General features: G+C 67.8%; 47 protein-coding genes and 1 pseudogene (1 of these 48 running past the window's edge). 24 read left to right on the forward strand and 24 right to left on the reverse strand.

Annotation, left to right across the window (positions count from 1 at the left end):
• Positions 1 to 205 precede the first annotated feature (205 nt).
• Positions 206 to 796 (forward strand): peptide-methionine (S)-S-oxide reductase MsrA, encoded by a 591-nt coding sequence (msrA, locus tag DI526_RS09105; RefSeq protein WP_304276750.1) that lies wholly within the window; start codon positions 206 to 208, stop codon positions 794 to 796.
• Between the two features lie 62 nt (positions 797 to 858).
• Positions 859 to 1,386 (forward strand): TIGR00645 family protein, encoded by a 528-nt coding sequence (locus tag DI526_RS09110; protein WP_304276753.1) that lies wholly within the window; start codon positions 859 to 861, stop codon positions 1,384 to 1,386.
• Between the two features lie 16 nt (positions 1,387 to 1,402).
• Here DI526_RS09110 and DI526_RS09115 read toward each other — a convergent pair whose 3' ends face one another.
• Positions 1,403 to 2,017 carry a DUF1134 domain-containing protein gene (locus DI526_RS09115; RefSeq protein WP_304276755.1) on the reverse strand — a complete coding sequence of 205 codons (615 nt, stop codon included), beginning with the start codon at positions 2,015 to 2,017 and terminating at the stop codon, positions 1,403 to 1,405.
• 152 nt (positions 2,018 to 2,169) lie between these two features.
• On the opposite strand from DI526_RS09115, the pseudogene lepA reads away from it, so the two are divergent.
• Positions 2,170 to 3,959, forward strand: a pseudogene (gene lepA, locus DI526_RS09120) (translation elongation factor 4).
• A gap of 103 nt (positions 3,960 to 4,062) precedes the next feature.
• On the opposite strand, the gene DI526_RS09125 reads toward lepA, so the two are convergent.
• The gene (locus DI526_RS09125) at positions 4,063 to 5,418 is read right to left on the reverse strand and encodes a dienelactone hydrolase (protein ID WP_304276757.1); all 1,356 of its coding nucleotides are present in this window, start codon (positions 5,416 to 5,418) and stop codon (positions 4,063 to 4,065) included.
• 249 nt (positions 5,419 to 5,667) lie between these two features.
• On the opposite strand from DI526_RS09125, the gene DI526_RS09130 reads away from it, so the two are divergent.
• Positions 5,668 to 8,016 carry a TonB-dependent receptor gene (locus tag DI526_RS09130; RefSeq protein ID WP_304276760.1) on the forward strand — a complete coding sequence of 783 codons (2,349 nt, stop codon included), beginning with the start codon at positions 5,668 to 5,670 and terminating at the stop codon, positions 8,014 to 8,016.
• A gap of 153 nt (positions 8,017 to 8,169) precedes the next feature.
• On the opposite strand, the gene DI526_RS09135 is transcribed toward DI526_RS09130, so the two are convergent.
• Positions 8,170 to 8,967 carry a hypothetical protein gene (locus tag DI526_RS09135; RefSeq protein WP_304276763.1) on the reverse strand — a complete coding sequence of 266 codons (798 nt, stop codon included), beginning with the start codon at positions 8,965 to 8,967 and terminating at the stop codon, positions 8,170 to 8,172.
• A gap of 58 nt (positions 8,968 to 9,025) precedes the next feature.
• The gene (locus DI526_RS09140; protein ID WP_304276766.1) at positions 9,026 to 9,595 is read right to left on the reverse strand and encodes a hypothetical protein; all 570 of its coding nucleotides are present in this window, start codon (positions 9,593 to 9,595) and stop codon (positions 9,026 to 9,028) included.
• A gap of 63 nt (positions 9,596 to 9,658) precedes the next feature.
• Between DI526_RS09140 and DI526_RS09145 the strand changes: the two genes are divergently transcribed.
• A complete protein-coding gene (locus DI526_RS09145; protein WP_099537565.1) occupies positions 9,659 to 9,838 on the forward strand; it encodes a hypothetical protein in 180 nt (59 codons plus the stop codon).
• Positions 9,835 to 10,455, forward strand: a complete 621-nt coding sequence (locus DI526_RS09150) for a glutathione S-transferase family protein (RefSeq protein WP_304276769.1) — start codon at positions 9,835 to 9,837, stop codon at positions 10,453 to 10,455. Before DI526_RS09145 ends, DI526_RS09150 begins: the two co-directional genes overlap by 4 nt.
• Here the strand turns inward: DI526_RS09150 and DI526_RS09155 are convergent.
• Positions 10,385 to 11,443, reverse strand: coding sequence for a D-alanyl-D-alanine carboxypeptidase family protein (locus tag DI526_RS09155; protein ID WP_304276772.1), 1,059 nt, complete (start codon positions 11,441 to 11,443; stop codon positions 10,385 to 10,387). The two genes, DI526_RS09150 and DI526_RS09155, sit on opposite strands and share 71 nt — an antisense overlap.
• Before the next feature lie 77 nt (positions 11,444 to 11,520).
• Between DI526_RS09155 and DI526_RS09160 the strand changes: the two genes are divergently transcribed.
• From DI526_RS09160 to DI526_RS09185, 6 genes are all read left to right on the forward strand, one after another.
• Complete coding sequence (locus tag DI526_RS09160; protein WP_304276774.1) at positions 11,521 to 12,600, forward strand: murein L,D-transpeptidase; 1,080 nt, start codon at positions 11,521 to 11,523, stop codon at positions 12,598 to 12,600.
• A gap of 87 nt (positions 12,601 to 12,687) precedes the next feature.
• On the forward strand, positions 12,688 to 13,287 hold the full coding sequence (locus DI526_RS09165) for a beta/gamma crystallin-related protein (RefSeq protein WP_304276776.1): 600 nt from the start codon (positions 12,688 to 12,690) through the stop codon (positions 13,285 to 13,287).
• A gap of 155 nt (positions 13,288 to 13,442) precedes the next feature.
• Positions 13,443 to 13,580 (forward strand): entericidin A/B family lipoprotein, encoded by a 138-nt coding sequence (locus DI526_RS09170; RefSeq protein WP_304276778.1) that lies wholly within the window; start codon positions 13,443 to 13,445, stop codon positions 13,578 to 13,580.
• 285 nt (positions 13,581 to 13,865) lie between these two features.
• Complete coding sequence (locus DI526_RS09175) at positions 13,866 to 14,258, forward strand: DUF983 domain-containing protein (protein ID WP_304276781.1); 393 nt, start codon at positions 13,866 to 13,868, stop codon at positions 14,256 to 14,258.
• A gap of 94 nt (positions 14,259 to 14,352) precedes the next feature.
• Positions 14,353 to 14,508, forward strand: a complete 156-nt coding sequence (locus tag DI526_RS09180) for a DUF3309 family protein (RefSeq protein WP_013080337.1) — start codon at positions 14,353 to 14,355, stop codon at positions 14,506 to 14,508.
• Between the two features lie 189 nt (positions 14,509 to 14,697).
• Entirely contained in the window at positions 14,698 to 15,453 is a 756-nt protein-coding gene (locus tag DI526_RS09185; RefSeq protein WP_304276860.1) for a DUF599 domain-containing protein, read from the forward strand.
• Positions 15,454 to 16,093: 640 nt separating this feature from the next.
• Here the strand turns inward: DI526_RS09185 and DI526_RS09190 are convergent.
• Positions 16,094 to 17,629, reverse strand: coding sequence for a class I SAM-dependent methyltransferase (locus DI526_RS09190; RefSeq protein ID WP_304276785.1), 1,536 nt, complete (start codon positions 17,627 to 17,629; stop codon positions 16,094 to 16,096).
• 163 nt (positions 17,630 to 17,792) lie between these two features.
• Between DI526_RS09190 and DI526_RS09195 the strand changes: the two genes are divergently transcribed.
• Complete coding sequence (locus DI526_RS09195) at positions 17,793 to 19,079, forward strand: glycosyltransferase (RefSeq protein WP_304276787.1); 1,287 nt, start codon at positions 17,793 to 17,795, stop codon at positions 19,077 to 19,079.
• Position 19,080: 1 nt separating this feature from the next.
• Here the strand turns inward: DI526_RS09195 and DI526_RS09200 are convergent, their stop codons facing one another.
• The 9 genes from DI526_RS09200 to DI526_RS09240 form a co-directional block, all read right to left on the reverse strand.
• Positions 19,081 to 20,688: a TolC family outer membrane protein gene (locus tag DI526_RS09200; protein ID WP_304276863.1), complete on the reverse strand. Its 1,608-nt coding sequence runs from the start codon at positions 20,686 to 20,688 to the stop codon at positions 19,081 to 19,083.
• Between the two features lie 56 nt (positions 20,689 to 20,744).
• Positions 20,745 to 21,782, reverse strand: coding sequence for a glycosyltransferase family 4 protein (locus DI526_RS09205; protein WP_304276790.1), 1,038 nt, complete (start codon positions 21,780 to 21,782; stop codon positions 20,745 to 20,747).
• A 10-nt stretch (positions 21,783 to 21,792) separates the two neighbouring features.
• Positions 21,793 to 22,830, reverse strand: coding sequence for a glycosyltransferase family 4 protein (locus DI526_RS09210; RefSeq protein ID WP_304276792.1), 1,038 nt, complete (start codon positions 22,828 to 22,830; stop codon positions 21,793 to 21,795).
• Positions 22,831 to 22,833: 3 nt separating this feature from the next.
• Positions 22,834 to 23,940 carry a DegT/DnrJ/EryC1/StrS aminotransferase family protein gene (locus tag DI526_RS09215; protein WP_304276866.1) on the reverse strand — a complete coding sequence of 369 codons (1,107 nt, stop codon included), beginning with the start codon at positions 23,938 to 23,940 and terminating at the stop codon, positions 22,834 to 22,836.
• 17 nt (positions 23,941 to 23,957) lie between these two features.
• Positions 23,958 to 24,590 carry a NeuD/PglB/VioB family sugar acetyltransferase gene (locus DI526_RS09220; RefSeq protein ID WP_304276794.1) on the reverse strand — a complete coding sequence of 211 codons (633 nt, stop codon included), beginning with the start codon at positions 24,588 to 24,590 and terminating at the stop codon, positions 23,958 to 23,960.
• A complete protein-coding gene (gene gmd / locus DI526_RS09225) occupies positions 24,590 to 25,567 on the reverse strand; it encodes a GDP-mannose 4,6-dehydratase (protein WP_304276796.1) in 978 nt (325 codons plus the stop codon). The genes DI526_RS09220 and gmd overlap by 1 nt, the downstream gene beginning before the upstream one ends.
• Positions 25,568 to 25,695: 128 nt before the next feature.
• Complete coding sequence (locus DI526_RS09230) at positions 25,696 to 27,003, reverse strand: HlyD family type I secretion periplasmic adaptor subunit (protein ID WP_304276800.1); 1,308 nt, start codon at positions 27,001 to 27,003, stop codon at positions 25,696 to 25,698.
• A 63-nt stretch (positions 27,004 to 27,066) separates the two neighbouring features.
• The gene (locus tag DI526_RS09235) at positions 27,067 to 28,791 is read right to left on the reverse strand and encodes a type I secretion system permease/ATPase (protein WP_304276804.1); all 1,725 of its coding nucleotides are present in this window, start codon (positions 28,789 to 28,791) and stop codon (positions 27,067 to 27,069) included.
• A 247-nt stretch (positions 28,792 to 29,038) separates the two neighbouring features.
• Positions 29,039 to 32,611, reverse strand: a complete 3,573-nt coding sequence (locus tag DI526_RS09240) for an S-layer protein (RefSeq protein WP_304276807.1) — start codon at positions 32,609 to 32,611, stop codon at positions 29,039 to 29,041.
• A gap of 257 nt (positions 32,612 to 32,868) precedes the next feature.
• Between DI526_RS09240 and DI526_RS09245 the strand changes: the two genes are divergently transcribed.
• The 4 genes from DI526_RS09245 to DI526_RS09260 all read left to right on the forward strand — a co-directional run bounded on the left by DI526_RS09245 (position 32,869) and on the right by DI526_RS09260 (position 37,464).
• A complete protein-coding gene (locus DI526_RS09245) occupies positions 32,869 to 33,168 on the forward strand; it encodes a helix-turn-helix transcriptional regulator (protein ID WP_304276809.1) in 300 nt (99 codons plus the stop codon).
• Between the two features lie 69 nt (positions 33,169 to 33,237).
• Entirely contained in the window at positions 33,238 to 34,758 is a 1,521-nt protein-coding gene (locus DI526_RS09250; RefSeq protein WP_304276811.1) for a hypothetical protein, read from the forward strand.
• A gap of 177 nt (positions 34,759 to 34,935) precedes the next feature.
• Complete coding sequence (locus tag DI526_RS09255; RefSeq protein ID WP_304276815.1) at positions 34,936 to 36,150, forward strand: FkbM family methyltransferase; 1,215 nt, start codon at positions 34,936 to 34,938, stop codon at positions 36,148 to 36,150.
• Between the two features lie 9 nt (positions 36,151 to 36,159).
• Positions 36,160 to 37,464: a glycosyltransferase family 4 protein gene (locus DI526_RS09260; RefSeq protein ID WP_304276820.1), complete on the forward strand. Its 1,305-nt coding sequence runs from the start codon at positions 36,160 to 36,162 to the stop codon at positions 37,462 to 37,464.
• Positions 37,465 to 37,467: 3 nt separating this feature from the next.
• Here the strand turns inward: DI526_RS09260 and DI526_RS09265 are convergent, their stop codons facing one another.
• The 7 genes from DI526_RS09265 to DI526_RS09295 form a co-directional block, all read right to left on the reverse strand.
• Entirely contained in the window at positions 37,468 to 38,967 is a 1,500-nt protein-coding gene (locus DI526_RS09265; RefSeq protein WP_304276821.1) for a tryptophan halogenase family protein, read from the reverse strand.
• Positions 38,968 to 38,986: 19 nt separating this feature from the next.
• Positions 38,987 to 40,093 carry a cupin-like domain-containing protein gene (locus tag DI526_RS09270; RefSeq protein ID WP_304276824.1) on the reverse strand — a complete coding sequence of 369 codons (1,107 nt, stop codon included), beginning with the start codon at positions 40,091 to 40,093 and terminating at the stop codon, positions 38,987 to 38,989.
• The gene (locus DI526_RS09275; protein ID WP_304276828.1) at positions 40,018 to 40,740 is read right to left on the reverse strand and encodes a SapC family protein; all 723 of its coding nucleotides are present in this window, start codon (positions 40,738 to 40,740) and stop codon (positions 40,018 to 40,020) included. The genes DI526_RS09270 and DI526_RS09275 overlap by 76 nt, the downstream gene beginning before the upstream one ends.
• Before the next feature lie 102 nt (positions 40,741 to 40,842).
• Positions 40,843 to 43,944 (reverse strand): TonB-dependent receptor, encoded by a 3,102-nt coding sequence (locus tag DI526_RS09280; RefSeq protein ID WP_304276831.1) that lies wholly within the window; start codon positions 43,942 to 43,944, stop codon positions 40,843 to 40,845.
• A 387-nt stretch (positions 43,945 to 44,331) separates the two neighbouring features.
• Positions 44,332 to 46,830 (reverse strand): beta-galactosidase GalA, encoded by a 2,499-nt coding sequence (galA, locus tag DI526_RS09285; RefSeq protein WP_304276834.1) that lies wholly within the window; start codon positions 46,828 to 46,830, stop codon positions 44,332 to 44,334.
• An 88-nt stretch (positions 46,831 to 46,918) separates the two neighbouring features.
• A complete protein-coding gene (locus DI526_RS09290; protein WP_304276837.1) occupies positions 46,919 to 49,570 on the reverse strand; it encodes a TonB-dependent receptor in 2,652 nt (883 codons plus the stop codon).
• 129 nt (positions 49,571 to 49,699) lie between these two features.
• Entirely contained in the window at positions 49,700 to 51,061 is a 1,362-nt protein-coding gene (locus tag DI526_RS09295) for an arabinogalactan endo-1,4-beta-galactosidase (protein ID WP_304276840.1), read from the reverse strand.
• 335 nt (positions 51,062 to 51,396) lie between these two features.
• Here DI526_RS09295 and DI526_RS09300 point away from each other — a divergent pair, with 335 nt between their 5' ends.
• Positions 51,397 to 52,329 (forward strand): iron-containing redox enzyme family protein, encoded by a 933-nt coding sequence (locus DI526_RS09300; protein ID WP_304276843.1) that lies wholly within the window; start codon positions 51,397 to 51,399, stop codon positions 52,327 to 52,329.
• Between the two features lie 8 nt (positions 52,330 to 52,337).
• The gene (locus DI526_RS09305) at positions 52,338 to 52,550 is read left to right on the forward strand and encodes a hypothetical protein (RefSeq protein ID WP_304276845.1); all 213 of its coding nucleotides are present in this window, start codon (positions 52,338 to 52,340) and stop codon (positions 52,548 to 52,550) included.
• 130 nt (positions 52,551 to 52,680) lie between these two features.
• Here DI526_RS09305 and DI526_RS09310 read toward each other — a convergent pair whose 3' ends face one another.
• Positions 52,681 to 53,337, reverse strand: coding sequence for a Crp/Fnr family transcriptional regulator (locus tag DI526_RS09310; protein WP_304276869.1), 657 nt, complete (start codon positions 53,335 to 53,337; stop codon positions 52,681 to 52,683).
• A 277-nt stretch (positions 53,338 to 53,614) separates the two neighbouring features.
• On the opposite strand from DI526_RS09310, the gene DI526_RS09315 reads away from it, so the two are divergent.
• Both DI526_RS09315 and DI526_RS09320 read left to right on the forward strand, forming a co-directional pair.
• Positions 53,615 to 54,355 carry a Crp/Fnr family transcriptional regulator gene (locus tag DI526_RS09315; protein WP_304276847.1) on the forward strand — a complete coding sequence of 247 codons (741 nt, stop codon included), beginning with the start codon at positions 53,615 to 53,617 and terminating at the stop codon, positions 54,353 to 54,355.
• Positions 54,356 to 54,524: 169 nt separating this feature from the next.
• On the forward strand, positions 54,525 to 54,761 hold the full coding sequence (locus DI526_RS09320) for a hypothetical protein (protein ID WP_304276849.1): 237 nt from the start codon (positions 54,525 to 54,527) through the stop codon (positions 54,759 to 54,761).
• Between the two features lie 8 nt (positions 54,762 to 54,769).
• On the opposite strand, the gene DI526_RS09325 is transcribed toward DI526_RS09320, so the two are convergent.
• The gene (locus DI526_RS09325; protein ID WP_304276851.1) at positions 54,770 to 55,171 is read right to left on the reverse strand and encodes a DUF2177 family protein; all 402 of its coding nucleotides are present in this window, start codon (positions 55,169 to 55,171) and stop codon (positions 54,770 to 54,772) included.
• A 163-nt stretch (positions 55,172 to 55,334) separates the two neighbouring features.
• Between DI526_RS09325 and DI526_RS09330 the strand changes: the two genes are divergently transcribed.
• From DI526_RS09330 to DI526_RS09340, 3 genes are all read left to right on the forward strand, one after another.
• A complete protein-coding gene (locus DI526_RS09330; protein ID WP_304276852.1) occupies positions 55,335 to 56,711 on the forward strand; it encodes an NAD(P)/FAD-dependent oxidoreductase in 1,377 nt (458 codons plus the stop codon).
• A gap of 2 nt (positions 56,712 to 56,713) precedes the next feature.
• Entirely contained in the window at positions 56,714 to 57,490 is a 777-nt protein-coding gene (locus DI526_RS09335; protein WP_304276872.1) for a DUF1365 domain-containing protein, read from the forward strand.
• A gap of 81 nt (positions 57,491 to 57,571) precedes the next feature.
• On the forward strand, positions 57,572 to 57,671 hold the start of the coding sequence (locus DI526_RS09340; protein WP_304276853.1) for a sigma-70 family RNA polymerase sigma factor. 464 nt of this gene lie beyond the right edge of the window; only the first 100 of its 564 coding nucleotides appear in the window; its start codon is at positions 57,572 to 57,574; its stop codon lies off the right edge, out of view.

Genomic DNA, 57,671 nt, shown 5'->3' on the forward strand with positions numbered 1-57,671 from the left:
GTTCCTGGCGGTGCTCGACCGCTACACCCTCGCAGACATGACCAGCCAGCGCGGCGACCTCCGCGCGCTTCTGGGTTCGCCCGCCTCGGTGGCCGACACTCCCGAGTAGAGCCCACCGCCCCGGCATCGCGAAAAAGTCCGGACAGGCGTAACCGATACAGCCTCCGCAGCGTATCTAAGAGCAGTCCGCCTCCCGGAGACCAAGATGCGCCGCCTCCTCGCCCTGCTCACCGCCGCCTTCGCCCTGATGATCGCGGGCGCGCCCGCCGTGGCCGCGCCAAAGACCGAAACCGCGGTGTTCGCCGGCGGCTGCTTCTGGTGCATGGAGCACGATATGGGCGGCATTCCCGGCGTGCTGAAAGTCGAGAGCGGCTACACCGGCGGTCACGTGAAGAACCCGACCTATCGCGACGTCACCAGCGAGCGAAGCGGCCATTACGAGTCGGTTCGCGTGACCTATGATCCCGCCAAGCTGGACTACGGCTTCCTGCTTTATCGCTACTGGAAACTGGTCGATCCGACCGACGACGGCGGCCAGTTCTGCGATCGCGGCCCGTCCTATCGGCCGGCGATCTTCGTCACCCCCGACCAGCGCCCGATCGCCGAGAAATCCCGCGCCGACGCCGCCAAACGCCTGAAGACCGGGACCATGAAGGCGCAGATCCTGCCGCTCCAGACCTTCTACCCGGCCGAGGAATACCACCGCGACTACGCCAAGCGGAACGCCGCCAACTATAACGCCTACCGCACGGGCTGTGGCCGCGACGCGCGCCTCGCGCAGGTCTGGGGACAATAGCCCTCCCGCGGTAGCGCTCGCGGCGCCGCCCCGCTAGGTTGCCGCGATACGTGGAGGCCTTGATGAAGAAGCCGGTTCTGGAGATGTGGCTCGAGCGCGGCCTGTTCGCCTCGCGCTGGCTGATGGCGCCGTTCTATGTCGGCCTCGTCGTGGCCCTGGCGGCCCTGCTCGTAGTCTTTTTCCAGGAGCTGGCGCACGACCTTCCCACCGTGCTGACGATGAAGGCCGAGGCCGCCATCCTGATGGCGCTGACGCTGATCGACCTGTCGCTGGCCGCCAATCTGCTGGTGATCGTCATCCTGTCCGGCTACGAGAACTTCGTCTCCAAGATCGACACGGCCAGCCACGAGGACCGCCCAGACTGGATGGGCACGGTCGACTTCTCCGGCCTGAAGATGAAGCTGATCGCCTCGATCGTGGCGATCTCGGCGATCGCCCTGCTCAAGGCCTTCCTGAAGTTGACCGAGCCAGGCCAGGGCGTGGACCAGATCCGCCTGTTCTGGCTGGTGGTCGTGCACCTGTCGTTCGTGGCGTCCGGCGTGCTGCTGGCCGTTATGGACTGGCTCAACAGCAAGGTGGCCAAGCACTAGGCTTCGCCATACCGACCTAGAACGGCAGGGTGCGTCGCTTTCGGCTGTAGCCGAGGTAGCCGATGTTGGCGCCCAGACGCAGACCCACGCCCGCGCGGATCGGCGCCAGGGTGATCTCGTCGGCCTTCTGGTAGTTCACGCCAAGGCCGCCCACGAGATAGGCGCTGCCCTCGACGCCCGGGAAGCGGCGGAACACCGCGTCGGGATATTGCAGGTTATAGCACAGGGTGAAGACGCGGCTGGCGTTGCCGCCCCAGTCCCAGCCCACCGACGGGCCTTGCCAGAACACTTCCAGCGTCGGCCGCCCCTTCATGTAGAGCAGGCCCCGGCCATAGCGCAGGCCGACCGCGAAGGCGCCCGAGCCCTCTTCGCCAGCAATGTAGGCGGTGGGCTGGCCCTTGTCCTTGAAGACGCGTTCGATGGCGGCGCCGGCGCTCTCGGCCGTGACGCCCAGGAAGTCCGAGGTCGCGCGCACCATCTCGTCGCGGGAATAGGTCGAGGCGCCGCCGGTCTGATAGGTCGGGCCGCTGGACCCCGCCGGCGGCGGATTGGCCTGTTGGGCCAAGGCGTCGGTCGCCACGGCGCTCAAGCTCGCGGCGGCGCCGGAGAGGATCAGCTTGCGACGGTCCATGGGTGGGCCTCCAGGTCGGTTACTTTGCAACACTGTTGCAAGCTATTGAGACCGGTTTGCGGCCCCAAACTTAACGCGCGGTTAAGCATGACCTTTCGTCGCGCGGCGTCCGCCCCCTCGCGAAGCGGGCCAAATGTGCTAGAGGCTGCGGCATGAGCTCTACGCCCCTCGACAAGATCCGCAACTTCTCGATCGTCGCCCACATCGACCACGGCAAGTCCACGCTGTCCGACCGCCTGATCCAGGAGACCGGCGCCCTCTCCGCGCGCGAGATGAGCGCCCAGGTCCTGGACAACATGGACATCGAGAAGGAGCGCGGGATCACCATCAAGGCCCAGACGGTGCGCCTGCACTACAAGGCCAAGGACGGCGAGACCTACGTCCTGAACCTGATGGACACCCCCGGCCACGTCGACTTCGCCTACGAGGTCAGCCGCTCCCTGGCCGCCTGCGAAGGCTCGATCCTGGTCGTCGACGCCAGCCAGGGCGTGGAAGCCCAGACCCTGGCCAACGTCTACCAGGCCATCGACAACAACCACGAGATCGTTCCGGTCCTGAACAAGGTCGACCTGCCCGCCGCCGACGTCGATCGCGTCAAGGCGCAGATCGAGGACGTCATCGGCCTGGACGCCTCCGACGCCGTCGAGTGCTCGGCCAAGACGGGCCTGGGCATCCCCGACGTGCTGGAAGCCATCGTCACCCGCCTGCCCCCGCCCAAGGGCGACATCAACGCCCCGCTGAAGGCCCTGCTGGTCGACGCCTGGTACGACGCCTATCTCGGCGTCGTCGTCCTGGTCCGCATCTTCGACGGCACGCTGAAGGCCGGCCAGCAGGTCCGCATGATGCAGACCGGCGCCACCCACCGCATCGACAAGGTCGGCGTCTTCCGCCCCAAGGCCACCGACGTCGACATCCTGACCCCCGGCGAGGTCGGCTTCTTCACCGCCTCGATCAAGGAAGTGGCCGACGCCGCCGTCGGCGACACCATCACCGACGAGAAGAAGCCCACGTCCGAAGCCCTCAAGGGCTTCAAGGAAGTGGTCCCGGTCGTGTTCTGCGGCCTCTTCCCGGTCGACGCCGCCGACTTCGAGGACCTGCGCGCCGCCGTCGGCAAGCTGCGCCTCAACGACGCCAGCTTCACCTACGAGATGGAGAGCAGCGCCGCCCTGGGCTTCGGCTTCCGCTGCGGCTTCCTCGGCCTGCTGCACCTGGAGATCATCCAGGAGCGCCTGTCCCGCGAATTCGACCTCGACCTGATCGCGACCGCCCCCTCGGTCGTCTACAAGATCCGCCTGCGCAACGGCGAGGAAATCGAGCTGCACAACCCGGCCGACCTGCCGGACGTCATGCAGATCGAGGAGATCGCCGAGCCCTGGATCAAGGCCACCATCTTCACCCCCGACGAGTACCTGGGCGGCGTCATCAAGCTGTGCCAGGACCGCCGCGGCATGCAGCGCGAGCTCTCTTACGTCGGCAGCCGCGCCATGGTCGTCTACGACCTGCCGCTGAACGAGGTGGTGTTCGACTTCTACGACCGCCTGAAGTCGATCTCGAAGGGCTACGCCAGCTTCGACTACCAGCTGGAGGACTACCGCGCCGGCGACCTCGTCAAGATGTCGATCCTGGTCAACAGCGAGCCCGTCGACGCCCTGTCGATGCTGGTCCACCGCAGCCGCGCCGAAAGCCGCGGCCGGGGCATGTGCGAGAAGATGAAGGAGCTCATCCCCCAGCACATGTTCGTCATCCCGATCCAGGCCGCCATCGGCGGCCGCATCATCGCCCGCGAAACCGTCCGCGCCCTGCGCAAGGACGTGACCGCCAAGTGCTACGGCGGCGACGCCAGCCGCAAGCGCAAGCTTCTGGACAAGCAGAAGGAAGGTTCGGCAAGGTCGAGATCCCGCAGGAAGCCTTCATCGCCGCCCTGAAGATGGATGAGGATTGATCGGCGGCGTCGGCCGCTGAATCCAAAACGCCCCGCTGGGACACCAGCGGGGCGTTTCTGTTTCCGGGCGATCCAGCCGTCGCCCCGGCGCGGATTGTCAGCGTTACGGCTTCGACGGCGCCTCGGCGGCGTCCTTGCGGAACTGCAGGCCCAGGGCCCAGCGGTTCTGGAAGCCCGGCCAGTAGCCGGCGCTGGCCGGGTTTGACGGCGACGCATAAGCGCCGTCCTGGGCCCCGTCCTGCCCGACGCGCCAGACGCCGTCGGCCGCGTTCGGCGTCGGCACGGTCAGATAGCTCCCGTGGGCCTTGTCGCCCTTCAGGGTGGCGTCAAGGAAGGCCGTCACGAAATGGCGGTTGATCGTCAGGATGCGATCCCGACGCCACACCGGCTCCTCGAACCTCGCCACCGACGAGAACTCGCCGACTAGGCTGGGCGGCGTGCCGTCGCGGGCGATGTTGTGGCGCGCATTCTCGTAGACCAGCAGGTTGCGGTCCGAGCCGCGCATGCCGTCGTAGAGCCAGGCGACGCCGTCCGCATAGCCGCTGACATCATCGTGGTCGCCGACGATGAGCAGGCTAGGCACGGTGATCCTGGCCAGGCTGTCGGACGTCCAGGCGCGCAGCGGCGGCGCGCCGCCCCAGGGCGCGAAGGCCACCATCGCCTTGACGTTCCTGGGCGCGCCGGCGGCGAAGGCGGGATTATCGGCGGTGAAGGGCTTCAGCAGCCCGCCAGGAACGGCCTTGGCCAGCGTGCTGTTCGGATCCAGTCCGGCGCCCATGGTGGCCAAGGCGCCGAAGCCGCCCATCGAATAGCCGATCAGGGCCACATTGCCGGGGTCGTAGACGTCTTTCAGAGGGCCGACCTTGGCGCCCTTCGTCAGCGCCTCGATGACGAACCGCTGGTCGGCGACGCGGGTGATCACCGTCGTGGCGAACGATAGCTGCGGCGCGGCCAGGGTGACCGGCTCCAGATCGTGGTGGTCGATCGCGGCGACGACATAGCCCTTGGAGGCCAGGTTCTCGGCCAGATCGCTGAAGCTGGTGGCCCAGTTGCGATAGCCGTGGGAGATCACCACCAGCGGAAAGGCCTGTCCGCGCACGGGCTTGGCGTCGGCATAGGCGCCGCCGACCTTGTAGGGAACCTGGGCGGGCGCTTTGCCGGCCGCGGGCTTGTCGGGCATGGTGTAGCGAACCGTCGCCGCGCCGGCCGCCGGACGAACGGCCGGATACCAGATGGTCAGCGGCAGCGGGCGATCGGCGCGCGCAAGCTTGCCGGCCGCAAGATCGCTGGCCACCAGGTCCGGCTGATCCTTCTGCGTCAGGGTCTGGGTCATCACCCCTACCGGATAGGCGCCCGCCGCCGCCAGGGCCGGCTGGTCAGCGAGCGTTTCCTGCGCCGCTGCGACGCCGGGCGCGGTGAGCAGGAGGCATAGCAGCAGGCCCGTCGGAACTTTCATCATGGCGCTCTCATACGCTTACGGACGAGCCGGCGCGATTCGGCGGCTCGGTTGGCGGACCGGCATAGCTTAAGGCCGCGACAGGTTTGTCACACAGCGCGTGTGATCAATTCGCGGACCGCACGCCGCCTAAAGTAGCTAAAAGCAACGCTTTCACACGACGGTCACGGAGCCGTCGCGAATTCGAATCCTATTCCCCATAAGCGCCACGCTCGAAGGGCCCTAGCCCGAGTACCCAGAGGGGATGAGTTGATGCGTTACTTCGACACCAAGGGCCTGATGGTCGCCGTCAGCGGTCTGGCCCTGATGGCCGGCGCGGCCCAGGCCGCCGAACCCGTCGACACGACCGCCACGTCGCAGGTCGAGGAACTGCTGGTCACCGCGCAGAAGCGCGAACAGAAGACCGTGGACGTGCCGCTGGCCCTGACCGCCTATTCGGGCGCCTTCCTCGACAAGCTCGGCATCCAGGAGTTCGAGGAACTCGGCCAGTTCGTGCCCGGCTTCGACGTGCAGAACCAGTCGCCGAACAACCCCGGCTTCGTGATGCGCGGCATCACCTCGGACTCGGGCGAAGCCACCAACGAGCCGCGCGTGTCGGTCTATCAGGACGGCGTCTCGGTCTCGAAGTCGCGCGGCTCCTACACCGAACTCTTCGACCTGGAGCGCGTCGAGGTGGCCAAGGGCCCGCAGTCGACCCTCTATGGCCGCGGCGCCCTGATCGGCGCGGTGAACGTGATCCAGGCCAAGGCCAAGCACACCCAGGACTGGAACGCCAAGGTCGAGGGCGGCAACTACGGCTACTGGCTGGCCGAAGGCATGATCAACATGCCGATCAACGACGACCTGGCCATCCGCCTGGCGGGCCGCGCCAAGAAGCGCGACGGCTATGTGAAGAACCTGCTGGGCGGCGACGACTTCAACTCGACCGACACCCGCGCCGTGCGCCTGGCGATCAACTACGCCCCGGGCGACCGCTTCAAGCTGGACGTCCTCTACAACTACGAGACCGACAAGCCCTCGGGCACCTCGTTCAAGTCGCTCAGCTATGCCCCCACCAACCCGACGACCGGCGCGGTGATCGGTGACCTGGGCCGCAATTCGGGCGCGGCCCTGACCACGGTGGACGGCTTCGAGAACGGCCAGAAGCTGGGCCTGAACCGTCGCCTGTGGAGCCTGACCGCCCTGGCCAGCTACAAGCTCAGCGACAGCCTGACCCTGAACTCGACCTCGGCCTACCGCTACTTCAGCGGCGAGGAAGTGTTCGATCCGGACGGCTTCTCGCTGCCGATGTTCACCTTCGCCGAAGACGCGCAAGGCAAGTCGGCCAGCCAGGAGCTTCGCCTGAACTACGACAACGGCGGCAAGATCACCGCCTTCGGCGGCGTCAGCTATTTCTGGGAAGACGGCTCGCAGCGCGTGCCTCTGCTGATCAACGAGAAGGTGGCCTACCTTTTCCTGACGGGCCAACTGCCCCGCCCCAACGGGCTGTCGATGACGACGATCAACGCGCTGCCCGGCCTCGCGGTCTTCCCGGCCAACCACCTGGAAGAATACACCAACTACGGCAAGACGAACTCGTACGACGCCTTCGCCGACGTCACCTTCCACGCCACCGACAAGCTCGAGCTGGCGGCCGGCCTGCGCTACACCTACGACGACAAGCAGAGCGGCTACAAAGGCGTTCTGAACGGTCCGTCGATCATCGGCGGCAGCTCGGCCACCGCCGGCGTCCGCGGCCTGCTGGTGCAGTCGACCCTCAATAACGCCGCCCAGTACCAGAGCTTCAACGACTCGGGCGTGACCTACCGCGCCGTGGCGCGCTACGCCGTGGCCGACAACGCCAATGTCTACGCCTCGGTGTCGACCGGCCGCCGTCCCAAGGTGTTCTCCGGCTCGAACAACAAGCCGGGCGCGGCCGCGCAGTTCAAGGAAGTGCCGGCCGAGAAGGTCACCTCCTACGAAGCCGGCGCCAAGGGCGAGTTCCTGGACCGCCGCCTGTCCCTGGAGGGCTCGGTCTATCACTATGAGTACACGAACTTCCAAACCAGCGTCCGCGACCCGAACGGTTTCGTCACCACGACGAACGCCGGCTCGGCCAAGTCGACGGGCTTCGAAGGCCAGGCGACCTATCAGCCGGCCGAGGGCGTCAGCCTGTTCGCCACCTATGGCTATAGCCACGCCCGCTTCGCCGCCGGCCTGTTCGAAGGCAACCACTTCCGCCTGTCGCCGGACCACTCGGTGTCGATCGGCGCCAACCTGACCACGACCGTGGCGGGCGGCCGCCTGACCGTCCTGCCGACCTACACCTGGCAGTCCGAGCAGTTCTTCGACAACAACAACGACATCTCGTCGCTGCAGAGCACCACAGGCACCATCAAGGACACCGTGCAGGACGAGAAGCAGAAGGCCTTTGGCTTGGCGAACCTGCGCGTGTCCTACCAACCGGACGGCAGCAACGTGACGTTTGGCGCCTTCGTCAACAACGCGTTCAACGAGAAGTACATCAAGGACGCCGGCAACACCGGCGACGCCTTCGGCATCGCCACCTTCATCGCCGGCGAGCCGCGCTTCTTCGGCCTGTCGGTCTCCATCCGCCACTAAGCCATAGGGGGATCGGCCGTTCACGCGGCCGATCCGCTTACGCGCGTCCGCCGCATCCTCGTCGTCGAACCAGCCGTGCTCCACGGCCGCCGACGCCGAGCGGCGGCCGTCTTGCTTTTAACGCCTCTTGAAAGACCCTGCCTACGGGCGCGCTCACTCGAACGGCGGCTTCAGCCGGTAGAACCGCGCCTCGCCCAGCAAGTCGTAGACGCGGCGGACGCGGAAGGCGTCGGGGCGGTCGCGGCCCAGGGCCAGCTCGGCCTCGGTCAGGCTGAACGGGGCCAGCTCCGAGCCCAGGGTGGTCTTGACGGCCAGCAGGCGCGGGGCGGCGTCCAGGCCGAAGCTGACCACGTCGCAGCCGGGCGGGTCGCCACCGGCGCGGGCCAGGCGGACCTGGTGGCCCAGGTCGGGGCGGCCGTGGTCGGCCAGGCGGCGGGCCTCGTGGGCGACGACGCTGGCCGCGCCCAGGCCGGGCAGGAAGCGATCCCCGGCCGCGCGCGTGGCCATGTCGAAACGCTGGATGATCCGGGCCAGCCTGGGGTCGGCGGGGACCGGTTGAGGCGGGGCGGCCTCGATCAGCGGGACGGCCGGCGGGGCCGCGAACAGGGCGTCGGGCCGGACCGCGGCGGCCAGCAGGGCGGGCTTGGCGGCCAGGGCGTCCTCGACCGCGGCCAGCAGCAGCGGGTCGTAGGTCCAGCGTGGCGGCGGATCCTTCAGCGTCGGCAGGCCGATCAGCGACAGGACGGCGGTGATCTCGCCCTGCTTGGCCATGACCGGCATGCCGGACTTGCCGGTGACGAAGCGGACGGTGCGGTCGTGGGTGGCGCGGTCGACCGGCTTGCCGGCCAGGGTCTTCTCCAGCTGGGCCAGGTAGTCGCCGACCACGACGGCCAGCTCCGCCCCGGTCCACTCGCGCCCGATGGCTTCCCGTTCCGCCGAATCCCCCGTCATCGGACGATCCTGCGCCAGCGGCGGCGCGGACGCCAGAGCTTGAGCGCGGTGGGGGAGCTCAGCCGCCGCCGGCGGGCGCGTTGGCGGCCGAGGCGCGGGGCGCCTCCTGCACCGGGGTCTGATCGGCCCGCAGCCCCGCCAGCTCCATGGCGCGTCGCAGGGTGGTGACGGGCGAGTCGTTCTCGACCTTGAAGGTCAGGGAGGCGGTCTCCGCCGGGTTCTCGCCGAGATTGGCGAAGCCGCCGGGACGCTGGGCGTTGAAGGTCACGCCATAGGTGCGTCCGGCCAGGACCCGGCAGATCACCACGAAGGTCTTCTGGTCGGTGAGCAGCCGGGGGGTCTTGACGCACTCCAGCGGCTCGGCCCCGGGTGCGGGCGCGTAGTTCCAGGCGCTGGGCGACATCTGCTGGTCGAAGACGGCCTTGAGGATCAGCAGGCCCGGCGCGACGGTCTGGTCCTGGGCCGGATAGGTCGAGACCAGCTTCGGCGGCAAGGTCGGCGGCAGGATCAGCACCGGCGACACCGCGTTCGGCGCCTCGGCGGGCGGCTTCTGGGCCTGGGCGCGGGCGACCGTGGCGCCCAGCGCGGCGCAGAGCATCAGGGCGGGAACCAGGCGGCGGCGCGACATCTTTCCAGACTGACCGCTAAGCGCGGCCTTCTCAAGGCGCCCCTCGAGGCCTACATCGCATCCATGACCGACAAGACCGACGCTCCCGCGCCCGAGGGCGAAACGCCGATGCAGCGCGCCCTGCGCCTGAAGAAGGCCGCCCAGGGCCGCCACGGCCACGGCCCCAAGGCCTCCAGCGGCAAGGTCGAGCGCGCCAGCGCCGCCGCGCCGACCGGCAAGTCCAAGCCCTGGATGACCCGGTGACCATCCCCAGGGTCCTTGGCCGGACCTCGTCCATCAACGTCCGCAAGGTCCTCTGGACCCTGGACGAGCTGGGCCAGGCCTATGAGCGCGAGGACTGGGGCGCGGGCTTCGCCTCGACGAAGGACCCGAAGTTCCTGGCGATGAACCCCAACGCGCTCGTACCCGTGCTAATCGACGAGCACGGAGCGCTTTGGGAAAGCAACACGATCTGCCGCTACCTGGCGACCGGGACGCCGCTGCTGCCGTCGGGCAGGCGCGAGCGCGCGATCGTCGAGCAGTGGATGGACTGGCAGGCGACCGAGTTGAACCTCGCCTGGCGCTACGCCTTCGCGGGTCTGGTGCGGAAGTTCCCCGGCTCCGAGGACCCGGCGCAGATCGCCGCCAGCGTCGAGGCCTGGAACACCGCCATGGGCCTGCTGGACGCCCGCCTGGTCGAGAGGGGCGCCTACGTGGCGGGCGAGCACTTCACCCTGGCCGATATCGTCCTGGGCCTCGCCGTCCATCGCTGGCGGCGCAGCCCGATCCAGCGCGTGGAATGGCCCGCCCTCACCGCCTACTACGCGCGGCTGAAGCAGAGGCCGGCGTTTTCGGCGTGGAGCCTTCCAGAGCTTCCGTGACCGGCTCGGCGCCGTCCTGCGGCAGGCTGGCGATCGGCGTTCCCGGCAGCAGCGGCTCGCCGGTCCACTCCCAGTGCCAGGGCTCGTAGACGTAGTTGACGAAGCCGAAGCGCCCCGCGTTCCAGACCATCCAGCGATAAAGCGGCGAGCGGGCCATCGCCAACCGGTTGGCGTCGGCCGAGGAGTCCGGACCAAAGCCCGGCGCGGCGTCGATGAACAGGTCCATAGCCAGGCCCGTGCGGTGCGCCGAGCAGATCGTGCGGATCAGGCCCTGGCAGTTGCGGTCGCGCGCGCAGCGCTGGGCGTCGGCGTCGGGCGCACGGAAGCCGGAATAGATCCTGAGCGCCTCGGGCCTTGCCAGCACGCCAGCCGCTCGGGCCTCGGCGGCCATCCGGCGATAGGCCTCCAGCGCCGCGGGTCGAAGCTGGATCGTCTTGCCGCCGTAGCTTTCGTTGGCGCTCGCGGTCGCCAGGGCCTGCGGAGCAGGCGCGCCGGGGCAGACGCCGTCGCGGTTCACCCGCACGAACGGCCGCGCCAGATGCCAGCGCGGCAGCATGACCGCGAAGACGCCGGCGTCCATCACGCCCGTTCGGGGCAGGTCGTTGGCGCCCTGCCAACGGGCCAGGGCGGCGGCGAAACCGGCGGTGTCGGGCGCGCAGCCGGTCCCGATCTCGGCGGCGATGCGGGGAGCGTAGATCTCCCAGCCGGTCTCGGGCTTGCCAAACGGCGACCAGGCCAGGCTCGCCAGCGACGCGGCGTTGGCGGCGGCGGCGCCAGCGGGAACGACATCGCTCGTCGCGCAGGCGGCCGGCGCCATCACCAGGGGCGCCGCATCTTGCGTCGAGGCCACGGCCGGCGGCGCGCCCGCAGCCCTCGGCGCGGACGGCGCCCTCGCACTCCCCGGCGGCCAGATCACCCACAGCCAGAACGCCCCGACGACCAGCGCCAGCACGCCCAGCCCCCACAGCAGACGACGCAGCGCCCTCACATCCGGCCTCACACGCGGTGGAACTTCGCCATGCCTCAAGCCTTCAAGCGGTGAAGTCGTTCCCGCCTGGAGTTTGCATGACCGGTCTGGTTTCCCGTTTCGCCCTCGTCGCCCTGCTCGCCGTGAGCGCCTGCGACGACAAGCCGCCGGCCAAGCCCGCCCCCGCCAACACGGTCCAGAAGGCCCCCGTTCCGACCGTCGCCGCCCCGCCGGTCTCGGCCGCCGCGTCGCCGCTAGGCCAGGCTATCAACGCCGCCGCCTTCGATCCCGCCGCCGTGGACCCGCAGGCGCGGCGCAACACCCTGATCCGCGTCCAGACCCTGCTGGACCGCGCCCACTTTTCGCCCGGCGTGATCGATGGCCGCGACGGCGGCAATCTGAAGCTGGCGATCCAGGCCTTCCAGAAGGCGCACGACCTGCCGACAGACGGAGAGATCAGCCAGGCCCTGCTCGCCGCGCTGGCCGCGGCCGACAACGGCCCCGTGCTGGTCGACTACACCATCACCCAGAGCGACGTAGCTGGCCCGTTCACGCCCCAGCTCCCCAAGGAGGACTACGAGGCGATGGCCCGCGAGCCGGCGATGAACTACCACGACATCGTCGAGATGCTGGCCGAACGCTTCCACATGGACGAGGCCCTGCTGCGCGAACTGAACCCCGGCGCCAACTTCAACCAGGCCGGCGCGACGATCATGGTCACCGCCGCCGGGGCCGACACCCTTCCGGCCAAGGTCGACCGCATCGAGATCGACAAGACCCTGGGCCAGGTGCGAGCGTTCGATGAGACGGGCGCCCAGGTCGCCGTCTATCCGGCCACCGTCGGCAGCACCGAACGCCCCGCCCCGTCCGGCGAATGGGCCGTGCGGACCCTGGCGCCACGTCCCACCTACACCTACGATCCCTCGCGCCTGACCTTCGGCAAGCCCAAGGAAAAGCTGACCATCAAGGCCGGGCCGAACAACCCGGTGGGCTCGACCTGGATCGACCTGACCAAGGACACCTACGGCATCCACGGCACGCCCGATCCAAAGCTGGTCAACAAGCGCGCCTCGCATGGCTGCGTGCGCCTGACCAACTGGGATGCCACGGAACTGGGCTCGGCGGTGAAGAAGGGCGCCAAGGTGATCTTCATGGGGACCGAGGCGCGTCCGGCCTAAACGCCGGCAAGCTTTAGCGTTCAGGCTGCGTTCAGCCGTCGAGCGGCGTATTGGCCTCCACAAGACGCTTTGCTTGGGGGAACCAAGATGTCCAAGACGCTCAGCCTGACCGCCCTCTCCGCCGCCGCCCTGATCGCCGGCTGGGCCAACGCCGCCAGCGCCCAGGCCCCCGGCTGGGAAGGCCGCTATGACGAGCCGCCGCGCGGCTCCTATACCCGCTCGTGCCGCGAGATCACCGCCTTTGACGGCCGGGTCTGGGCGCGCTGCCAGACCGATCGCGGCGGCTGGGTGTGGAGCAGCGCCCGCGCCCGCGATTGCGGCGGCCAGGGCCTGGAGAACCGCGACGGGCGCCTTCAGTGCGCCGGTTTCGTCGGCCCCGGCCCCTTCCCGGGTCCAGGCCCCTTCCCCGGCCCCGGTCGCCCGCCGGGCGGCGGCTGGCGCGCCGACGCGGTGCTGTTCGAGCACGCCGGCTATGACGGCCGCGTCTACGAAGTGCGCGGCGACATGCCCGATCTCGACCAGGCCGACTTCAACGACAAGACCTCGTCGATCAAGATCCTGCGCGGCGCCTGGGAGGTCTGCGAGGACGCCTATTATCGGGGACGCTGCACCGTGATCGATCGCGACCAGGGCGTCCTGCCGCGCGACTGGAACGACCGGATCAGCTCGATCCGGCGCGTCCGCTAGACCTTTTCGCCCCCACCTGGAGCGCGTTCGAGCGGCCTCGCCGCCAACCTAAGCGGCGCGCTCCTGTATGGACCTCAACCGTTGGCCGCACCCTCTTGATGGTCGGCGCGCGCCACGGTTAAGGTCCCGCGCCCTCGAACCTGCGGAGCAAGATTTTGCGTAAGATCGTCATCCTGGCCGCCGCCGCGACCGCCCTGCTGGTCTCGGCCTGCAACACTATCGAAGGCGCCGGACGCGACATTTCGGCCGCAGGCCGCGCGGTCAGCACGACCGCGAAGGAAGCCAAGCACTGACAAGAAGCGGCGGGTGGTTCGCTCCAGGCGTGATTAATGCTTCCAGGCGAAAACAAGAGCGCCAGGAAGCATTGAACAGGTGAGAACGAGCCAACGTTAAAATTAAGCAGACCGATCGTCCGTTTCGTTAACCCTCTTCACGATCACCGCTGATCCAGGACGTAAAAGCCGAAAAAGGTCTCAATTTCGGCGGCCGGAATTTCGCGGAATACTTTTTAACCACCGGGACAAATCGTCACCGTGCGACGCCGGGTCGCCCTTTTCTCGCCGGATCAGGAAGCGCATATGGACGCCATGTCCGAAACCAGCACCGCTCCCTCGTTGCTCACCGGCCTCAAGCGCGGCCTGTTGCATCGCTGCCCGAACTGCGGCGATGGGCGCCTCTACATGCGCTATCTGAAGGTCGATCCCGAATGCGAGGCCTGCGGCCATGAGCTGGGCGGCTACCCCGCCGACGACGGTCCGGCCTATTTCACGATCCTGCTGATCGGGCACCTGTTCGTGGCGCCGCTGCTGTTCTTCCCGTGGATCTGGGAGGCCTCGCCGATGATCGTCGCCCCCGTGACGCTGATCCCCCTGGCGGCCCTGACCCTGCTGCTGCTGCCCCGCGTCAAGGGCGGCGTCATCGGCGCGCTGTGGGCCATGCGCCTGCGCAAGGCCGAAGACACCCCTAGCTGACGCTCGGAACCGACCTGCGCCGTTGCGTATTCCCCAAACGTGATCCCAGCGTCGCCACGGTGGCCGACGCGGGACCGGAGGGAAACCAAGGACCATGCTCGGCACGATCCTCATCATCATCCTGATCCTCGCCCTGATCGGCGCGCTGCCCACCTGGGGCCACAGCCGGTCGTGGGGCTACTTCCCGTCTGGCGGCCTGGGCCTGATCCTCGTGATCATCATCATCCTGGTCCTGATGGGCAGGATCTAACGCCCGGCGTTCGCCGCCCTTCTGCTCTCGCAAGAGCGACGGGCGGTGAACGCCTCCCTCGTCCACCACGCCGACGAGCGCTTCGCCGGGGCGTTGGCGGACGGCAAAATCGCTCCGGCGCCGGGCTGCGACGCCCTGAAGCTTCGAACCCCGTTTTCCGACTCTCCGCGCGCGGCTAGATTGCCGGGCATGCCGTTGCTCGACATCTTCGTCCTCGCCGTCTTCTCGCTCTGCTGGCTGCTCTATGAGCCCATGCTGCGCCGGCTCGGCGAGGCGGGCGGCGTGCTGAACACCGACATGACCGTGATCCGCCGCCGGTGGATGCAGGAGATGGCGGTGCGGGAAATCGCGCTGCTGGATGGCCAGTTGCTGGGACACGCCATCAACTCGGCCAGCTTCTTCGCCTCCTCGAACCTGATCCTGATCGCGGCGGCCGCCGGGGTGCTGTTCGGCGGCGACAACGCCTGGAAGAGCGTCGAGGGCCTGGCGGTGCTGGCCAAGACCACGCCGATGATGTTCCAGATCAAGCTCGGCTTGGTGCTGATCGCCCTGGCGCGCGGCCTGCTCGACTTCATCTGGTCGATCCGCCAGATGAACTATTGCCTGGCCGCGATCGGCGCGGCGCCGATGTGGGCGCCGCCGCGCGTGCTCGAAGAATACGCCGAGGCGGCCGGCGGCATTCTCAACCCCGCCCTGTCGGCGTTCAACGCCGGCGTCCGCGCCTATTACTTCGCCCTCGCCGCCGCGTGCTGGCTGCTGGGCCCCATGCCCTTCCTGTCGGCGACGCTCGGCGCCATGACCCTGCTGCTGTGGCGCCAGCGGCGCAGCCGCGCCTCCGTGGCCGTCCATAAGGTCCGCGAGATCCTGGAACGCCAGCCGGTCGTGCACGGACCGCACCTGACAAAGCTGAAGCGCCCGCCGCCCCCGCCGAAGGATCGCCCCTAAGCGGACTTGCAGGGGCTTTCCAGCAGGAGACCCCCGCGCCCAACGGAGGCGGAGCGCGCGTTCAAGCCAACAGGGTGAGCCGTTCAGTCCCGCGATTGGGGCCCTGAAGCCTCGCCACGTGTCACGCCGTCCAGCACCGACCTAAGCCTGACACAACAAGCCCCGCCGGCGACTCGGTCTCCGGCGGGGCTGATGGGAAGTCTTGTGGGTAGACAAGGATCTTATATCTTAACCGGGGCCGGTGTGCAACGCCGCAACGCCGAGATTCCGACATTTCATGCTGTTTTCGCATTGCAACTTGCGATTTTATAGGCAGCGCCGCAGATTCTCGGTGAAGCCATTTGAAATTTCGCCCGCCGCCATGGGCGCCCAAGGCGAGCGTTTATAGATCAGCCGGCCCTACTGATCTCTGCAAGGTATTACACGGCCGAAACTGTACCAAAAGGGCCTGTTTTAGCCGGTGATTTTCGCAGCGCCTCGGCCTATAGCCATTAATTTTACCTGAGATGTTCTCAGGTGAGCCGCTCACCATCAGAAAACTAAACGAGTATTAAGAGGGGCGGCGGGCAGAGACACGCGCTCGGTGGGCGGAGAGCGGCCGGCCGGCGGCCACTCTCGCTTGACGCGTGTCCCCCAGCGGTCAGATGCCCAGGGCGCTCCACACCGGGGCGACCTTTTCGCCCCACTGCTCGGCCTGGCGCTTGAGCTCCACGAGGTTGGCGTCGCCTTGCAGGGCGGCGCCCTCGACGATCAGGGCCTGTCCCTGGGCCTGCAGGACCGACCACGCATATTGCGCCCAGTCGTCGGGCGTCTTGCGACCACCCTGTTTGGCCAGCCAGAACATCTGCTGGAACCGGTTCGCCGCGACACCCCCGCCGATGACCGGCGAGGCGAAGTTGCCGATGTCGGGGGCGGCCAGCGAGCGAGTGGCGATCGCCTTGTTGAGCGCCAGCGTGCGGGTCTTGGCCTTGGCCTGATCCTGGTTGGGCGCGACCGGATGGATCACGTTCACGCCCAACAGGATCGTCAGGGCCGAGACAAGCTGGGCGAAGCTGATGTTGTTGCGCGCGACCCTGGCGTGGATATCGCCGATGGTGTGGGCCTTCTGGTCCTGCAGCACCTCGTAGATCGGCTGATAGATCGCATCGATCAAGGCGGCCTCGCCCAGGGCGCCGCGGACCTTGGTGGGAAGGTTCTCGCGCGCCATGGTCATGACCACCTGCTCGTCCAGCAGCGCCGACGCCTGCTCCTGTCCCGCGATCGGGCGGACGCCGCGGATCCAGTAATCGCGCCGGAACTGCTGGTTCATGCAGTAGTCGCGGATCGTCTCCCGCAGCGAGCCATCGGAGATCGAGCCCAGGAACGCGACCTGCTCCGCCGTCATGTTCAGTTCGGGCAGGTTGTCGAGGGTGAAGGCCGAACTGGCGAATCCCAGCTTGGCCTCCCCGAGCCAGCGTTCAAGGTCGGCGAAGTACATGGGATGCCAGTCGCGGTTCATGTACTCGTGGGCGAGGTACTTGCGATCCTGCCCCTTGATCTGCGCCAGGCGCGGCGCGGCGCTGGGGTTGGCTTTGGCGTAGGCCGGCTCGAGCGCGAGGAACCGATCCACGAAGTCCAGGCTGGCGTCCGTCTGGCCGATGATCCCCTGGCCGGGCGCGCCCATGACGTCGGCATGGCGCTTCATCAGATGGCGCAGCGGCGCCGCCGTCGCCCAGCCGGGCATGGTGTTGTAGGAAATGTAGAGAACCCCGCCGGGGCGCAGCTTGCGGCGGACGAAGTCGACCAGGACAGACCGGTTGGCGTCCGAAATCCACGTCCAGATGCCGTGCAGGCCGATGAAGTCGAAATCCGGCAGGTCGCTGCGATTGCAGAACTCGGAGAACGCCTCGTCATACAGCTTGGCGGTGGCGCCCGAGAGGCGGACCATGTCGGTGGCGAAGGCGGCCTGGGCCGGGTTGAAATCCGTGCCGTACCAGTCGACGCCGGGCTGGGCGGCGGCGTGGATCGAAACCGACAGGCCTTGCCCGAAGCCCAGTTCACAGGCGCTCTGGATCCGGGGCGCGTGGCGGCCGGCCAGCAGCAACGGCAAGCGACAGCGAATTGGATTCAGCTCGGCGTAGTAGCCAAAGGTGTAATTCACGTCGGTGACATAACCGGCGGTCCATTCAGTCGACACGCGTGCTCCCAGCCTCTTCGCAAAAACCCGCGCCGATAGCGCGCATGATTGGCCTCGCCTGACAAGTTGACCCGCCTGCTGACGAACGTCTTTTTGGCGTACTTTGATGCTGGCGAGTCGCTATAGCTCTCCCCTCCCTCCCGACCGGCAGCGGCTCAGCTCGATGACCTCACCGCTCATGGCCCTCTGGCGCAGCTTACCGGCGCCGCTTCGCAGGAGCGCCCACCTGGCCAAGGGCGCGCCGAGGGCGGCGGTCATCGGGGCGCGCGAGTGGCTCGAAGCCTACGCCAAGGTTCGCGCCGAGCGCGCCCGCGAAGCCAGGACCCTCCGCCGCACACGCCGCCGCAATCTGCGCGCCGCCGGTCCCGTCACGGTCGTCGGCTTCCACGGCGCCGTTCACGGCCTGGGCGAGGGCGCGCGGATGCTGACGCGAGGCCTCGCGGACGCAGGCCTGCCTGTTCGCGCCGTCGATCTGTCGGCCTATGTCGGCATGCCCGTCAACCTGCCCGTCACGGCGCCGCCGCCAGGTCCCCGAGAGCGAGGCGTGCTGATCTCGCACATCAACCCGCCCGAGCTGCTGCGCTGGACGCGCGAGACGGAGGGACGGCTCCTGGCCGGGCGGCGGCACATCGGCTACTGGGCCTGGGAGCTTGAGGACGCGCCCGCCGACTGGGCGCCGGCGTTCGACCTGGTGGACGAGGTCTGGACGCCCTCGGCGTTCGCCGCCGACGCGCTGCGCAAGATCGCGCCGCCGCGGGTGAAGGTCACGCCCCTGCCCTACCCACTCTACCTCAATCCCAGGCCCGGCGCGGACCGCGCCCGTTTCGACCTTCCCGACGGGTTGATCGTGCTGATGGCCTTCGACCTGCGCTCGACCGCCCAGCGCAAGAACCCCTATGGCGCCCTGCGCGCTTTTCGGAAGGCCGCCAGCCAGGCCCATCGCAGCGCGCTGCTGGTCTGCAAGGTGGTCGGAGCGGACCTCTATCCCGAGACCTTCGCCGCCCTGGCCGCCGATGTCGCGGGCGATCAGAGCATCCGCCTGATGACCGAAAGCCTGTCAGCCGCGGACATGGCCACCCTGACCGCCAGCTGCGACATCGTCCTGTCGCTGCACCGCTCCGAGGGCTACGGCCTGCTGCTGGCCGAGGCGATCTGGCTGGGCAAGCCGACCGTGGCGACCGGCTGGTCCGCGAACGCCGAGTTCATGGACCCCGCCTCCAGCCAGGCGGTCGACTACGCCCTGATCCCGGTCGAGGGCGACGGCGCGATCTATCAGTCCGGACGCTGGGCCGCCGCCGACGAGGACGACGCGGCGCGCAAGCTAGCGCGGCTGATCGACGACGCCCCCTGGCGCGAGGAGCTGGCCGCGGCGACATCGCGCAACGGCCACCTGTCCTTCGACCGCGCGGCGTGGCTGGACAGCCTCCGCCGCCTGCTGCCGCTGCGGTGAGTTACTTCGGCGCAGTGGCCAGCGGCGCGTCGCTTTCGCTCAGGCTCGGCAGGTCGTTGATCGACGGCGGCGGCGCGACCTTGTCGGCCGCGACCGGCTTGACCGGCAGATCGGAAGACGGCGGCCGGATCGGCGTCGTGTCGCCGGCCTTGGGCTTCTTCGGCTCGAGCGGCAGGGCGATCTTGTCCATGGTCTGGACGATCAGGTCCGTCGGCAGCACGCCGCGATAGCGCACCTTGTTGAAATGGCGAGTCGGGTCGTAGGGCGCGACGCCCGGGGCCAGATTGCCGACCTCCAGCGTGCCGACCTGGGCCAGCAGCTGGACCCGGCCGACATATTCGTTGGCCCGCCCGCGGACGAAGTTGATCTGGGCGTTCTGCAACTCGGCCTGGGCGTTCAGCACCTCGATGGTGCTGCGCAGCGCCAGGCGCTCTTCCTCGCGCACGCCGTAGAAGGCGATCGTGTTCGCCTTCATCTCTTCTTCCTGGCTGACCAGCGACTTGCGCGCGGCGACCAGTTGGTCCCAGTACTGCGAGACGCCCAGCACCATGTTGCGGCGCGCGTCCTCGATCAGGAGCTGGTCGCGGTTATTCTCCTCGATCGACTGGCGCACCTGCGAGCTCAGCTGACCCGCCGAGAACAGAGGCTGCGTCAGGGTGATCGACGCATTGACCGTGTTCGAGCGGTTCGATTCCTTGGCGCTGTACGGGTAGTAGGGCGCGTTGCGGTAGTCCGCGCGCGCCGACACCGAGAACAGGCGCTGGGCCCGGGCTTCCGCGACCCCCAGGCGCGACGCCTTCTCGGTGTAGAGGGCCGCGTTCAGGCTCGGATTGGACTCTTCGGCCTGGTTGAAGGCGTCGTCCAGGTTGGCGGGCAGGCCGTCGATATCCGGCTCGGGCTCGAGCGTGGCGGGAAGGTGGCCGACGAGCGAGGCGTAGCTTGCGATCGTGACATTCAGCTGGGCTTCGGCGGTCGCCAGCTGGCTCTGGGCCGCCGCCAGCCGCGCCTTGGCCTGCTGGACGTCGGTCAGGGTGACCTGCCGGACGCTGTAGCGATCCTCGGTGTCCTGCAATTGCTTGCGCAGGAAGGCCTCGCCGCCTTGGGCGATCCGCACGATCTCGCGGTCGCGGCGCACCGAGACGTAGGCGTTGGTCACGCGGACCAGCAGGTCCATCTCGATGCGGCGCAGGTTTTCACGCGACGCCTTGATCTGGGCCTCGACGCCGGCGAGGCGGGCGGCGTAGCGGCCATTGGTGTAGAGCGCCTGGCTGACCGACAGCTCGTTCGATTGGCTGGTCGCCTCTTCCGTCGTCCGCCTGCGGACGGGGAAGGTGGAGGTGGTTTGCGGTCCGCGCGCGGAGCTATAGCCTTCGGACACCTGCGCCGTCGCCTGCAGGCCGTAGGCGGCGCGGGCCTGGGTGTAGTTCTCATCCAGGGCGCGCATGGCCGCGCGCTGCGCCTGGATGTTGGGGTTGCTCTGGTAGGCGGCGGTGATCGCGTCGGCCAGGGTCTCGGCGTGAGCGCGTTCGGCGCCGCCGGCCACGGCCATGGCGACGGCCATGGCGATCGCCGAGGTTCGAACGGACAGAAGTTTCGACAGCACTCGCATTTCCCAGACTTTCACGGCCGCGCCAGTGTGCGGCGGTTCAAACTAAAATTTGTGGCTTAATCAAGAAGACGACGCACTGTCGCCTCCCACGTGACATTCTTGTTCCGCCAGAGATCTCGCGCCGCCGCGCCCCGCGCCATGGCGAGGCTACGGTCCGAGGTCAGGCGCGCGAGCGCCTCGGCCAAGGCGGCGGGCGTCGGTTCGGAGACGGCGCCAGTGGCCTCGCTGACGATCTCGAGCAAGCCGCCGGAGTCGGTGACGGTCAGAACCGCCTTGCCCGCCGCGAAGGCCTCCATCGTGACATAGCCCACGCTGTCCTCGTCAAAGGGTAGATAGGCGCAGGCCAGGGCGTCATTGGCCCAGCGGGCGATGTCCTCGCGCGGATGGAAGCCGAAGCGCAAGGACACCCGGTCGTTCAGGTCCAGGTCCTCGACCAGCCTGCGCAGGCGATCGGCGTAGGCCTCGTTCTCCGGGGGGCCGGCGATCACCAGGCGCGGTCCGTTCGGCAGCAGGGCCAGGGCCTCGATCAGCAGGTGCTGGCGCTTGCCCGCGGCCACGCGCCCGCCGGCGAAGACGTAATCGCCATAGTCGCCGCCGGTGAACAGCTCGCCGTCGTTCAGCGGCGGATACAGCACCTCGGACGGCACGCCGTTGAACTTCATCAGACGGTTCTGGGTGACCGGTGAGTTGCAGTAGATTTTCCGGCACTCGGCGAAGCAGGCGTTGTCCGCCGCGCGGATCGCCGCCTTCACGCCCCTGCCCGTCTCGTCGAAATCCAGATGGCTCTGGCCGGCTTCGGACAGGTCGTAGGCCTGTCGGAACTGATGCAGCAGCCACAGCACCTTGTCCTGATGCGGGACCATGTAGGCGGGGAACTTCAGGCCGATGACACGATCCACGTTGGGCAGGCGCAGCCCGCGGGCGATCAGCATCTCCTCGATCAGCCGCTCGGCGGGCTCCCAGGTGAAGGGGATGCGGACCAGCTCCGACTGTACGCCGGGCGTCGCGTTGAGGCGCCGGACCAGATGGTCGGCCAGCTCCTCAGCGCCGCCGCGCTGGAACGGGGCGGCGTTGTTGACGACCAGAACCTTCATGCGCGCTTCCTCATGAGGTCAGGCGCTCCACGACCGTGCCCCAGTCGATCTTCATCTCGGTCAACCGATCCAAGGACGCCTCCCCCATCTTAGCGACCGCCTGGCGGTCGGCGTGCAGGCGGTCGAACTGCTCGGCCAGGTCGCGCGGATCGGGCGCGCTGATCAGGCCGTTGCGGCCGTGCTCGACCAGCTCCAGCACGCCGCCGGAGTCGGTGGTCGTCACGATGGCCTTGCGGGCGTGGGCGCCTTCAAGCGACGGATAGCCGTAGCTGTCCTCGTCCTTGGGCAGATAGGCGACGGCCAAGGCCGTTTTCAGCATGTCCGCCTTCTCGTCCTCGCTGATCCAGCGGTCCTCGAGGATCACGCGATCCTGCACGCCCAGCTCCTGCGTCATCTTGATCAGCTGGCGGCCGTACTCCGGACTCGACGCCGTACCGGCCAGGCGCAGTTTCACCGGCGTCTTCACGTGCTGCATGGCCTCGATCATCAGGGCCTGGCGCTTGTGCGGCTCCAGGCGCGAGATGGCGACGATCTCGTCACCATAGCCTTCGTGCGTGAAGCGCTCGGGCTGGTAGATCGGCGGATACAGCGGCGTTGCGTCCAGGCCGTTGAACGCCTTCAGGCGGTCGGCCACGACCTGGGAATTGGTGAACACCGCGCGGCTCTCGGCGATGGCGCGGGTGTCGAGGGCGCGCAGGTTGTCTCGGATGGCGCGATGGTGCGCGTCGTCGGCCATGCCGCGATAGGGCGTGTCCCACAGGTCGTAGAAGGTGCGGATGTGATGGATGAACCACAGCACCTTGTTGGGGTGGTCCACCACATAGGCCGGCGGCCGGAAGCAGATCACGCGGTCGCACCACTGGGTCAGGTCCATCAGCCGCCAGGCGGCGATCTGGTGCAGGATCTCGTTCGGGTCGTCGGTGAACGGCAGATAGAATCGTTCGACCTGATGGCCCGCCTCGACGAGCTTCTCCTCCAGCCACTCGACGATGAAGCGCGCCCCGCCGTTGATGAACGGCACGATCGAGGACAGCAGGACGATGCGCATCGGCTAGACCAGCACCTGGTCGAGCGCGGCGACGACGCGGTCGATGTCGGCCTCGGTGAGGCCTGCGTGCGTGGGCAGGTTCAGGCCGTCGGCGCCGCAGGCCTCGGCCTGCTTGAGGTCGCCGGTCGCCAGATGCGCGTACGGCGGCATCACGTGCATCGGATGGAACACCGGCCGGCTCTCGACGCCCAGGGCGTCCAGGTCCTTGATCACCTGGTCGCGCGAGGTCGACAGGCCCTCGCCCAGGCGCACCGTGTACATCCAGAACACATGGCGGCCGAAGCCCTCGACGTACGGCTTGATCACTCGATTGCCCAGGCGCGACAGCTTCTGCTCGTACCAGGCGACCACGCGCTCGCGGGCGGCCAGGTGATGCTCGACCCGCTCCAGCTGAGCCAGGCCGATCGCGGCCTGGATGTTGGTCATGCGGTAGTTGAAGCCGACGACCGGGAACCAGTAGCGGCGGTTCGGGTCCATGCCCTGGCTGCGATACAGCCGCATGGTCGCGGCCAGCGCGTCGTCGTTGGTGGTGATCATCCCGCCTTCGCCGGTGGTGATGATCTTGTTGCCGAAGAAGCTGAAGGTCGCGCAGTCGCCCAGCGAGCCGGACATCCTGCCCTTGTAGGTCGCGCCCACCGCCTCGGCGGCGTCCTCGATCACCATCAGGCCGTGTTTCTTGGCGATCGCCAGGATCGGCTCCATGTCGGCCACCTGGCCGTACAGGTGGACCGGCATGATGGCCTTGGTGCGCGGCGTGATCTTGGCTTCGATCAGGGCGGGATCGATGTTGAAGGTGCGCGGATCGTTGTCGACCAGCACCACCGTCCCGCCGCAATAGGTCACGGCGTTGGCCGAGGCGATGTAGGTCAGGCTGGGAATGATCACCTCGTCGCCGGGGCCGATCCCCATGGCGACCAGCGCCAGGTGCAGCGCCGTCGTGCCGTTATTGCAGGCGATCGCGTGCTTGACCCCGCAGTATTCGGCAAAGGCCTTTTCGAAGTCGGTGATGAACCGGCCGGCCGACGAGATCCAGGTGGTGTCCAAACACTCCAGCACATAGTCGCGCTCATTGCCGTCGAGGCTGGGCGCGGCGACGGAGATGCGAGGCAGGCTGTCGGTGACGGCGGTCACGGCCGGTCTCCCCTGATCTTGGCTGGAACGCCCACCGCGAGCACGCCGGCGGGCAGGTTGCGGACGACGACCCCGCCGGCGCCGACGACGGTGTCGGCGCCGATGGTCACGCCGGGAATGACGCGCGCGCCCACGCCCAGGAAGGCTCGCTCGCCGACGCTGACGCCTCCGGCCAGGGCCGCGCCGGGCGCGACGTGAGCGGCCGCGCCCAGTCGGCAGTCGTGATCCACGACGGCGCCGGTGTTGATAATCGCGAGATCCGCGACCTGGTTGTCGGCGTTGATGACGGCGCCGGCCATCACCGCGACACCCTCCCCTAGTCGCGCGCTCGGCGACACGACCGCCGACGGATGGACGGCGTTGACCAGGCTGAAGCCCGCGTCCCGAGCCTTGCGGCCCAGGGTCTCACGCAGGCGGTTGTCGCCCACGGCCACGAACAGCCGGGTGAGCCCCCGTTCGCGCAGCGCCGGCAGCGCCAGATCGTCCCCCACCACGGGAACACCCAGGATCGTCCGCGGCGTCGGATCGGCGTCGACGATCGCGGCGACGGTCTCGCCCGCCGCCCGCAGGATCTCGATGACCACCTTGGCGTGGCCACCGCCGCCGATGATGACGACGCCGGCGTCCATCAGTTCCTGGACCGCCGCGCCATGTCGGCCTCGACCATCTCGGCGATCATCTCCTGCATGGTCGTCTTGGGCTCCCAGCCGAGCTTTTCCTTGGCCTTGGTCGGGTCGCCCAGCAGCAGGTCCACCTCGGCCGGCCGCAGGAAACGGGGATTGATCGTCACGTGGTCCAGGTAGTTGAGGCCCACGCTGGAGAAGGCCACCTCGCACATCTGGCGCACGGTCCAGGTCTTGCCGGTCGCGACCACGTAGTCGTCGGGCGTGTCCTCCTGCAGCATGAGCCACATTGCCTCGACATAGTCGCGGGCGTGGCCCCAGTCGCGCTTGGCTTCCAGGTTGCCCAGCTCGACCATCTTCATCTGGCCAAGCTTGATGGCCGCCACGGCGTCGGTGACCTTGCGGGTCACGAACTCGATGCCGCGCACCGGGCTCTCGTGGTTGAACAGGATGCCGCACGAGGCGTGCAGCCCGAAGCTCTCGCGATAGTTCACCGTCATCCAGTGCGCGTAGAGCTTGGCCACCGCATAGGGCGAGCGCGGATAGAAGGGCGTGGTCTCCGACTGGATCGGGTGCTGCACCAGCCCGTACATCTCCGACGACGACGCCTGGTAGAAGCGAGCCTGCGGACATTCCAGCCGCACGGCCTCCAGCATGTTCGTCGCGCCCAGGCCCGTCGCCGAGCCGGTCAGGTGGGGCTGGTCCCAGGAGGCGCCGACGAAGCTCTGGGCGGCCAGGTTGTAGACCTCGTCCGGCTGGATGCGGCGCATCAGGCGCGCCAGACCGCCCCCGTCCAGGAGATCGCCGAGCTCGAAGCGGATGTCGTCATAGACGCCCATCCACCGCAGGCGGTCGCCGATCACGTCGGCCGAGGCCGAGCGGCGCAGCATGCCGTGGACGGTGTAGCCCTTCTCCAGCAGAAGCTTGGCGAGGTAGGCGCCGTCCTGGCCGGTTACGCCCGTAATCAATGCCGTCTTGGCCACGCTGTCGTCGACTCCAGTAAGAAAGAAGGGTTCTGACTACACTATTGGAGGCGATTGGAAAGCGGCCTTGGTCGGAATTCCACCGCCGAAACCGCTTTCCGAAAAGCGTGGGAAATCAGAACCTTGACCTATTCCTCGCGCATGGTCGTCCGCAGGGTGTCGCGGAGCGGCTGGAACAGGTACTGCAGGACCGTGCGCTCGCCCGTCGGCACGATCACCTGGGCCGGCATGCCGGCGGTGACCTTGGTGCGGAACTGCTTGGGCAGTTGCTTCACGTCGACGCGGACAATCCCCAGGAAGTAGGCGTTCTTGCCCTCCGGATCCACGAGGCGGTCCCGCGAGATCGATTCGATCTTGCCGTTCAGGACCGGGATCTCGCGCGAGTGGAAGGCGGGCAGGCGCACCTCGGTGACCATGCCGGCGTGGACGTTGTCGACGTCGGTGGGCGCGAAGTGGGCCTGGATCACGAAGGCTTCGTCGTCCGGCGCGACGTCGACCATCGGTTCGGCCGGACGCACCACGGCGCCTTCGGTGAAGAAGCGGAGGTTCTGCGCTGTGCCGTTGACCGGCGAGGTCACGTTGATCCGGCGCTGGGCGTCGGAGGCCACGACCTCCTTCTCGGTGACCTCGGCCAGCTTCACGCGCGTCTCGGTGATGCTCTGGCTGACTTCCTGGTAGAACTGCTGCCTGATCTGGCGGATCTTCAGCTGGGTTTCGGAGATCCCTTGCACGGCCTTGGCGCGGTCGGCGGTCAGCTTGCCGATCGCCCCCGACAGCGAAGCCTGTTCGCGTTCCAGCGCCAGCAGGCGGGGCCGCGGGACCAGGCCCTTGTCATAGATCTTGCGAAGGTCGTTGAGCTCGTCCTGGATATAGCCCAGCTGGTCCTTCAGGCCCTGGGTCTGGCGGTCGATGCCGTCGATCTCGCTATTCCATTGATCGCGCTGGGCGTTCATCAGGTCGATCTGCCCCTGGATCGTCTGGCGGCGCTCCAGGAACTGGGCCTGCTCGTCGGCGATCGCGCGGGCGACCATCGGGTCGGCGCGCTGGCTGGTCAGGTCGGCCGGAAAGCTGATGACCGGGCGCTGATCGCGCTCGGCCAGCAGCCGGGCTTCCATGGCCTTCAGGGCCACGTACTGGTTCTTGGTGATGCCGGCGGCGGCGTTGGCCTGGGTCGGATCCAGCTCGAACAGGATCTGGCCGGCCTTCACCCTCTGGCCCTCGTGCACCAGGATCTTGCGGAGCATGCCGCCTTCCAGGTGCTGGATGGTCTTGCGATTGCCTTCGGCGGAGACCACGCCATTGGCGATCACGGCGGCGTCGAGCGGCGCGAACATCGCCCACAGCAGTCCGGCGAACATCACGGCGATGATCGCATAGCCGGCGCGGGCCACGCCTTTGTAGTTGTCCGTCGGACGCTGGATCTTGGGGGGCTTCATCTTGTCTTCAGCCTGATTGGCGCGCGCAGGGCGGCCTTAGGAAACGGGGGCGAGCGGGACGGATCAGTTGACGCGGATCGGCGCCGGCGCGGGCGCCGGCGGCGGGGCGGCGCCGGTCAGCTTGGCCAGCATCACGTCGCGCTCGCCGAAGTCGGCGATGACCCCCTGGTTGATCACCATGATGTAGTCGGCCTGGGCCAGCAGGTTCACCTTGTGGGTGGCGAAGATCACCGTGCGCTTGGCCGCCTTCAGGCGGTTCATCGCCTCCATCAGGGCGACCTCGCCGGTCTGGTCCAGGCTGGCGTTCGGCTCGTCCAGCACCAGCAGGGCCGGCATCCGGAACACGGCGCGGGCCAGGGCCAGGCGCTGTCGCTGGCCGCCGGACAGCGAGGCGCCGCCCTCGCCGATCGGCGTATCGTAGCCCATCGGCAGGCCCTGGATCATCTCATGCACGCCGGCCAGGGTGGCGGCGTCGATCACTTCCTGCGACTCGTACTCGCTGAAGCGGGCGATGTTCTGGGCCACCGTGCCGGAGAACAGCTCGATGTCCTGCGGCAGGTAGCCGATGTGGCGGCCCAGCTTCTCGGGATCCCACTGCTTGATGTCGTAGCCGTCCAGGCGGATCACCCCGGCGGCGCAGGGCCACACCCCGACGATGCCGCGCAGCAGCGACGACTTGCCCGCCGCGCTGGGGCCGACCAGAGCCACGGCCGTGCCCGCGTCGATACGGAAGCTGGCCTGCTTCATGGTCGGGGTCTGGGCGCCGGGCGGCAGGATCGAGGCGGCCTCGGCCGAGAGCACGCCGCGCGGATCGGGCAGCGGCATGTGGTCTTCTTCCTTGGCCTGCTCGCGCAGCGTGCCTTGCAGACGGTCCCAGGCGCCGCGGGCGCCCAAATAGTTCTTCCATTGACCGACGGCGCCTTCGATCGGCGCCAGGGCGCGGCCCACCAGGATCGAACCGGCGATCATCGAGCCGGGCGAGATCTTGCCCTGGATGGCCAGATAGGCGCCGCCGCCCAGGATCAGGGTCTGGACCACCTGGCGGAACACCTTGATGCCCGACATCACCGCGCCGCCGGCGTCGCTGGCGCCGGCCTGCCAGGCCACCTGCTCGTCGCGACGCACGCGCCAGCGGGCCTGCAGCCCGCCCCACATGCCCATGGCCTTCATGACCTCAGCGTTGCGGAGGGTGGAGTTGGCGTCGTTCTGGGCCGCGATCGAGGCGGTCGTCGCCATCTGGATCGGGTCCTTGGTGGCGCGGTCGTTCATCACGGCCAGGCCGAAGATGACGATGCAGCTGATGATGGCCAGGATGCCGAAATAGGGGTGCAGCATCCAGGAGACGATGATGAACACCGGCGTCCAAGGCGCCTCGCAGAAGGCGATCAGGCCGCCGGCCATGAATTCGCGGACCTGGTCCATGTCGCGGAAGGCCTGGCCGCCCGCGCCCTTGCGCGTCAGCGTCGACTCCAGCACCGCCCGGAAGATCGGGTCGCGGGCCACGCCGTCGAACTTCAGCCCGCCGCGCACCAGCACCTGGGTCCGCAGCGCCTCAAGCAAGCCATAGATGATGAACAGGAAGACGCAGATCACCGTCAGGACGATCAGGGTCGACACGTTCCGGCTGGACAGCACGCGGTCATAGACCTGCAGCATGTAGATCGGGCTGACCAGGGCCAGGATGTTGATGAAGAAGCTGAAGACCAGGGCGGTCATCACCGCCGGCTTCATGACCTCGACAGCTCGGTTGAGGACGGTCGGCTGCTCGCCAGAGCGGTTGAAGAACATTTGGAGCCTTCGTCAGGCCGCACTCGCGGACGGCCATATACAGTAACAACTTAGGTTGCGTCTCGACCACGAAATTGTGGCGGAAAGTGGCCTGCTGCGGCGAGTAGCCGCTTTTAGGCGTCGCGCCAAGGGGCGCTGTCCGCCCCCAGGACGAGCCCGCATCGTCACCCCCAAAAAAGAACCCCCCGGCGACGAGCGCCGGGGGGCCTTTCTATTCATCCTCCGGCTCCGAAGAGCCAGAAGCGCCTTAGATGAGACCGGTCACGAAAGCGGCGGTCGTCAGGGTCGTCGCACCGGTGAGGGTGATGACCGAGTCGACGGTGCCGTTGTCATCGAAGTCCATGTACAGCTTGCCGGTCGAGCTATCGAGCACGAAGCCCGTCAGCGAACCGTCGTTGGTCGAGATGTTCTGGATGATCGTCTGAGCGTCGGCGGCATTGGCGGCCACTTGGACCTTGATGCCGGTGACGGCGCCAGAGAGGACGTCCGACACGTCGATCACGTCGCCGGTGCGGTCAGCCAGAGTGGCGGTCGCGCCGAGCGAGGCGGTCGCGTCGGCCTTGGTGTTGGCCGAGAAGTCCGTCAGGGTTTGGGCCGTGGCCAGGACCGAGTGGGTCGAGTCACGCAGGACGTAGATGTCGTTGCCCGTACCCAGCGTGATCGTGTCAGCGCCAGCCGTCGAGTAGACGGTGTCGTTGCCAGCGCCGAGGTTGATCACGTCCGCCGAGGCGGTGCCGGTCACCGTGTCGTTGCCAGCGCCGGTCGAGATGGTCGCGGCCTTGTTGGTCACGTTCACGCTCGACAGGTTGATCACGTCGTTGCCGTTGCCGGTGGTGACGGTCAGAGCCAGGTTGGTCGACGACGAGGTGAAGGTCACCGCGCCAGCGGTCGCGGCGGCGGCGGCCGTGGAGCCGGTGCCGACGACGCCCGAAGCGTCCAGCGTGGTCAGAGCGGCGAGGCTCGAACCCGTGAAGTCGATACCGTGGTTGCCCGAGACGACGACCTTGGTCGCGCTGGTGGCGATCAGGTTGAGGTCCGAAGCGGCCGCGGGGTTCGCGTTCTTGTTGCTGTCGGTCGTGGTGATGTTCACCGTCTCGACGCCGGCGACGGTGATCGTGCCGGTGTTGACGATGTTCGACGCGCCGTTGACCACCAGGGTGATGGCGTCAGCGGTGCCCGTCGAGTCCTTCAGGTTGGCCGTGATGGTGCCGACGGTGGCGCCGTTCAGCTCCAGCGTAGAGTTGGCGGCCAGGTTGTTCAGGACCAGGGCCGAACCGACAACAGCGGCCGTCGTTTCAGTGACGGTCGGAGCGGTAGCGGTCGTCGCGTAGCCCGAGGTGGCCACCAAGTTGGCGACGTTGGTGTTCGTCGTCGTGCTGGTGAAGGTCACCGTGCTGCCCGACGGAGCGCCAGCGGTCCAACCCGTCGGAGCGTTGCCCGAGAAGTAGGCCGCGACGGTCGCGGCGGTGACCGAGCCCTCGGCGGTGTAGGTCTTGTCGCCCACCGTCACGCTCTGACCGTTGGTCAGCGCGCCAAAGGTGACGTCAGCGGTTTCGTCCGACGCGCCCGTGCCGTTGGTCGTGGCGACCGACGGAGCAGCCGGAGCCGTACCGGCGACACCACCGGCGGTGGCGGCGTTGGTGACCGCACCGGCGACGGTGCTGGTCAGGATCACGTTGGCGCCCGAAGCCGTGCCAGCGGTCCAGTCGGTCAGCGTGCCCGAGACAGCGGCGCCGGTGACGGTGCCGCCGGCGAAGGCGGTGGCCACTTGGGCGCCGGTCAGGGTCGTCGAAGCGGTGACCGTGCGGCCCGCGACGGTGACGGTTTGACCGGCGGTCAGGCCGCCGAACGTCACGGTGTCACGCTCGGCCACGGCGGCGGCCGTGTCGGCGCCGACGGTGATGTAGGCCAGGCTGTCGAGGTTCGACAGGTTCACGGTGTTCGTGGCCAGACCAACCGTACCGATCGCCAGCTTTTCAAAGCCGTCGATCTTGCCGCCGAAGGTCGTGGTGGCCGACAGGGTCTGAGCCAGAGCGGCCGACAGCTTCAGGGTGTCGGTGCCCGTACCGGCGTTGATCGAACCGTCGGTGCCCAGGGCCGAGGTGACTTCCACGACGTCGTCGCCGGCGCCCGTGGTGATCGCCTGGGTGGTGGCGCCCAGGATGATCGAGTCAGCGCCAGCGCCGCCAGCGAACAGCACGCCGGTGCCGAGCGCGGTGTTGAAGGTCGCACCCGCGGTGTTGGTGACCGTGACCGACGTCAGGGTGGCGTCGAGGCCACCATTGATCGTCACGGCGGCCGAGCCGCCCAGCACCAGGCTCTCAGCGGCGTCGGTGACGACGCTGAACGTGGCCGCATCGCCCGACACGTTCACGACCAGGCTGGTGGCGGTGTCGTCACGCACCTGCGAGCCCGCATAGTCCGCCAGGTTGACGGTCAGGGCGCGGGTGCCGGTGTCAGCGATGACCCGGATCGTACCGGTCACGTCCGAGGCGGTGACCGTCGTAACAGTGGCCTCACCGTCGTTGTTGATGGTCAGGGCGTCGACCTTGCTGGCCGTAACCGAGGTGACCATTTCCGAAGTGATGTCAGCGTCGCCGCCGTTGGTCGACGTCACCGTCGCCGTCGTCAGCACGTCGCTGTCGATCACGATGTCGCCGCGGGTCGTGACGGTCGCGGTCTTGCCGCCGTTGACGTCCACCTCACCCGAGGCGGCCGAAACCACCACGTCCACGTCGTCGCCGACGGTGACCGTGTTGGTCGCGCCGCCGGTGTTGGCGCTCGAAATGACCAGCTTGGTCAGACCCGAGAAGCCGGTGACGTCGGCGTCGACATAACCGGTGGTGACCAGGTTGACGGTTTCGACATTCTTCACCACCAGGCCGGTGGGGAGCGCGAACTCGTTGTTCGTGGCCGTCACGGCGTCCGAGATGTTCAGCACGTCAGCGCCGTTGCCGCCGTCGATGCTGTCCAGGCCCGTCAGGGTGTTCGCGCCGCTGACCGTGGCCGCGGTGAACGTGTCGGCGCCGGCGGTGCCGACCAGGGTGTCGACATTGGCCGTCAGGGTGAAGCTCGTACCCGGCAGGCTGCTCGGATAGGCCGTCAGGATGTTGACGCCGTTGGCGTTGTCCGTCGACAGCGTGCCGTCCGACAGGTCGGCGATCATCGCCTTGGCGCCGGCGGCGTAAGCGCCCAGACCCGAGGTCGTGGCGACGTTCAGGATTTCACCGATCAGGGCGGCCTTCACGGCCAGGTCGATGTCGGCGGCGGCGGTCAGGCCGGTGCTCGCCTTCACGAAGTTCGTGAGGTAGGTGATGTTGTCGGCGCGGCTCAGATAGGCCACGGCGGCGGCGACGTCGACGCCAGCGGCGGCGGCGGTCGCGTTGCCGATGATCTTGTCATAGGCGGTAGCGACGGTCTGAGCGTACGAGACGCCCGTGTAGGCGGCGGCGAAAGCAGCGGCGCCTTCACCTTGGCCCGTGGCCAGGTTGATCGAGAAGTTGATGAAGCGGTTCTCGTTCGAGAACTTGCTGTAGTAGGCGTCGTTCAGGTCGTTGGTGTTCGTGGTCGAGTTGACCAGGAAGGCCAGACCGGCGGCCGACGGCGCGCGGTTGGTGAAGAACTGGTAGGTCTCGATGGCGACAGCCGTCGTGCCGTTGACCAGCTTCAGGGTGTTCGCGAAAGCGGTGGCGTCAGAAAGGCCGCCGACTTGGGTTTGCGACGCATAGGCGTCGAGCGTCAGCGTGGTGGCGGCGTCAGGCGCCTTACCGAGGTTGGCCTTAGTGTAGGCATCAACCAGTTGGGCCGTCGTATAGGCCATGAGGATTGTCTCCCAAAAAAAATCCCACACCCCCTGCGGCCGATCGGCGCGCATGGAAGCAGCGATGGCTATAGAGCAAACGTCATACGTCGACAATAGCTGAAATCAGGCCGTACAGCATTTTTCTAACCGGTACAGCATTTTCATATGTCGCGTTCCTTGTACCCGGCCCCTGGAGGCGGTATATAGAGAGCGAATTGGACCCGGGCGCGGCGCGCAGCCGTCGCCACCCTCGGGCCTATGCGCGAGACATTATAATGTATGGCAACCCTCAACGACGCAGCGCCCCGGAGGTCCAGGACCTCCGTCGCGAAGGCGGTCGCTGGCTGAAGGACGCGCGCGAGGCCGCCGGCCTGTCGCAACGCCAGCTCGCCGCCAAGGTCGGCGCCGACTACTACACCTTCATTTCCCAGCTGGAGACCGGCCGCGGCCGCATCCCGCCGGACCGCTATCGCGACTGGGCCCGCGCCCTTAACGTTCCGGAAAGGACGTTCGTGCGGGAACTGATGCGGTTCTATGATCCTATTACGTACGAAATCCTGTTCAACGAAGAGTAGATCGTCTAGCGTGACTTAGCCGGCGGTGGCCGGACCGACTCTATCTTCGCGTGGGAACACACCGCCAGCATGGCCGCGCAAGTCCTCTCGTTCTTCCAGCGCCCGTCTCGTTCGGCTCCCGCGCTCGGCGCGGACTGGAGCCAACAGGAGCTCGCTGAGTTCTATCGCGTCGAATCGGCGCTGATCCGGGCCGGCATCCGTGTCGGCACCGATCGCGGCATGAGCGACGAGAACGAGCCGTGGTTCGTCTTCTACCGGACCGACGACGAGGAAGTGGTGATCCACTTCGCGCGGATCGACGGCGAGTACCTGATCGCCGGCCCCGCCTATGAAGAGATCGCGCGCGGCTTCGACTTCTCGTCGCTGGTGCGCAACATGGTTTCGCGCCATCCGCTGATCCAGCGCTCGCAACGCGGCGACAACATCGCCGTCCACCCCGCCGCCCTGCTGGTCGCCGTGGTCGGCACCGCCTTCTTCAAGAGCGGCGAGGCCCGCGCGGCCGAGAGTGGCGCGTCGAACCCGCCGCCGCACAAGCGCGCCGTCCTGCTGTCTTCCAGCGCCAACGCACCCGTGGTCGGCTCGGGCGCCGCGCCGTTTAGCGCGTCGAACTACGACACGGCGCAACTGCCGGCCAACCAGGCGGTCCTGGTGCTGGCCGCCGCGCTGCTGGCGTCCGACTTCAAGGTCGACAACGCCGGCCCCGACACCACGACGCGGGACGCCATCGTCGCCGCCGCCAGCGCTCTGGACTTCACGGGCGCGCCGATGATGGTCGCCCCCAGCATGAACACGGCCGACGTCGTCGGCGGCGAGGCCCAGGTGGTGACCAACACGCCGGTGCAGACCGTGTCGTCGGTGCTGTCGCTGGTCGCCCTGCTGTCGACCCTGCCCAGCCCGACCGATCTGACTACCCCCGATGCGGGCATCGGGGGCCGCGGCGGCGGCAATGGTGGTGACGGCGGCGATCGCGACGGCGCCGCCGCCTCCGCACATTTGGCCGCGCCGGGCGGCGCCGACGTGTCCGATTGGGCTCTGGAGGTTCGCTTGGGCTCGGGCGCCCTGCCAAGCGTCGAGGTCGTGCAGCTTGTTCGCGCCGCGATCGGCGACACCCCGGCCCAGAAGATCTCGGTCATCGAGGTTTCCAAGCTCCCTGGCATTCTGGCCGACCTGATCGCCAAGGGCGACCATGTCGACGTGGCGCGGACCCAGGCTCAGGCGACGCCGATCGCGCCGATCGGAGAGCCGACGTCGCCGACCGTGCAGGAGCCCGCGGCGCCGGAGCCCTCGCCCACGCATGAGGCCCCGGTCGCGGTGACGCCGGCGCCGACCCCAACGCCCGCGGCGCCGGCCGAGCAGAACCACTTCGCCTCGCCGGATCTGGTCAGCCGGTTCATTAACTTCTTCGTCGCGCACACCGGCGCGATCGAGATCATGCAGAATGGTCCGGAGATCGTCATGTTCGACGCCCGTGTCCTGCATGACGTCGGCGCGATCAGCCTGCTGCACGCGATGGTCTTCCATTTCGAAGACGGCGGCGCGATCGCCCTGGTCGGCGATCGCTCGGCCTTCCTGGACGTGGGCTTGACCTAGAAGCCTTGGCTTTGGATGTAGCCATCCAAAGCGCGGAGAAGGGCTCTGGGGTCTCGATCCCACAGCCCGCGCAAAGCGGCTTTTTCGGGTTCGCGTAGAGGACGGGCGGCGCTGCGAGCGAGCTCGGGAAGGATTGACTTGAGGCCCGCACGCCTGGACTTGGCGATCCGTTCCGCCATGAGCACCCCGACATCGAACATCGCCGCCGCGCCGGAACCCGCTGCGGTCCCGCCGCCCCCTCCCCCGCCCCGTCGACGGCTTGGCTGGGCGCGCGGCCTGCTCGCGCCGGTGCTAGGCCCGCTGGCGAGCTACGCCCGCCGCTATCTGCAGGCCAGCGTCGAGCACGAGCTACGCCAAACACAGGGGCGCCTGCAGACGGTGTCTTCGGACCTGGCCGCACTGTCCTCGGACCTCGCCATGGTGTCGGCGGACCTGCACGCCATGGGCCGGCGTCTGGAACTGAGCCTCGAGCAGAACGCGCAGCTGGCGGCGGCCCTGACCCGGCTTGAAACCCGCGCCGGCCGCAGCGGCGAGGCGATCGAAGCCCTCCCCGCCCTGTTGGGCCCGCGTCTCGACGAGCTCGAGATCAAGCTTCGGCCTCTGATCCATTACGACGAGGAGTCGGTGGCCGTCCGCATGCGCGAGGGCTACGTGCTGGCGCCGCGCGCCCTGCCGACCTTCGTGACCATGCTGGCCAACGCCACCAGCAAGGGCCTTGAGCCGGGCACCAGCGATGTTCTGCGCCGCCTGGTGCGTCCCGGCATGGCGGTGGCCGATGTCGGCGCCAATATCGGCCTGCTGACCCTGGTGATGGCCCACGCGGTCGGCCCCGGGGGCAAGGTCATCGCCTTCGAGCCGGAGGCCACGCCCCGCTCCAACCTCGAAAAAATGAAGCATCTCAATGGCCTGAGCTGGGTCGAGGTGCGCGACCAGGCCGTTGGCCGCGAGGCCGGACGCCTGACCTTCCACGTCAGCGAGGTGATCGGCCACAGCTCGCTGTACGCCCTGCCCGACGCCGAGGCCGCGCGCACGGTCGAGGTCGAAGTCGTTCGGCTGGACGACGTCGCGCCGGCCAAGCGCCTGGACATCGTCAAGATCGACGTCGAGGGCGCGGAGCTGGACGTTCTGGCAGGCATGAAGGGCGTGATCGCCAAGAGTCCCGACCTGGCCATCATCGCCGAGTTCGGTCCCGAGCACCTGGCGCGCGTCGGCCAGACGCCCGCCCAGTGGTTCAAGGCCTTTGCCGACGCCGGCTTCAAGCCCTACCTGATCGACGAAGCCACCAGCGCCTGCGCCCCGACCGACGCCAAGGCCGCGGCCAAGCTCGTCTCGGCCAACATCGCCTTCGTCCGGCCCGGCGGCGACGCCGAGCGCCGCCTGCTGCAGCGCTAGAACGGAACGATGAAGATCTGCTGGGTCACCCCCTTCGTGCTGCGCTCGTCGATCGGGCGGGTCAGCGCGGCGGTCACCGCCGCCCTCGCCGCCCGCGGGCATCAGGTCGAGATCCTGCGTTGCGAGGATCGCGACGACCCGGCCGAGCCGCTGCACCCGACCGCCCTGCCCGTCCGCCACTGGCGCGAGGTAGACCTCGCCAGCCTGCGGACGACCTACGACGTCGTGATCGTCAATATCGGCGACAATTATCCCTTCCACGCCGGCGCCCTGGCGATCCTCGACGTCGCGCCGTGCCTGGGGATCTTCCACGACTTCTATATCTACAACCTGTTCTCGGGCTGGCTGCACCACAATGGGCTCGACTATCGCCGGCACGACGCCGAGATCGTGGCGACCTATGGGGCTGCGGCGGAGCCGCACGCGGTCGCCGTCCGCTCGGGCCAGATGCTGGACATGGGCGAGATCGCCGCCAAGCTGCCGATGACCGAGTGGCTGGCGCGCCGCTGCGAGGCCGCCCTGGCCCACGCGCGGTTCTATGCGCCCCGCCTGGAGGCAGCCTGCCCCGGCCCCGTGGCCGTCACGCCGCTGTGCTGTCCCGATCGCGAGACCCCGCCCGGCCCGCCAGGCGACAAGGACCGCCTGACGATCACCACCGTCGGCGTCATGAACCCGAACAAGCGCGTCGCCGACGTGATCCGCGCGATCGGCGGCTCGGAGACGCTGAAGGCCTGCGCCTACCGTCTGGTGGGCCCGATCTCGGACGACGAGCGCGCCAGGCTGGAAGCGGTGGCCGCGGAGGTCGGCTTCGCCAACCTCGTGATCGACGGCGCCGTCGACGACCAGACCCTGGACCAGCGCCTCGCCGAGGCCGACATCGTCTGCGCCCTGCGCAAGCCGGTGCTGGAAGGCGCGTCCGGCTCGGCCTGCGAAGGCATGCTCAGCGGACGCCCGACGGTCGTCGCCGACGCCGGCTTCTATGGCGAACTCCCGGGCGACCTGGTCTTCAAGGTCGATGGCGAGATCCGCGTCGACGAGCTCCGGGCGGTCCTCGAGCGCCTCGTCGGCGACGCCTCGCTGCGCCGAACGACGGGCGCGGCCGCCCGCGCCTGGGCGCTGGAGACGCTGAACGCCGAACGCTACGCGGAGGCGGTGGAAAACCTGGCCCTCGCGCAGTTGACCAGCCGACCGATGCTGGCGATCGGCGAACGGATCGGCCACCAGCTGCGCGGCTTTGGCCTGTCGGACAGCGACCCTGCGGCCGGGCGCATCGGCGCGACGCTTCAGAAGCTGTTCGCGCCGATCGAGGCCTGACGCTCAGGCGCTCTTGCTGACCGGCGGCGCGCAGTAGGCGTCCAGGAAGGCCTGATGCTGCGGGAGGCGGCTGACCGTCCCGGCGATGTTGCGCTTCAGATCGTCCAGGGCCTGCTTCAGCTGCTGCGGCGGCATCAGGCGGCCCATGGCGTGGAAGCTCTGGGGCTGGACGCGTTGGCCCAGCAGGACCTGCAGCCAGGAGTCGACCTGGAACAGCTCGCCCGGCGCCTGGTAGACCTGGGCGCTTTCCCGGAACAGCGCGATGCGCTGGGCCAGGCTGTCGGGAATATCCATCTCACGCACGCGATCCCAGAACGGGCTATCGGTCCGCTCGGTCGCCTTGTAGTGCAGGATGATGAAGTCGCGGATCTTCTCCAGCTCGTCGTCGGCGAGGCGATTGTAGCGGTCGATCACGGCCTGGCTGATCCCGCCGAACGGGAAGAGCTGCATCAACCGGGTCATGCCGATCATGATCAGGTGGATCGAGGTCGATTCCAGGGGCTCGACGAAGCCGCTGGAGAGCCCCAGGGCCACCACGTTCTTGTCCCAGGTCTTGCGGCGGCGGCCGGTGCGATAGCGGATCAGCCGCGGCGGGATCAGGGTCTCGCCGTCGATCTCGCTCTGCAACAGGGCCAGCGCCTCGTCGTCGGACATGAATTCGTTGCAGTAGACGAGGCCGTTGCCGACCCGATGCTGCAGCGGGATCTTCCAGCGCCAGCCGGCCCGGTGGGCGATGGCCCGCGTGTAAGGCTTGGCCGGCTCGGTCGAGCGGGTCTGGACGGCCAGGGCGCTATTCGTCGGCAGCCAGTGATTCCAGTCCTCGTAGCCGGCCTTCAGGGTCTGCTCGATCAGCAGGCCGCGGAAGCCGGTGCAGTCGATGAAGAGATCGCCCTCGACCGCCTCGCCCGACTCCATGACCAGGGCCTCGACCGAACCGTCGGTGGCGCTCTGGCGGACGCTGGCGATCTTGCCCTCGACGCGCTTGACGCCATCGGCCTCGGCTATGCGGCGCAGGAACTGTCCGTAGAGGCCCGCGTCCAGGTGGTAGGCGTAGTTCAGCGGACCGTTCTCGCCCGTGTAGAACCGCTCGCCCTCCGCCGCCTTCAGCTCCAGGCAATAGTCGCCGAGATCGCCGCCGAAGCCCTGGGCCTTGGCCTGCATCCAGAAGTGATGAAAGCCGCCCATCCAGGTCGATTTGCCCACAACGCCGAACGAGTGGATGTAGCGGTCGCCGATCTCGCCCCAGTTCTCGAACGAGATACCCAGCTTGAACGTCGACTGGGTGGCCCGCATGAACTCGGCCTCGTCGATGCCGAGCAGGGCGTTGAAGGTGCGCGCCGTGGGGATGGTCGACTCCCCCACCCCCACCGTGCCGATGTCCTCGGACTCGACGAGCGTGATGTCGAGCAGCGGGCCCAGCTGGCGCGCCAGCGCCGCGGCGGCGGTCCAGCCGGCCGTGCCGCCGCCCGCGATCACCACCTTGCGGATCATCTGCTGGGTCATGGCGTCGCTCCCTCTGATCTTATCGGTTCAATCGATCGAGCAGCTGCGCGCGCAGCCGTCGAGCGGTGATGGGGTCCATGGGTCCCAGGGGGCCGCGCGCGCCTTCCGGCAGGTGCGCGGCGGCTCGTTCGGCGGGGCCGAAGACGTAGTAGTCGAACATCGCCTTCCAGGCCTGTTTCTCGAAGTCCGGGCGATCCCTTAGGCTGAGCAGGCCGTGCAACAGGGTATTCATCGGCGTGTCCGCGTGGACCGGCGCGACGTTCCACCAGTAGTTCATCAGGACGTTGAACGGCTCCAACGCCTCGACCTGGTGCCACCAGAGCGCCGGGTAGACGAGCACGTCGCCCGGCTCCATCTCGGCCACCTGAGCCGTCGCCAGCGCGTCCCGAAAGCCGGGATGCGCCTCGAAGTCGGGGTTCTCGAAGTCGACCATGCTGACCACCTGGCCGCCGGGCGTCGGCTCCAGCGGGCCGGGATAGAGGTTGGCCACCTGGTCTGGCGGGAACAGGGTGAAGCGCCGCCGGCCCACCGCGCAGACGGCGATATTGTTCGACATGTCCCAGTGGGCGGCGGCCGTCGTGCGGTTGCCGATCCAGACGCCCGCCATCGGCGGCTGCTCGCCATAGAGCTCGGGGCCCAGCCCCAGGTCGTTCTCGGCCTTGAGGCCGGGAAAGTAGGCGTCGAGATCGGCCGAGCCGACATAGACGGCCGGGGCGTCGTTATGGTCCTCGACCGCTTCGAGACGCTGCAGGAAGGTCTCCAGCGGCGCGCGCTCGGCCCTGAAGTTCACCGCCGTGCAGGTCTGGTCATAGAAGAACCGGCCGCGGATCTCGGGCGCCGCCGAATAGCCGACGACCCGCCCCCCCTGGTCATGGCCGCGGATATAGTCGCGGGCGGCCTGGCTCGATTCCAGCCCCTTCTGGACCAGCGGCCAGTCGCGGACCAAGCCCTTGAACAGCATCGGGGTCTGGCCGGCCAGGATGGCGTCGAACGGAATGTCCGCCGGCTGGGCGGCCTTGGCCTCGACCGTGCGGCGCGCCGTCAGGGCGCTCATGCCAGCCTGGCCTGACGACGCGTCTTGCGCGCGATCAGGTCCTCGATATTGCCCATCGAGGCGATGATCCAATGGGCGGCGCGCAGCAGCCCTGACTGGTGCAGCTTCTCGAGGTTCTCGCCCGTGACCGCCGCCAGACGATCGGGGGAGATGGTGTAGACGTCCGGCAGGTCGTAGCTGGTCCCGTCGTCCAGCTTGATCTCGACGTCGATCGGCTCGATCAGGCCCAGCTCCTCGTAGAAGGCGAACATCGGCCCGCTGATCTCCAGGCCGTCATGGATCTGGCCGAGGGTGCGGCTCACGCCCTGGAGGAAGGGTGAGTTGCCGCCCGCCGGCAGGAACAGGGGTTCGCCCGCGTCATGACTGACGCGCGGATGATCGAGATCGACATGGATCATGGGACGAGGCTCGCCGCCTAGGGCGTCGCGCTGCAAGGCGATCGAGAATGGTCCCCGCCGCTGCACCGCCGGCACATAGCGGGCGTTCCAGCCCGTCTCGTCGAGGAAAAGGTTCTCGTCGCGATCCAGGCCCAGCAGGACCACGGCCTGGTAGGCGCCCGCATCGTCCTTGCGGATCAGGATCGGATATTCGCGCTGGGCCGCCTCGAACTCGGTGGGCAGGATCAGGGCCTGGTTGATCGCGTCGCCGAAGGCCGCGCCATAGCCGGCGATCACCCGCAGGTCGGCGTGATCCACATTGTTCAGAAGCACTCGGTTCATCAGGCCCGCACTCACGCTGTCATACGCGTACTTCAAAGGAAGAGAGGGGCCGCCGCAAGCGCGGCGGCCCCTCCCCAGGCTGCTTCTAAGAGACTTCCGATCCTAGAAGCGGTAGCGCGCGCCGAGCAGGAAGCGGCGGTCGATTTCCTGGCCGAACCACAGCTCGTTTTCGTCGCGAGCGTAGGTGCGCAGGTGCTCCTTGGTCAGGTTGATGCCTTCCAGGGAGATCGCCAGCTTCGGCGTCACGTCATAGCTGACGCTGAAGTCCAGCTGGCCGAACGGCGCGACGTTGACCGGGTTGCGCGAACCGCCACGGTTGGTGCCGGCGAGGAACTTGTCACGCCAGTTGTAGACCAGGCGGGCGGAGATCCCGTTCTTGTCGTAGATCAGCGTGGCGCTGGCCGTGTCCGACAGACCCAGCAGAGCGAACTGGTCTTGCGACGGGTTCGCGCCGTTGTCGAAGCCGACATCGCCGCGCACCAGCGTGTAGGCGCCGGAGACGCCGAAGCCGGTGTCGCCGAAGAAGTGCTGGCCCGCGATTTCGAAGCCGTGGATCTTGCCGGTCTTGTTGTTGATCGGCTCGGAGATCTGGAAGTTGAACAGCGGGTCGCTGCTGTTGGCCGTGATGTCGACGGCCGCCAGGATCTGGTCGACGAACGCCTGGTTCAGGTCGCCGCCGGCGATGCGGTTGGCCTGGAACTGCGACGTCGCCGCCGAGACCGAGCCGGTCGTCTGGATCAGGGCCGTCATCGTGAACAGGTTCACGTCGGTCTGGTTGGCGCCGATGGCGGTCAGAGCGTCCTTGGCCTGGCCAGAACGGGATCCCGCGGCGCCCGAGCTCGGGTCACGCAGACCGAACAGGTTGCCGGTGCGGGTGCCCGTACCCACGAAGTTGTTCACCCGCTTCTCGAAGAAGCCGACCGAGATGTAGCTGCTGGGCTTGTAGTACCACTCCAGCGACACATCGAAGTTGTCGGAGATCAGCGGTTCCAGGTCCGGGTTGCCCGACGAGCCGAGCGGGATGGCCCCGTTGGCGATCGGACGGTTCGGCGCGCCAGCGGACTGGGCGGCGAACAGGTTGCCGTATTCCGGACGAGCGACCGTGCGGCTGAACGAGAAGCGACCGGTCAGATTCTCCTTCAGGTCGACGCGGAAGTCCATCGAGGGCAGCAGGTTGTTGTATTTGCCCTTGCCCGAGATCGGCTGGTAGGTGCTCGACGTCTGGACGGTGAAGTCGTTGTCGGCGGTCCAGACGATGGCGCTGGGCGTACGAACCAGCGAGGTCGAGGTGACGTCGGTCCGCTCATAGCGGATGCCCGTGACCAGCTCGGTCGGAAGGCCAGCCAGTTCCGCCTTCCAGGTCAGCTGACCATAGACGGACGAGATGTCTTCCTTGACGCGGTTGTTGTCCTGACCCGTCACGCCGATGGCGTTGCCCTTGGCCACATAGGCCTTGGACAGGGCGTTGTAGAGGTCGATCGCGTTGGCGCGGAACGACACCAGGCCAGCGCCCGTCTGGTTCAGGTCGAACGAGTTGAACTGGCAGGCCAGGCAGAACTGTTTCACCAGGTTGCCGGCGTATTGCTGGACGTCGCGCGGCGAGGAGATACCCCAGCTGCCCAGGTCTTGCTGGGTGTTGAGGCTGGTCTGGATCATGGTCGAGGTGCGGTAGTCGGCCCCGAAGTCGAAGCGGCTGCCGTTGTCGTCCAGGTCCCAGTGACCGTCGAGACGGACTTCCTTGACCTTCTGCTGCTGGCGCTGGGCCGACGAGCGGGCCACCTGGCTGCCCAGGTCGCCGGCGTCAAGAACGCCGTTGCCGTTGCCGCGCGGCCCCGCATCGTTGATGCTGATCGTCTGCACCGGCACGGTGCCGCTGTAGTCGACGCTGTGGGCCGAGACGACCGGCGCGCCGATCGAGACCGAGGTCATGCTGGTGCCGTTCGGGGCGTCCGGACGGCTGTCAGCCTTCGAGACGTGGCCGTCCAGGGTCAGGCTGAAGCGGTCGTTGACCTTCCAGTCGCCGTTGAAGCCGACCGACTTCAGCGTGTCCTTGGTGGCGCGGTACTGCTGTTCGAAGCCCATGTCCTTGGTGCCCGTGAGGGTTTCGGACAGGAGGACGGCGGTGGCGACGGTCGGGTTCTTGTCGAACGTCACCTTGTCGAACGGGCGGTTGAACCAGTTGGTGCTGTCGTTGCGGCGCTCGAACTGCTTGTTCTGGGCGTAGAGGCCGTCGACCGTGAGCGTCACGTTCTCGACCGGACGGTACTGGACCGAGGCCTGGCCGTTGATCCGCTCACGCTCGCCTTGCGAGAAGTGATAGCGGCTGTCGTTGGGGATCGCGACCAGGGTCGAGCCGGAGGCCGGCGCATTGGTGATCTGGGTCGCGCCGCCGTTGCGGACGAAGCCGTTGGCCGGGTTGATGAAGTCCGAATAGGTGCGGATGTTCCAGTCGTTCGAGGTGACGCTGCGGCTGGTGAAGTCGCGCTTCTGATAGCTGCCGAACGCCGAGACGCCGAACTTCTCGCTGTCATCGGCCCAGTTGAGCAGGCCCGAGACTTCCGGCGTGAACTTGTGGCCGAAGTCGTCGACCTTCTTGTCCATGCTGGTGTCGTAGACGCCCTTGACGCCGATGCTGCCCGTCAGGCCCGGCTTGCCTTCCAGCGGACGGCGGGTCTTGACGTTGATCGCGGCGCCGATGCCGCCCGAGGGGATCGCCGCGCGGCCGGTCTTGTAGACCTCCAGCGTGGTCACGCCTTCCGAGGCGAGGTTGGAGAAGTCGAACGAGCGGCTGGTGCCGGACGCGAAGTCGGCCGATTGGTCGCCGCCGACCGTGGCGACCTTGGCGGTCGGCATCGAGCGGCCGTTCAGGGTCACCAGGTTGAAGCTGGGACCAAAGCCGCGGACGGTGACCTGCGAGCCTTCGCCGTTCGTGCGGTCGATGGACACGCCGGTGATCCGCTGCAGCGATTCAGCCAGGTTGGTGTCCGGGAACTTGCCCATGTCTTCGGCCGAGATGGCGTCGACAACACCGCTGTTGTTGCGCTTGATCGCGATCGAGCGCTCGAGCGAGGCGCGGATGCCGGTGACGACAATTTCATCGACGGTGGTGTTTGGAGCCTGCTGAGCCAGAACCGGGCTGGCGAACATGGCCGCCGTGATGGCGACGCAAGAGGCAGACGTATTCAAGCGACGGTGTCGCTTCATAGCATTCCCCCTAAAATAAGCCCCTATGGGGCGATGTTATTGTTACGGTCCGGAAGCAATTCCCGGCCGCTCTTCCCGTCCTGCCGCCGAAGAGACAACCAGGGCACGAGAGACAAGTTAGCGGTAACATCGGTGAGTGGCTGTCGCAATGGCAAAATGACAGCGCTGGCAGTCTTTTTTCAAGCGGTTTTTTAGGTGATTTCTACTACAAATGGCCGATAGGCGGCCAGTTATGCCGCGCCGCCGCAGAAGGCGATTTGCTCAACCTCGCCGAAGAGTTGAATATTTCGACGAGGTAACCGGTTTCCATGCGCTCAAACGTGCTTGGACGCGCGGCCCCTTCGCCGCGCGTCTCGCAAGCGCGTAGAGAAATTTCGCGGTGCGGCGTCAGCTCGCCGTCAGGTCGAGAACCGCCGCCTTCAGCCCTTGAGCTGTGGCCGTCACACGTCCCCGCCCGGGCTGATTCTGCTGCGTCCGCACGAGCGCCTGGGCCAGCCCGTTGAACGCCTTGCGCTGGGGCGCGACGTCCGGCTCATGGCTGGTGGGATCGCCATTGCCGACGCCGATCAGGTCGACCGGGCCCGAAAGCTCGAAGCGAACCAGGTCCTCGGCGCGCGGGACCAGACGCCCCTTGGCGTCCAGCACCTCGACCTTCAGCACCGCCACGTCCTGGCCGTCGGCGGCCAGGCGGACGCGGTCGGCGCTCAGGCGCAGGGCGGTCGCCGGCCCCGCGGTCTCCCGGCGCTCGCGCAGGATCACCTTGCCGTTCTTGTAGCCGTGCGCCTCGAGGACGCCGGGCGCGTAGGGCACGGACCACTCGACGTGGTGGTTGGGGCTCACCGCGCGGACGCCCTGGCTCTTGCCGTTCAGGAACAGCTCGACCTTGTCGCAGTTGCTGTGCGCCCAGACCGCGATCGGCTGCCCCTCGCGGCCTTCCCAGTTCCAGTGCGGCAGGAGGTGCAGCAGCGGCTCGGACCGCCACCAGGCGCGGTAGTAGTAATAGTTGTCCTTCGGGAAGCCGCAGGTGTCGAGCGCCCCGAAGTGCGAGCTGATGCTGGGCCAGCGGTTGAACGGCGTCGGTTCGCCCCGGTAGTCGAAGCCGGTCCAGATGAAGCCGCCCGCCATCCAGGGCCGGTCGGCCGCGTGGCTCCACCACTTCTCGGCGGTCGTCGCCCACCAGGGATGGTCGGTGTCATAGGCCGGGACGTAGGACTTGGCCTCGTCGCGGACGTACTCGCCCCGCGTCGTCACCACGCTGGCGCTCTCGGTGCCGATGATCGGCACGTTCGGGAAGCGGGCGTGGAAGTCGTCCATCTTCTCGTGGCGGTAGTTGAAGCCCTGCACGTCGATGACCGCGCTGATACCCTCGCCGAAGCCGTTGTCCATGGCGGCGGTGACCAGGCGAGTCGGGTCGAGGCGATTGACCAGGCGCTTCATGGTCTTGGCGACCTTCACGCCGCGCGCGGTCGCCTGTTGCGGCTCCTCGTTGCCGATCGACCACAGGATCACCGACGGGTGGTTGCGGTCACGGCGAACCATGCGCTCCAACTCGTCCAGCGAGGTCGGATCGCTGGACATGCGGCGCGTCTCGTCGATTACCAGCATCCCGAGGCGGTCGCAGGCGTCCAGCAGCTCCGGCGTCGGCGGATTGTGCGCCGCGCGATAGGCGTTGCTGCCCATCGACTTCAGCTGCTCCAGCCGCCAGACCTGCACGGCGTCGGGGATGGCCGCGCCGACCCCGGCGTGGTCCTGGTGGTTGCAGCTGCCCTTCAGCTTCACCGGCTTGTCGTTCAGGAAGAAGCCGTTGGCCGGGTCGAAGCGGATCGAGCGGACGCCAAAGCGCGTGACGAAGCGGTCGACGACCGCGCCGCCGAGCTTGGTCTCGGTGACCAGGGTGTAGAGGTGCGGATTCTCCAGCGACCAGAGGACTGGATTGGCCAGGGTCACCGTCTGGGACAGGCTCTGGCGCTCCCAGGCTGGCAGGCGACCGGCGGCGGGCGCGACGGCCAGGACGGGCTTGCCAGCGGCGTCCAGCACGGCGTGCGAGACCTCGAAGGCCTGCGCTGCGTCGGACTCGTTGACGAGATCGGTGTCGATCTGGACCGTACCGTCCACCTTGGCGCGGACGAAGACGCCCCATTGCGGCACGTGCACCGGCGCGGTCTTGACCAGCCAGACGTGGCGGTAGAGCCCCGCCCCTTCATAGAACCAGCCCTCGCCCAGGCTGGCGTCGACGCGCACGGTGATCAGGTTGTCGCCGCCGATGTTGGCGATGTCGGTGATGTCGACGCGGAACGGCGAATAGCCGCTCTCCTCGCGAGCCAGGATGTAGCCGTTGACCATCACGGTGGTGTCGCGGAACGCGCCGTCGAACTCGATCGACAGGCGCTTGCCGGCGTCGCTGGCCCGCAGGGCGAAGGTCTTGCGGTACCAGCCGACGCTGTTCTCGGGGAAGCGGCGGCCCAGCGCCTTGTAGCCGTGGGCGGCCAGGACGTCCTCGTCGTCCGGCTTGCCGGACGGCTTGTATTCGGGGTTGTCGACGAACGGCAGCTCGACCGCCCAGTCGTGCGGCAGGGTCACCGGCTTCCAGGCGCTGTCGTCAAAGGTCTTCTGGGCGGCGGCGGCCACCCACCAGTTGGGCGAGTCCGCGCCGGCCTTGGCGTAGCTGCGCTGGTTACCGCCGAAATCGAAATCCTTGGCCGGGTCAGAGGCGTGGCCCAGGGCGAAGCGCCAGCCGAAATCCAGGGACGAGCGCTCGCGCGGTCCCAGGTCAATGGCGGTGGCGGTGGCGGGCGCGGCGGCTGCTGCGGTGGCGCGGGAAGCATTGGCCAGGAGGGCGGCGCCCCCGGCGGCGGCCAGGGCCTGGCGTCGGTTGATCTGGGCCATGGAACGAGCCTCTCGATAAATCAAAAAAATGGGGAGGAGGCATGCGGCCTCCTCCCCAGCGCAGGGAACGTCAGGGAGGATCGACGTTCTAGAACTTGAAGGTGACGTCCATCAGGTAGCGACGACCATAGGAGTCGTAGCGGCCGATGCGGTTGGGATCGTTGTCGCGGTACATGCGCAGGGCTTCGTTGGTCAGGTTGTTGACCTGGAAGCGGACGCTGACGGCCTCGTTGATCTTGTAGGACGAGCTGAAGTCGAGGGTCTTCTCGCTTTCCAGCGTCTGCAGGTCCGAACCGTTCCAGCCATAGATGACCGTCATCGGCGAGTGGTACTTCCAGCCCAGGCGCGCTTCGACCGGACCGTTGGCGTACCACAGGTCGACCGTCGCGGTGTTCTTGGCCAGGCCCGTCATCCGCAGCGGATTGTTGGCCGGCGAGAACTCCTTCAGGTTCGATTCCACATAGGCGTAGTTCGAGTAGAGGCCGAACTTGTCGAACGGACCCGGCAGGAAGAAGAACGGCGTCTGGAAGGTCAGCTCCACGCCCTGGATGTGGCCGCTGCCGCCGTTGGCGGGGCTGGCGACCGTGTAGGTCTGGCCGCCGAACGCCACCGGGCTTTGCTTCCAGCCGATGTAGGAGTCGACGTCCTTGTAGTAGTAGGACACCGCCACCAGGGCTTCGGGACGGAAGTAGTATTCCGCCGAGGCGTCGAACTGGGTGGCCTCGAACGGCTTCAGCTTCGGGTTGCCGGCGCTGCCGGTCCACGGGGCCCAGTTGGACAGGCTGCGGCTGGCGCGCAGTTCGTCCAGCGGCGGACGGGCGATGACCTTGGCCAGGCCCAGGCGCACGACCTTGCCGCCGCCGAAGTCCAGCTTGGCGTTCGCCGAGGGCAGGAAGTCGGTGTAGTCGTTGTCGACGGTCGCCGGCACGAAGGCGCTGGCGGTGTTCTGCTGCAGGCCTTCGCTGCTAGTCTCGGTGTGGACGACGCGAGCCCCGATGTTGCCGGTCACCCAGGCGCCGGCCGGACCGTCGGCGGCGAAGTTCAGCTTGCCGTAGCCTTCGTAGACCTTCTCCTGGACGGTCCAGCGCTCGGCCAGCTTCTCGGCGGCCTTGGCGGCGTCGAAGGCGTTTTGGCCGTAGGCGATGGCGGCGATCTTGTCGATGTCGCCGGTCAGGATGACCGGCACGTTGGCGCCGTCGCCCAGCGTATAGCCGGTCAGCAGGTTGGCCGGGATCGTCGCGCCCGTCGCCGTCGGCGCGTAGCTGAAGGCGCTGTGGCTCTTGACGCGGTCCGAGGCGCGCGCGCCGAACTGGACGCTCTTGAAGACGCCGCCGCCGAAGTCGCGGGTGAAGTCCAGCGCCGCGGCCTTCAGCTCGTCGTTCAGGTGCTCGGGGCCGTCATACGAACCGGCGAGGTCGGCCGTCTGGGCCAGCGTCGTGTTGTCCTGGCCCGTGGTGATGGTCGGGGTCACGCCGGCGCGCCAGTCGAAGCTGGTCCAGGTCGGCCAGGCCTCGAAACGGACGGCCTTCCAGGTGTTGGTGCGCTTGGCCTTCGAATAGGACAGGTCGCCGGCGACGGTCCACTGGTCGCCCGTCCACTTGCCGTTCAGGCCGCTGGCGAACAGGTCCTTGTCCTCGCTGTACTTGGCCAGCACGGTCTTGACCGCGCTGAACGGCAGGCGCGAGGCGGCGACCACCGTGTTGTTGACCAGCGTGTAGGACGCGCCCGTGGCGTTATAGACGCCGTCGTTCCAGCCGATGTTGTTCGTGCCGGTATTCCAGTTGCCCCAGCTGCCGTCGCCCCAGACCGTCTGGTCCTGGACCTCGGTGATCTTGATCTTCGAATAGAGGGCGTCGGCCTTCAGCTCGAAGTTGTTGGTCGGCTTGTACTGCAGGCCGCCCGAGATCCCCTTGCGCTTTTGGTCGATGCGGCTGGCCGACATCTGCGCGCCCCAGGGCGTCGCATCCAGCTTGCCGTCGCGGTTCAGGTCGCTCGAGTAGTCGCTGGCCCCGGCCGGCGGACGCGCGCTGGAGTCGTTGTAGCCCCAGCCCGTGAACGAGCCGTAGCCGTTCTTCTGGCGCTGGGCGGTGGCGCCCAGGACGATGGCGAGGTCGTCGTTGATCTTGTGGACGAACGAGCCCGAGCCGCGATAGCCGGTCGTGCCGTAGTTCGGGATGTCCTTGCCGCCGTCGTAGAAGACGGGGCCGGCGCGCAGCACGAAGGCCGGGCCGCGATAGTCCAGCGGGGCGATCGTGTTGATGTTGATCGTTGCGGCCACGCCGCCGGCGATCAGGTCGGCCGATTGCGACTTGTAGACCTCGACGCCCGAGACGACTTCCGAGGGGTAGATTTCCCAGCGGACGTTGCGGTCCGGCTCGGTGGAGGCCACTTCGCGGTTGTTGATCGTGCCGAGCACGAGGCGCGCGCCCAGGCCGCGGACCACGGCCTGGCTGTCGTTGCCGCGGTCGCGCGTGGCGTTGACGCCCGGCAGGCGGGCGATCGACTCGGCGATGGTCACGTCGGGCAGGACGCCGATGTCCTTGGCCGAGATGGCTTCGACGACCTTGTCGGAGCCCTGCTTCACGGCGAGCGCGTCGCGCAGGCTCTTGCGGACGCCGGTGACGACGACCTCTTCGACCTGGGCGGCTTCGCTGGCCGGAGCGGTTTGGGCGTGGGCGCCGGCGGCCACGAGCATGGCGAAGCCGCTGGCGGCGGCGAAGAGCATGGGATGACGGGTCATGATGGTTTCCCCCTCAAGGCGCGGCGCCGCGTCGTTTGGCGGAGCGGCCCTTGGGAATTCGAAAGTTTGGGCGCTATTATCATATCAATCTGACATGACAAGCTGCGCAGCCTTTAGTCACCCGACCCTTTAGTCGAGCTTAACGACCGACGAGTCCTTGCCAATCGCCGCGCGTTGGGCCGGCGCGTCCGCCACCGCCGAGGCTTCCGTCGCCGTGGCGGCCGTCACCGAAGCGCCCGGCATCAGCCGCGTGCGATAGATCCACGCCCCGCTCTCCAGCGTCATGGGACGCGGCCCGACGCCGCCCAGGAAGTCGCCGTCGATGAAGCGGGTCGCCTCGCCATTCGCCGCGACGCGGAAGGTCACATCGACCGGCATGACGTAGGGCGCCTTCAGCCAATCGACGCTTTCCAGAGCGCGGCCCCTGAAATCGAACAGGGCCGCGTTCTCCCAGTTGGAGCCGACGCCCCAGCGGGTCTTGCACTTGGTCGACAGCCACGCCGGCTCCCAATAGACGACCCCGACCCCGCCATTGGCGAAGACCAGCTGGGTGAGGTCGGTCAGGTACTTCTTCTGGCCCGCGGGCGTGGCCGGATAGCCGGCGATCAGCGAGTCCTGGCCCAGCAGGTTCGGCGAGGAATCGGCGCCGTCGTTGGTGAAAGGATAGGCCGTCTCGACCACCACGACGTCGGCGGAATAGGTATGTCGCAGGCGGTTGATGGTCTGGCCCAGCTCCGCCATCGAGCGCTTGGACCACTTGCTGTAGTAGCTGATCCCGATCAGGTCGAAGTCGGTGACGCCCGCCTTGGCGGCGGCCGCGAACCAGGGCTCGACGTTCTCGGGCTGGGCGATGTGCAGCATGATCCGGGGCTTGACCGCCAAGGTCGCGCTGGCGTCCCGCACGGCCTTGATGCCGGCGTTGAACAACAGGGCGTTGCGCTCCCAGTTGATCGGCTCCTTGGCCTTTTCCAGGGTCGAGACGATCTCGCCGTTGGTCTCGTTGCCGACCTGGACCATGTCGGGCCCCAGGCCCTCGCGATCGAGCTCTGCGAGGGTGTCGCGGGTGAAGGCGTAGAGCGCCTTGGCCTGGTCGGGCGTCGAGAGCTTGGCCCAGGCCTTGGGCGCGATCTGCTTGTCGCCGTCGGCCCAGTCGTCGGAATAGTGGAAGTCGAGCAGCACCTGCATCCCGGCCTTCTTGGCCTTGGCGATGCTGCGCTTGACGTCCTTCAGGTTCGAATAGGGCGTCCAGTCCGGATTGTTCCAGATCCTCACGCGGGCGAGGTTGGCGCCCGACTGCTTGAAGAAGGCGTAGGGTTCGACCGTCTTGCCGCCGGCGCGATAGACCGCCCCGCAGTCCTCCATCTCATTGGCGTACGAGATGTCGACGCCCAGATAGGTCTTCGGCGCGGCCCAGGCCGAACCGGCTTGCGCCGCAAGTGACAGGGCGAGCAAGGACGAGAGGGCGACGCGGCGCGGGGTCGAGACAGTCATGTTTCCTCCGAAGACGGCCTCTCGGTGGCCGCTGAGGTCTCGATATTATTTATCGTACAATTTCAGCGCAAGCCGCTTCGCGCGATCTCCGCCCGCGCATCGCCGGGAGCGTCGGCGCATCAAATGAAGAACGCCGCACTCGCGGCGCGCCATGTATTTCAAGCTTATCGGGCGAGCAACCGCCCCATCGCCGCCCTGGGTGGAACAGACGTCCCGACGCCGCCGTTTGTTGTGCTCGCCGCTCTTCCAGCGGCCCCTCTCACTTTGGGGAGCGGCGAGGGCGATCTCGTCGAGATCCGCCCGCTCCTCCCCCGCATACGCTCGGAGCACTACGCATGTTTGGTGGCGACCGCCTTTCGCGCCTTGGCCATTTCAGCCCGCAGTTCCCCGACGCCGAGGCCCTGCACAAGGGCCTGGCGCACTGGAACCATGAACGCCTTGCGCCCACCGCGCCGTCGGACGACTGGCGCGAGGACCTCGACCGCGAACGCCTGATGAAGCGGCTGGAGGGCGAGTTCATCGAGGGCTTCCGCGCCCACGTCGCGTCCCTGGTCGCCGAGGTCCCGGAAGATCCCGAAGGCTTCGTCGCCTGGTTCGAGGCGCTGAAGGACCACGGCCCAGGCCAATGGGACCCGCTGTTCGACTGGCTGGAAGGCGAGGCTTCGATCGAGGACATCAAGTGGTTCCTGACCCAGGAGGCCGCCGGTGAGGCGGGCTTCGACGACCTGGTCGCCATGACCCAGGTGAAGATCCCCGATCGCGCCAAGCTGGAGCTGGCCCGCAACTACTGGGACGAGATGGGTCGCGGCAGCGCGCGCGGCATGCACGGGCCGATGCTTGAGCGCACCACCGCGACGCTGGGCCTGACGCCCACCATCGACAACACCCTGTGGCAGTCGCTTTGCCTGGCCAACACCATGACCGCCTTCGCCACGACGCGCCGCTATGTCTGGCACTCGATCGGCGCTCTGGGCGTCGTCGAGCTGACCGCCCCGACCCGGGTTTCCTGCGTCGACGCGGGCTTGAAGCGCGTCGGCGTCTCGCCCTACGCCCGCAAGTACTTCGCCCTTCACGCCCAGATCGACATCGAACATTCCAAGGCCTGGAACGCCGAGGCGCTGGTCCCGCTGGTCGCCGAGGACCCGAGCCGCGCGCGCTTCATCGCCGAAGGCGCGGTCATGCGCCTGATCTGCGGCGAGCAGTGCTTCGACACCTACCGCGCGCACCTGTGGGCCCACACCCACCCGCTGGTCTACGCGGCGGAGTGAGAGGCGTCATGCGCAGCGACAAGATGGTCCGGTTCTCGATCGCGCCGACGAGCGGGGGCGCGTGGCTTTGGCAGACGACCGAGCATGGCGGAACCGTCCGCGCGCGGGGAATCGCTTCGAGCAAGAAGCTCGCGGCCGCCTTGGTTGTTCGAGACATCATCGCGGCGCGGCTGGGCCAGTACGAGCCAAGCGCCGCCCCTCTCCCGGCGAGGGCGGCGTGATGCGCGTCGTCGAGACCGGCGTTTACGCGGGTCCACACCTTCTGTCGGCGCACGGCGATCGCTTCAGCCTGCCGACGCAGCGGGCGCAACCGTCGGCGGCCCGCTAGAGCCGGGTCGTCGCGGACCAGCGTCACACCGTGTCGGGCTGAAGCCTCAGATAGGTGGGGTCAAACAGGGCGAAGGCGGCGAGACGATCCCAATCGGGGATGGCGACTTCGGCGCCTTTCCACTCGAGCAGCCCTTCGCGCCGGAGCTCCATCAGCACCCGGTTCACGTGGATCGGCGTGAGGCCCAGCACGTCGCCGAGATCGGTCTGGGTCATCGGAATCCGCAACCGGCCGTCACTGGCGAGCCCCGCGGCCTCCAGCCGCCGATAGAGCTCGCAGACCAGATGCGCCAGGCGGCTGGCGGCGTCCTGCTGGCCCATGGTCACCAGCCACTGGCGATGGATGGCGCCGTCGATCACCGTCTCCAGCCACAAGAGGCGCCCCAGGTGCGGATGCTGCTCGGTCAGCCGGCGCAGGTCCGCGTGCTGGGCGTAGGCCACGACGCAGTCGGCCAAGGCCACGACGCCATGGTCCATCTGGCGCATCAGCAGGCTGTGCAGGTCGACGAAATCCCCGGCCACGTTGATCTCGGTCAGCTGTCGCTCGCCCGCCGCCGTCACGTTGAAGCGCGCGCAAAAGCCGCTGACCACGAAGGTGCTATAGTTGGGCCGGTCGCCGGGCGCGATCAGCACCGCCCCGGCCTTTACCGCCCGCTCCGGCCCCAGCAGGCGGCTCAACACCTCTTGTTCCACGGCGGAAAGGGCGTCCCGGCGCGCCATCTTGCGAACGAGGGGAGCGATAAGTTGCGAGGCGGGCATGCCGAGGAAGCCGTCCCTTCTGCGATCCGGTCGGCGGTCCCATCAAAAGATCAAGCCGACTAACCTAGATTAGGGTGGGCCTCTGCAGGCGCGCCTAAGGCTGTCTCCCTCTTGGAGACAATCGAGTGCCGAGTTCCACCGCTTATCCCTTTAACGAACGAGACCCACATTTCGTTGTCGCCGCCGCAAGGGTGGCGGCATGAACCGGCTGCTGATCGCCAGTCTCGATCGGTTCGGCCCGCTTCGCGACAGCGTGCGGGACGACCTGCTGGCGTGTTCGCAAGAGGTCGAACGCTTCGAGCCGGGGCAGGTGATCGCTCCCGTCGGCGCGCGCTCGCGGCTGCGGCTGCTGGCGCGCGGTCTGGCGGTGAAGCAGCTGGAGCTGGCTGACGGCGGCCGGCAGATCTTCGGCGTCGCCACGCCGGGCGACCTGATCGACCTGGGCGGTCTCTATGTCGGGCTGGACCACGAGGTCCGCGCCCTCGGAGTCTGCGAGACGCGCATGACCACCGCACACGAACTTCGCACCCTGCTTCGCGCCCACCCCAACCTGCTGGCGGCGCTGTGCCGCGCAGTGCTCACCGAGGCCCAGCAGCAACGCAACTGGATGGTCGGCTTGGGCCGTCGCACCGCCGCGGCGCGGGCGGCCAACCTGTTCTGCGAGGTTTATTGGCGGCAGAGCGTCCTGCGGCTGGCGGGCGAGCGTAAATGCGATTTCCCGGCCGTCCAGGCCGACATCGCCGACGCCCTGGGCCTCTCGGTCGTTCACGTGCATCGGGTTCTGCGCGGTTTGCGCGACGAGGGGCTGGCGACGCTGCGGAACGGCGTGCTCAGCATCGGTGACTGGGAGGGCCTGGCGCGACTCGGCGGCTTCGATCCCGAGCGCCTCAAGCCGCAGCAAGAGCCCTCCGACAGCGTCTCGCGACCCAGCGGCGCCTAGCGCCCCGCGGCGTCAATTGATCGCAAACGCGACCGCTCCGACGGAGCAAAGGACGGCGAAAAGCGATCTGCACGACGCGTCGGCAAGGGCGGCTGGGAACGCCCGGGCCGCGCGCGCCTTGACCTGACGCGTGGTCATCGTCGGGCGACGCAGGAGCGCGGGTGCGCCGATGAAGACCTATCGTTTCGATGTCACGAGCGACGCAGGACAAACCCTGGAGACCCTCGCCGCGCCCGACGACGCGGCGGCGGTCCGCCAGGCCGTGCTGCTGCTGTCCGAAATCCTGCGCGACCACGCCCTCGTCGCGCGCGGCGACATCGCGGTCTCCATCCGCGTCACGGACCTCGACGGCAGGACGATCTGGGATGGCGCCTCGTCGGCGCAGGTTCTGAAGCCGGATCCTTAGACCCGGCCCTACTTCGCCAGGGCTTTCCACGCCGCATAGCCCGCGAGACACGCCACGGCCGAGGCGACCGCGCCCCAGGTGATGTCGATCACGGTCAGGCGCGTCGACCACGCCCGCAGCGTCGCCTGGTTGGTCAGGTCGTAGGTCGCATAGGCCACGGCGCCGAACACCAGGCCGTTGATCACGGCGCGCGACGCGCCGCCTTCCCTGACCGCGGGCGCGACGGCCAGGAAGATCATCCCCGCCACATAGGCCACATAAAACACCACCCCCGCCGCCACATTGGGGCGCGGCGACAGCAGGTCGCCCAGGGCCGGCCTATACAGCCGGTCGATCATCGTCCCCAGCCAGACGAAATCCAGCGCCAGGAACGCGCTGAGGGCGGCGAAATAGGCGGCGATAACCTTCATCGGGCGAACTCCATCGCGATCCCCGCGCCACCGGCAGGGCGGCCTCGTCGCGTTTCGAAAGCCGTTACGCGAAAGAAACTTCAGCGGACGCATTCGTCCGCCTGATGGCTTCAGCCGTAGCTATGGTCACCGCGCTTTTCGCGCCGAATCCAGGAGATCGTCTATGAGGCCCATGCACGGAGAGTTTCCGGCGAGCCCTGGTCCAGCCGCGCCGTTGCGGATCGCGGTGATCGGAGCCGGGATCTCGGGCCTCTCCAACGCCTGGCTGCTCAGCCAGCGCCACGACGTCACCCTGTTCGAGGCCGCCGATCGCCTGGGCGGTCACGCCCATACGGTCGAGGTCCCCACCGCAAAGGGCCCCGTCCCTGTCGACATGGGTTTCATCGTCTATAACGAGTTCAACTATCCGAACCTGACGGCGCTGTTCCAGCACCTGGGCGCGCCGACCAAGCACGCCGACATGTCGCTGGCCATTTCGCTGGACGACGGCGACCTCGAGTACGGCAGCAAGAGCCTGGCCTCGCTGTTCGCCCAGCCCAGCGCCCTGCTCCGCCCCCGTTTCTGGTCGATGCTTCGCGACCTCAACCGCTTCTACCGCACCGCGCCGGGACACCTGGCGACGCTGGATCCGGTGGTGTCGCTGAGCCAGTACCTGCGCGACAACGGCTACGGCGCGGCGCTCAGCCAGGACCACCTGCTGCCGATGGCGGCGGCGATCTGGTCGGCGACCATCGAGGGCGCCGGAGAGCATCCCGCCGCCGCCTTCATTCGCTTCTTCGAGAACCACGACCTTCTGAAGTTCGTCGGCCGGCGCACCTGGCGGACGGTCGACGGCGGCAGCCGAGCCTATGTCGACGCCCTGGGTGCTGCGTTCAAAGGCCAGACGCGCCTGTCAGCCCAGATCAAGAGCGTGAGGCGCTCGGAGGACGGGGTGAAGATCGTCGAGGCCGACGGCCGCGAGACCACCTACGATCACGTCGTCTTCGCCACCCACGCCCCCACCACCCTTTCGTTGCTGGGCGACGCCGACGCGCGCGAGCGCTCGGTGCTGGGCGCCTTCCGCTACACGACCAACGCGGTCGTGCTGCACCAGGACAAGCGCCTGATGCCCCGCCGGCGGCTGGCCTGGGCTAGCTGGAACCACCTGGGCCGTCGCGACGATCCGGCCAGCGGCTGCGTCAGCTACTGGATGAACCACCTGCAGAGCCTGAAGGGCGCGCCGCCGCTGTTCGTGACGCTGAACCCGCACATCGCCCCGCGCGAGGAGTTGGTCCACGAGGTCCGCAGCTTCGAGCATCCGCATTTCGACGCGGGCGCACTGACGGCGCAGAACGATCTATGGAGCCTGCAGGGCGTGCGCCGCACCTGGTTCTGCGGCGCCTATTTCGGCGCGGGCTTCCACGAGGACGGCTTGCAGGCCGGTCTCGCCGTCGCCGAGCAGTTGGGCGGCGTGCGCCGGCCCTGGCGCGTCGCCGATGAGAACGGCCGCATCCCGCTGCGCCCGCCCCACCTGGTTTCGCCGCTGGAACGGGCCGCGTGACGATGAGCGCCTCGGCGATCTACGAGGGGGTCGTGACGCACCGGCGGTTCTCGCCCGCCTCGCATCGCCTGCGCTATCGGATCTTCATGCTGCTGCTCGACCTCGACGAGTTGTCGTCGCTAGCGGCGAAGCTCCGGGTGCTGAAATTCGGTCCGTTCGGCCTGATGTCGTTCCGCGCCGCCGATCATGGCGACCGCTCGGGCGGCGATCTCAAGGCCTACGCCCGCGAACGGCTGGCCGAGGCCGGCATCGTCGCCGACGGCGCCATTCGCCTGCTCTGCATGCCGCGTATCCTGGGCTACGGCTTCAATCCGCTGAGCCTCTATTTCTGCCACCGCGCCGACGGCGAGCTGGCCGCGATCCTGTACGAGGTGCGCAACACCTTCGGCCAGCGCCACAGCTATCTCGCCGCCGCGCCGGAACCCGGCGTCGGGCCGCTGCGGCAGAGCGCGCCCAAGCGGTTCTTCGTCTCGCCGTTCATGGACATGGACCTGACCTACGACTTCGACATCGCGCCCCCGGGCGAGGCGGTCGCGGTCGGCGTCTCGGCCCGGCGCGGCGACGAGGCCATCCTGACCGCGCGCTTCGGCGGCCAGCATCGCCCCCTGACCGACGCCAACCTGCTGAAGGCCTGGCTGAAGCACCCAATGCTCAGCTTCAAGGTCATCGCGGGCATCCACTGGGAGGCCGTCAAGATCGTCGGTCGCGGCATCTGGCTGCGCCCGCGCCCGCCCCTTCCGCCCGAGGCCGTCACCCTGGGCGCAAGCGTTCGAACCTAGACTCATCCAAACTGAGCCTTTCGGCGTATCATGGACATGCATGCGACTCAGGCCGCCCATCATCGTTCTCGAAACCGCGCCGTGACCACGACGTCGCGCGACTTCGACGATTGCGTGCTGCGTATCGCGGCCGATCGCGACCGCGCGGCGTTCGCGACCCTGTTCGATCACTACGCCCCGC

Origin of the sequence: Caulobacter segnis (assembly GCF_003243465.1) — a bacterium.
Lineage (GTDB): Bacteria > Pseudomonadota > Alphaproteobacteria > Caulobacterales > Caulobacteraceae > Caulobacter > Caulobacter segnis_A.

Coding starts and splice junctions, on each gene's coding strand:
- DI526_RS09335 (WP_304276872.1), top strand. CDS start 56,714: ATGAGCGCCTCGGCGATCTACGAGGGGGTCGTGACGCACCGGCGGTTC.
- DI526_RS09315 (WP_304276847.1), top strand. CDS start 53,615: ATGAACCGGCTGCTGATCGCCAGTCTCGATCGGTTCGGCCCGCTTCGC.
- DI526_RS09160 (WP_304276774.1), top strand. CDS start 11,521: ATGACCGGTCTGGTTTCCCGTTTCGCCCTCGTCGCCCTGCTCGCCGTG.
- DI526_RS09175 (WP_304276781.1), top strand. CDS start 13,866: ATGGACGCCATGTCCGAAACCAGCACCGCTCCCTCGTTGCTCACCGGC.
- DI526_RS09230 (WP_304276800.1), bottom strand. CDS start 27,003: ATGAAGCCCCCCAAGATCCAGCGTCCGACGGACAACTACAAAGGCGTG.
- DI526_RS09185 (WP_304276860.1), top strand. CDS start 14,698: ATGCCGTTGCTCGACATCTTCGTCCTCGCCGTCTTCTCGCTCTGCTGG.
- galA (WP_304276834.1), bottom strand. CDS start 46,830: ATGGCCCAGATCAACCGACGCCAGGCCCTGGCCGCCGCCGGGGGCGCC.
- DI526_RS09180 (WP_013080337.1), top strand. CDS start 14,353: ATGCTCGGCACGATCCTCATCATCATCCTGATCCTCGCCCTGATCGGC.
- DI526_RS09140 (WP_304276766.1), bottom strand. CDS start 9,595: ATGTCGCGCCGCCGCCTGGTTCCCGCCCTGATGCTCTGCGCCGCGCTG.
- DI526_RS09320 (WP_304276849.1), top strand. CDS start 54,525: ATGAAGACCTATCGTTTCGATGTCACGAGCGACGCAGGACAAACCCTG.
- DI526_RS09290 (WP_304276837.1), bottom strand. CDS start 49,570: ATGACCCGTCATCCCATGCTCTTCGCCGCCGCCAGCGGCTTCGCCATG.
- DI526_RS09220 (WP_304276794.1), bottom strand. CDS start 24,590: ATGGACGCCGGCGTCGTCATCATCGGCGGCGGTGGCCACGCCAAGGTG.
- DI526_RS09265 (WP_304276821.1), bottom strand. CDS start 38,967: ATGACCCAGCAGATGATCCGCAAGGTGGTGATCGCGGGCGGCGGCACG.
- DI526_RS09240 (WP_304276807.1), bottom strand. CDS start 32,611: ATGGCCTATACGACGGCCCAACTGGTTGATGCCTACACTAAGGCCAAC.
- DI526_RS09205 (WP_304276790.1), bottom strand. CDS start 21,782: ATGAAGGTTCTGGTCGTCAACAACGCCGCCCCGTTCCAGCGCGGCGGC.
- DI526_RS09300 (WP_304276843.1), top strand. CDS start 51,397: ATGTTTGGTGGCGACCGCCTTTCGCGCCTTGGCCATTTCAGCCCGCAG.
- msrA (WP_304276750.1), top strand. CDS start 206: ATGCGCCGCCTCCTCGCCCTGCTCACCGCCGCCTTCGCCCTGATGATC.
- DI526_RS09110 (WP_304276753.1), top strand. CDS start 859: ATGAAGAAGCCGGTTCTGGAGATGTGGCTCGAGCGCGGCCTGTTCGCC.
- DI526_RS09115 (WP_304276755.1), bottom strand. CDS start 2,017: ATGGACCGTCGCAAGCTGATCCTCTCCGGCGCCGCCGCGAGCTTGAGC.
- DI526_RS09250 (WP_304276811.1), top strand. CDS start 33,238: ATGGCCGCGCAAGTCCTCTCGTTCTTCCAGCGCCCGTCTCGTTCGGCT.
- DI526_RS09325 (WP_304276851.1), bottom strand. CDS start 55,171: ATGAAGGTTATCGCCGCCTATTTCGCCGCCCTCAGCGCGTTCCTGGCG.
- DI526_RS09145 (WP_099537565.1), top strand. CDS start 9,659: ATGACCGACAAGACCGACGCTCCCGCGCCCGAGGGCGAAACGCCGATG.
- DI526_RS09330 (WP_304276852.1), top strand. CDS start 55,335: ATGAGGCCCATGCACGGAGAGTTTCCGGCGAGCCCTGGTCCAGCCGCG.
- DI526_RS09165 (WP_304276776.1), top strand. CDS start 12,688: ATGTCCAAGACGCTCAGCCTGACCGCCCTCTCCGCCGCCGCCCTGATC.
- DI526_RS09200 (WP_304276863.1), bottom strand. CDS start 20,688: ATGCGAGTGCTGTCGAAACTTCTGTCCGTTCGAACCTCGGCGATCGCC.
- DI526_RS09130 (WP_304276760.1), top strand. CDS start 5,668: ATGCGTTACTTCGACACCAAGGGCCTGATGGTCGCCGTCAGCGGTCTG.
- DI526_RS09295 (WP_304276840.1), bottom strand. CDS start 51,061: ATGACTGTCTCGACCCCGCGCCGCGTCGCCCTCTCGTCCTTGCTCGCC.
- DI526_RS09135 (WP_304276763.1), bottom strand. CDS start 8,967: ATGACGGGGGATTCGGCGGAACGGGAAGCCATCGGGCGCGAGTGGACC.
- DI526_RS09280 (WP_304276831.1), bottom strand. CDS start 43,944: ATGAAGCGACACCGTCGCTTGAATACGTCTGCCTCTTGCGTCGCCATC.
- DI526_RS09125 (WP_304276757.1), bottom strand. CDS start 5,418: ATGATGAAAGTTCCGACGGGCCTGCTGCTATGCCTCCTGCTCACCGCG.
- DI526_RS09305 (WP_304276845.1), top strand. CDS start 52,338: ATGCGCAGCGACAAGATGGTCCGGTTCTCGATCGCGCCGACGAGCGGG.
- DI526_RS09260 (WP_304276820.1), top strand. CDS start 36,160: ATGAAGATCTGCTGGGTCACCCCCTTCGTGCTGCGCTCGTCGATCGGG.
- DI526_RS09235 (WP_304276804.1), bottom strand. CDS start 28,791: ATGTTCTTCAACCGCTCTGGCGAGCAGCCGACCGTCCTCAACCGAGCT.
- DI526_RS09275 (WP_304276828.1), bottom strand. CDS start 40,740: ATGAACCGAGTGCTTCTGAACAATGTGGATCACGCCGACCTGCGGGTG.
- DI526_RS09210 (WP_304276792.1), bottom strand. CDS start 22,830: ATGCGCATCGTCCTGCTGTCCTCGATCGTGCCGTTCATCAACGGCGGG.
- DI526_RS09255 (WP_304276815.1), top strand. CDS start 34,936: ATGAGCACCCCGACATCGAACATCGCCGCCGCGCCGGAACCCGCTGCG.
- DI526_RS09245 (WP_304276809.1), top strand. CDS start 32,869: ATGTATGGCAACCCTCAACGACGCAGCGCCCCGGAGGTCCAGGACCTC.
- DI526_RS09195 (WP_304276787.1), top strand. CDS start 17,793: ATGACCTCACCGCTCATGGCCCTCTGGCGCAGCTTACCGGCGCCGCTT.